57 protein-coding genes and 1 tRNA gene (2 of these 58 running past the window's edge) are annotated in these 56,711 nt (G+C 69.2%); 37 read left to right on the plus strand and 21 right to left on the minus strand.

All coding sequences use genetic code 11. From position 1 onward, the window contains the following. From FEK34_RS11745 to FEK34_RS11780, 7 genes are all read left to right on the plus strand, one after another. Positions 1-627, plus strand: the 3' portion of a protein-coding gene (locus tag FEK34_RS11745) for a hypothetical protein (protein WP_249359012.1). Its footprint begins 42 nt before the window's first position; the window shows 627 of its 669 coding nt (coding positions 43-669); its start codon lies off the left edge, out of view; its stop codon occupies positions 625-627. 98 nt (positions 628-725) lie between these two features. After that, positions 726-1,682, plus strand: a complete 957-nt coding sequence (locus tag FEK34_RS30745) for a FadR/GntR family transcriptional regulator (protein WP_249359014.1) — start codon at positions 726-728, stop codon at positions 1,680-1,682. Between the two features lie 20 nt (positions 1,683-1,702). Next, positions 1,703-2,419, plus strand: a complete 717-nt coding sequence (locus FEK34_RS11760; protein WP_138447867.1) for a sterol desaturase family protein — start codon at positions 1,703-1,705, stop codon at positions 2,417-2,419. 341 nt (positions 2,420-2,760) lie between these two features. After that, positions 2,761-4,179, plus strand: a complete 1,419-nt coding sequence (locus tag FEK34_RS11765) for an MFS transporter (RefSeq protein ID WP_138447868.1) — start codon at positions 2,761-2,763, stop codon at positions 4,177-4,179. Between the two features lie 73 nt (positions 4,180-4,252). Beyond that, complete coding sequence (locus tag FEK34_RS11770) at positions 4,253-4,456, plus strand: heavy-metal-associated domain-containing protein (protein WP_138448132.1); 204 nt, start codon at positions 4,253-4,255, stop codon at positions 4,454-4,456. A 53-nt stretch (positions 4,457-4,509) separates the two neighbouring features. Beyond that, on the plus strand, positions 4,510-5,448 hold the full coding sequence (locus FEK34_RS11775; protein WP_138447869.1) for a hypothetical protein: 939 nt from the start codon (positions 4,510-4,512) through the stop codon (positions 5,446-5,448). A 70-nt stretch (positions 5,449-5,518) separates the two neighbouring features. Further along, entirely contained in the window at positions 5,519-7,771 is a 2,253-nt protein-coding gene (locus FEK34_RS11780; protein WP_138447870.1) for a heavy metal translocating P-type ATPase, read from the plus strand. A gap of 55 nt (positions 7,772-7,826) precedes the next feature. Here FEK34_RS11780 and FEK34_RS11785 read toward each other — a convergent pair. From FEK34_RS11785 to FEK34_RS11795, 3 genes are all read right to left on the minus strand, one after another. Beyond that, positions 7,827-7,899 (minus strand) — tRNA-Gly (locus FEK34_RS11785). A 261-nt stretch (positions 7,900-8,160) separates the two neighbouring features. After that, positions 8,161-8,943, minus strand: coding sequence for a lysophospholipid acyltransferase family protein (locus tag FEK34_RS11790; protein ID WP_138447871.1), 783 nt, complete (start codon positions 8,941-8,943; stop codon positions 8,161-8,163). A gap of 22 nt (positions 8,944-8,965) precedes the next feature. Next, on the minus strand, positions 8,966-9,727 hold the full coding sequence (locus tag FEK34_RS11795) for a lysophospholipid acyltransferase family protein (protein WP_138447872.1): 762 nt from the start codon (positions 9,725-9,727) through the stop codon (positions 8,966-8,968). A gap of 99 nt (positions 9,728-9,826) precedes the next feature. Between FEK34_RS11795 and FEK34_RS11800 the strand changes: the two genes are divergently transcribed. The 3 genes from FEK34_RS11800 (at position 9,827) to FEK34_RS11810 (ending at position 12,710) form a co-directional block, all read left to right on the plus strand. After that, the gene (locus FEK34_RS11800; RefSeq protein WP_249359015.1) at positions 9,827-10,723 is read left to right on the plus strand and encodes a hypothetical protein; all 897 of its coding nucleotides are present in this window, start codon (positions 9,827-9,829) and stop codon (positions 10,721-10,723) included. Positions 10,724-10,784: 61 nt separating this feature from the next. Continuing rightward, entirely contained in the window at positions 10,785-12,323 is a 1,539-nt protein-coding gene (locus FEK34_RS11805; RefSeq protein ID WP_138447873.1) for a Rieske 2Fe-2S domain-containing protein, read from the plus strand. A 54-nt stretch (positions 12,324-12,377) separates the two neighbouring features. After that, on the plus strand, positions 12,378-12,710 hold the full coding sequence (locus FEK34_RS11810) for a DUF6247 family protein (RefSeq protein ID WP_138447874.1): 333 nt from the start codon (positions 12,378-12,380) through the stop codon (positions 12,708-12,710). A 93-nt stretch (positions 12,711-12,803) separates the two neighbouring features. Here the strand turns inward: FEK34_RS11810 and FEK34_RS31135 are convergent, their stop codons facing one another. From FEK34_RS31135 to serS, 5 genes are all read right to left on the minus strand, one after another. Then, entirely contained in the window at positions 12,804-12,938 is a 135-nt protein-coding gene (locus FEK34_RS31135; protein ID WP_283206593.1) for a hypothetical protein, read from the minus strand. Further along, the gene (locus FEK34_RS11820; protein WP_171048156.1) at positions 12,939-13,937 is read right to left on the minus strand and encodes a DMT family transporter; all 999 of its coding nucleotides are present in this window, start codon (positions 13,935-13,937) and stop codon (positions 12,939-12,941) included. It abuts the gene before it with no gap. 183 nt (positions 13,938-14,120) lie between these two features. After that, positions 14,121-15,698, minus strand: coding sequence for an MFS transporter (locus FEK34_RS29955; RefSeq protein ID WP_171048158.1), 1,578 nt, complete (start codon positions 15,696-15,698; stop codon positions 14,121-14,123). A 103-nt stretch (positions 15,699-15,801) separates the two neighbouring features. Further along, entirely contained in the window at positions 15,802-17,553 is a 1,752-nt protein-coding gene (locus FEK34_RS11830) for a putative bifunctional diguanylate cyclase/phosphodiesterase (protein ID WP_249357789.1), read from the minus strand. A gap of 174 nt (positions 17,554-17,727) precedes the next feature. Next, complete coding sequence (gene serS, locus FEK34_RS11835) at positions 17,728-18,990, minus strand: serine--tRNA ligase (protein ID WP_138447877.1); 1,263 nt, start codon at positions 18,988-18,990, stop codon at positions 17,728-17,730. A 135-nt stretch (positions 18,991-19,125) separates the two neighbouring features. On the opposite strand from serS, the gene FEK34_RS11840 reads away from it, so the two are divergent. The 6 genes from FEK34_RS11840 (at position 19,126) to FEK34_RS11865 (ending at position 25,289) form a co-directional block, all read left to right on the plus strand. Next, positions 19,126-20,832 carry an aldehyde dehydrogenase family protein gene (locus FEK34_RS11840; RefSeq protein WP_138447878.1) on the plus strand — a complete coding sequence of 569 codons (1,707 nt, stop codon included), beginning with the start codon at positions 19,126-19,128 and terminating at the stop codon, positions 20,830-20,832. Positions 20,833-21,142: 310 nt separating this feature from the next. Next, complete coding sequence (locus FEK34_RS11845; protein ID WP_171048160.1) at positions 21,143-22,375, plus strand: septum formation family protein; 1,233 nt, start codon at positions 21,143-21,145, stop codon at positions 22,373-22,375. A 17-nt stretch (positions 22,376-22,392) separates the two neighbouring features. Next, complete coding sequence (locus FEK34_RS11850) at positions 22,393-22,743, plus strand: metallopeptidase family protein (protein ID WP_138447879.1); 351 nt, start codon at positions 22,393-22,395, stop codon at positions 22,741-22,743. 171 nt (positions 22,744-22,914) lie between these two features. Next, the gene (locus FEK34_RS11855) at positions 22,915-23,247 is read left to right on the plus strand and encodes a PE family protein (RefSeq protein ID WP_138447880.1); all 333 of its coding nucleotides are present in this window, start codon (positions 22,915-22,917) and stop codon (positions 23,245-23,247) included. Positions 23,248-23,295: 48 nt separating this feature from the next. Then, on the plus strand, positions 23,296-24,462 hold the full coding sequence (locus tag FEK34_RS11860) for a PPE domain-containing protein (protein ID WP_138447881.1): 1,167 nt from the start codon (positions 23,296-23,298) through the stop codon (positions 24,460-24,462). Then, positions 24,459-25,289 carry an ESX secretion-associated protein EspG gene (locus FEK34_RS11865; protein WP_138447882.1) on the plus strand — a complete coding sequence of 277 codons (831 nt, stop codon included), beginning with the start codon at positions 24,459-24,461 and terminating at the stop codon, positions 25,287-25,289. The genes FEK34_RS11860 and FEK34_RS11865 overlap by 4 nt, the downstream gene beginning before the upstream one ends. Before the next feature lie 67 nt (positions 25,290-25,356). Here the strand turns inward: FEK34_RS11865 and FEK34_RS11870 are convergent, their stop codons facing one another. The 3 genes from FEK34_RS11870 to FEK34_RS11880 all read right to left on the minus strand — a co-directional run bounded on the left by FEK34_RS11870 (position 25,357) and on the right by FEK34_RS11880 (position 27,421). Further along, entirely contained in the window at positions 25,357-26,016 is a 660-nt protein-coding gene (locus FEK34_RS11870) for a histidine phosphatase family protein (protein WP_138447883.1), read from the minus strand. Continuing rightward, complete coding sequence (gene pheA, locus FEK34_RS11875; RefSeq protein ID WP_138447884.1) at positions 26,013-26,927, minus strand: prephenate dehydratase; 915 nt, start codon at positions 26,925-26,927, stop codon at positions 26,013-26,015. The genes FEK34_RS11870 and pheA overlap by 4 nt, the downstream gene beginning before the upstream one ends. 68 nt (positions 26,928-26,995) lie before the next feature. Beyond that, the gene (locus FEK34_RS11880; RefSeq protein ID WP_249359017.1) at positions 26,996-27,421 is read right to left on the minus strand and encodes a hypothetical protein; all 426 of its coding nucleotides are present in this window, start codon (positions 27,419-27,421) and stop codon (positions 26,996-26,998) included. Positions 27,422-27,517: 96 nt separating this feature from the next. Here FEK34_RS11880 and FEK34_RS11885 point away from each other — a divergent pair, with 96 nt between their 5' ends. The 5 genes from FEK34_RS11885 (at position 27,518) to FEK34_RS11905 (ending at position 32,383) form a co-directional block, all read left to right on the plus strand. Then, complete coding sequence (locus FEK34_RS11885) at positions 27,518-28,276, plus strand: DUF2470 domain-containing protein (protein WP_138447885.1); 759 nt, start codon at positions 27,518-27,520, stop codon at positions 28,274-28,276. Positions 28,277-28,314: 38 nt separating this feature from the next. Beyond that, positions 28,315-29,103, plus strand: coding sequence for a CPBP family intramembrane glutamic endopeptidase (locus FEK34_RS11890; protein ID WP_138447886.1), 789 nt, complete (start codon positions 28,315-28,317; stop codon positions 29,101-29,103). 855 nt (positions 29,104-29,958) lie between these two features. Beyond that, the gene (locus tag FEK34_RS11895) at positions 29,959-31,200 is read left to right on the plus strand and encodes an LCP family protein (protein ID WP_138448137.1); all 1,242 of its coding nucleotides are present in this window, start codon (positions 29,959-29,961) and stop codon (positions 31,198-31,200) included. Positions 31,201-31,210: 10 nt separating this feature from the next. After that, the gene (locus tag FEK34_RS11900; protein ID WP_138447887.1) at positions 31,211-31,762 is read left to right on the plus strand and encodes a ferritin; all 552 of its coding nucleotides are present in this window, start codon (positions 31,211-31,213) and stop codon (positions 31,760-31,762) included. A gap of 72 nt (positions 31,763-31,834) precedes the next feature. Beyond that, positions 31,835-32,383, plus strand: a complete 549-nt coding sequence (locus tag FEK34_RS11905) for a ferritin (protein WP_138447888.1) — start codon at positions 31,835-31,837, stop codon at positions 32,381-32,383. Between the two features lie 367 nt (positions 32,384-32,750). Here the strand turns inward: FEK34_RS11905 and FEK34_RS11910 are convergent, their stop codons facing one another. The 4 genes from FEK34_RS11910 to FEK34_RS11925 form a co-directional block, all read right to left on the minus strand. Next, the gene (locus tag FEK34_RS11910; protein ID WP_138447889.1) at positions 32,751-33,671 is read right to left on the minus strand and encodes a DUF5926 family protein; all 921 of its coding nucleotides are present in this window, start codon (positions 33,669-33,671) and stop codon (positions 32,751-32,753) included. Positions 33,672-33,905: 234 nt separating this feature from the next. Continuing rightward, a complete protein-coding gene (locus tag FEK34_RS11915; protein ID WP_138447890.1) occupies positions 33,906-34,673 on the minus strand; it encodes a glycerophosphodiester phosphodiesterase in 768 nt (255 codons plus the stop codon). Beyond that, entirely contained in the window at positions 34,670-35,779 is a 1,110-nt protein-coding gene (locus FEK34_RS11920; RefSeq protein WP_249359087.1) for a DUF4328 domain-containing protein, read from the minus strand. The genes FEK34_RS11915 and FEK34_RS11920 overlap by 4 nt, the downstream gene beginning before the upstream one ends. Positions 35,780-35,811: 32 nt before the next feature. Then, positions 35,812-36,183, minus strand: a complete 372-nt coding sequence (locus FEK34_RS11925; protein ID WP_138447891.1) for a rhodanese-like domain-containing protein — start codon at positions 36,181-36,183, stop codon at positions 35,812-35,814. A gap of 475 nt (positions 36,184-36,658) precedes the next feature. Here FEK34_RS11925 and FEK34_RS11930 point away from each other — a divergent pair, with 475 nt between their 5' ends. From FEK34_RS11930 to FEK34_RS11945, 4 genes are all read left to right on the plus strand, one after another. Continuing rightward, complete coding sequence (locus tag FEK34_RS11930; RefSeq protein ID WP_171048161.1) at positions 36,659-37,270, plus strand: hypothetical protein; 612 nt, start codon at positions 36,659-36,661, stop codon at positions 37,268-37,270. 369 nt (positions 37,271-37,639) lie between these two features. Next, positions 37,640-38,263, plus strand: coding sequence for a superoxide dismutase (locus FEK34_RS11935; RefSeq protein ID WP_014348386.1), 624 nt, complete (start codon positions 37,640-37,642; stop codon positions 38,261-38,263). A gap of 201 nt (positions 38,264-38,464) precedes the next feature. After that, positions 38,465-38,992, plus strand: coding sequence for a peptidase (locus tag FEK34_RS11940; protein WP_138447892.1), 528 nt, complete (start codon positions 38,465-38,467; stop codon positions 38,990-38,992). 293 nt (positions 38,993-39,285) lie between these two features. Next, positions 39,286-40,017, plus strand: coding sequence for a TMEM165/GDT1 family protein (locus FEK34_RS11945; protein WP_138447893.1), 732 nt, complete (start codon positions 39,286-39,288; stop codon positions 40,015-40,017). Positions 40,018-40,031: 14 nt separating this feature from the next. Here the strand turns inward: FEK34_RS11945 and FEK34_RS11950 are convergent, their stop codons facing one another. Beyond that, positions 40,032-40,697 carry a TetR/AcrR family transcriptional regulator gene (locus FEK34_RS11950; protein ID WP_138447894.1) on the minus strand — a complete coding sequence of 222 codons (666 nt, stop codon included), beginning with the start codon at positions 40,695-40,697 and terminating at the stop codon, positions 40,032-40,034. A 6-nt stretch (positions 40,698-40,703) separates the two neighbouring features. Beyond that, the gene (locus tag FEK34_RS11955; RefSeq protein WP_138447895.1) at positions 40,704-41,600 is read right to left on the minus strand and encodes an SDR family NAD(P)-dependent oxidoreductase; all 897 of its coding nucleotides are present in this window, start codon (positions 41,598-41,600) and stop codon (positions 40,704-40,706) included. 156 nt (positions 41,601-41,756) lie between these two features. Here FEK34_RS11955 and FEK34_RS11960 point away from each other — a divergent pair, with 156 nt between their 5' ends. Further along, on the plus strand, positions 41,757-42,524 hold the full coding sequence (locus tag FEK34_RS11960) for an SDR family NAD(P)-dependent oxidoreductase (RefSeq protein ID WP_104360249.1): 768 nt from the start codon (positions 41,757-41,759) through the stop codon (positions 42,522-42,524). Between the two features lie 156 nt (positions 42,525-42,680). Here FEK34_RS11960 and FEK34_RS30405 read toward each other — a convergent pair whose 3' ends face one another. The 3 genes from FEK34_RS30405 to FEK34_RS11975 form a co-directional block, all read right to left on the minus strand. Further along, positions 42,681-43,217 (minus strand): hypothetical protein, encoded by a 537-nt coding sequence (locus FEK34_RS30405; protein ID WP_138447896.1) that lies wholly within the window; start codon positions 43,215-43,217, stop codon positions 42,681-42,683. 297 nt (positions 43,218-43,514) lie between these two features. After that, a complete protein-coding gene (htpG, locus tag FEK34_RS11970) occupies positions 43,515-45,473 on the minus strand; it encodes a molecular chaperone HtpG (protein ID WP_138447897.1) in 1,959 nt (652 codons plus the stop codon). After that, positions 45,470-47,107 (minus strand): TM0106 family RecB-like putative nuclease, encoded by a 1,638-nt coding sequence (locus FEK34_RS11975; RefSeq protein ID WP_249359089.1) that lies wholly within the window; start codon positions 47,105-47,107, stop codon positions 45,470-45,472. The genes htpG and FEK34_RS11975 overlap by 4 nt, the downstream gene beginning before the upstream one ends. 316 nt (positions 47,108-47,423) lie before the next feature. Between FEK34_RS11975 and FEK34_RS11980 the strand changes: the two genes are divergently transcribed. From FEK34_RS11980 to rraA, 8 genes are all read left to right on the plus strand, one after another. Further along, positions 47,424-48,059, plus strand: coding sequence for a DUF6474 family protein (locus tag FEK34_RS11980; RefSeq protein WP_138447899.1), 636 nt, complete (start codon positions 47,424-47,426; stop codon positions 48,057-48,059). A 12-nt stretch (positions 48,060-48,071) separates the two neighbouring features. Next, on the plus strand, positions 48,072-48,623 hold the full coding sequence (locus FEK34_RS11985) for a hypothetical protein (RefSeq protein ID WP_138447900.1): 552 nt from the start codon (positions 48,072-48,074) through the stop codon (positions 48,621-48,623). A 36-nt stretch (positions 48,624-48,659) separates the two neighbouring features. Further along, on the plus strand, positions 48,660-49,325 hold the full coding sequence (locus FEK34_RS11990; RefSeq protein ID WP_138447901.1) for a YcnI family copper-binding membrane protein: 666 nt from the start codon (positions 48,660-48,662) through the stop codon (positions 49,323-49,325). Beyond that, the gene (locus tag FEK34_RS11995; protein ID WP_138447902.1) at positions 49,322-49,885 is read left to right on the plus strand and encodes a copper resistance CopC family protein; all 564 of its coding nucleotides are present in this window, start codon (positions 49,322-49,324) and stop codon (positions 49,883-49,885) included. Before FEK34_RS11990 ends, FEK34_RS11995 begins: the two co-directional genes overlap by 4 nt. Next, the gene (locus FEK34_RS12000) at positions 49,882-50,808 is read left to right on the plus strand and encodes a copper resistance D family protein (protein WP_138447903.1); all 927 of its coding nucleotides are present in this window, start codon (positions 49,882-49,884) and stop codon (positions 50,806-50,808) included. The genes FEK34_RS11995 and FEK34_RS12000 overlap by 4 nt, the downstream gene beginning before the upstream one ends. Before the next feature lie 34 nt (positions 50,809-50,842). Next, complete coding sequence (locus FEK34_RS12005) at positions 50,843-51,316, plus strand: SRPBCC family protein (RefSeq protein WP_138447904.1); 474 nt, start codon at positions 50,843-50,845, stop codon at positions 51,314-51,316. A 184-nt stretch (positions 51,317-51,500) separates the two neighbouring features. Continuing rightward, positions 51,501-51,866, plus strand: coding sequence for a DUF5313 family protein (locus FEK34_RS12010; protein ID WP_138447905.1), 366 nt, complete (start codon positions 51,501-51,503; stop codon positions 51,864-51,866). Positions 51,867-51,949: 83 nt separating this feature from the next. Further along, complete coding sequence (rraA, locus tag FEK34_RS12015) at positions 51,950-52,438, plus strand: ribonuclease E activity regulator RraA (RefSeq protein ID WP_138447906.1); 489 nt, start codon at positions 51,950-51,952, stop codon at positions 52,436-52,438. Positions 52,439-52,448: 10 nt separating this feature from the next. Here the strand turns inward: rraA and FEK34_RS12020 are convergent, their stop codons facing one another. Next, positions 52,449-52,667, minus strand: coding sequence for an RNA-binding S4 domain-containing protein (locus tag FEK34_RS12020; RefSeq protein WP_138447907.1), 219 nt, complete (start codon positions 52,665-52,667; stop codon positions 52,449-52,451). Positions 52,668-52,815: 148 nt separating this feature from the next. Here FEK34_RS12020 and lysX point away from each other — a divergent pair, with 148 nt between their 5' ends. The 3 genes from lysX to FEK34_RS12035 all read left to right on the plus strand — a co-directional run. After that, positions 52,816-56,139 carry a bifunctional lysylphosphatidylglycerol synthetase/lysine--tRNA ligase LysX gene (gene lysX, locus FEK34_RS12025; RefSeq protein WP_212748744.1) on the plus strand — a complete coding sequence of 1,108 codons (3,324 nt, stop codon included), beginning with the start codon at positions 52,816-52,818 and terminating at the stop codon, positions 56,137-56,139. A 109-nt stretch (positions 56,140-56,248) separates the two neighbouring features. Further along, entirely contained in the window at positions 56,249-56,614 is a 366-nt protein-coding gene (locus FEK34_RS12030) for a hypothetical protein (protein ID WP_138447908.1), read from the plus strand. A 10-nt stretch (positions 56,615-56,624) separates the two neighbouring features. Next, a protein-coding gene (locus FEK34_RS12035) for a hypothetical protein (protein ID WP_138447909.1) crosses the window boundary here: on the plus strand, positions 56,625-56,711 show its beginning. It continues 120 nt past the right edge of the window; the window shows 87 of its 207 coding nt (coding positions 1-87); the start codon lies at positions 56,625-56,627; the stop codon falls past the right edge of the window.

Consider the following 56,711-nt stretch of genomic DNA (forward strand, 5'->3'; position numbering starts at 1 on the left):
CCGCTCACCGTCACGTTCGGCGCCCTCGCGGTCATCACCGCGTGGGCGCCGTTCGCCGATGTGGACCAGCTCAGCGCGCTCGCGGCGGTGGCGGTGGGGATCGTGGGGTATTCGGGGGTGCGGGTTGCGCGTGCGCTGGGGTGGCTCGGGAGCGGGGTGGGGGCGCAGGAGCGGTTGGCGGTGAAGCGGGTGCGACAGCAGCATCGGCTGGTGAGCCGGTCGTGGCTGGAGTTCACCCAGGGGCGCAGGACTCGGTGGCTGCCGGTGTATTTCGATCCATCGCTGATCACGTTGACCGAGTCGACCGCTGAGCTGGGTGAGCGGTCGATCCGGGTGGGCGAGGTCCGGCTGTACCCGTCCGGGCGGGTACGCGACACCGAACCACCGGGCCGCCTGATCGACAACCCGTCCCGCCCCGACCCGGACGCCGCCATCCAGGCCCGAGCCGCGGCATCCCCCCTGCGCCGCCTGCTCCTGGACGCCCAATCCGTAGTCGCGGCCCCCTTCGCCGGCCTGTTCTGGATCTACATCGACGGCGGCGGCATCCCCGCCTTCGCGGCCGCAACGTGCGTCGCTGCCGTCACCGCGACCTGGATGTCGGCCATCCGGGGCTCCGACCCGAGCTGACGTCGAGCGAAGTTCGCGTGGCCAGGCGGTGCCGGCCGGGCCAGGCCGAATTGGTCTGACCACTTGACCTCCTGACCTGTTGGGCGCAGAGTGGGAGTATGGCGTTGCAACCGGTGGTGAAGCGGTCGGTGTCGGCGGATGTGTTCGAGCAGATCGCCGATGATGTGCTGAGTGGGGAGTTGGCGCCGGGGACGGCGTTGCCGAGTGAGCGGCAGTTGGCCGAGCGGCTTGGGGTGTCGCGGCCCGCGGTGCGGGAAGCGTTGCAGCGGTTGTCCGCGGCGGGGCTGGTGGCGGTGCGGCAGGGGGATGCGACGACGGTGCTGGATTATCGGCGGGGGGCCGGGTTGGAGGTGTTGCCTCGGCTGCTGGTGCGGGCGGGTGCGCTGGATCCGGCGGTGGCGCGCAGCATTCTGGAGGCGCGGCTGCACAACGGGCCGAAGGTGGCGGAGCTCGCGGCTGCCAGGGTCGCCGCTACCCGTAGCGAGGTGAACGTGTGGACAGCGGCCGCTGACCCGGCCTCCTCGCCGCGTTCGATGCCTGATGCCGGCCCGGCGGCCGCGCCCGAATCGCCCTCTGCACAACCCGCGACTTCGGCGGCCGCGCCGGATTCCGCGGTGACCGCCAAGGCTGCGGATCGGCCCGATCTCGCGTGGCCGGCCGCGACCACGAAGCTGCCGAATGCGGGGCTGGACGGTGAGTCGGCGCAGACGCCTACCGGACTTGCGAAAACCCTGTCGCACCTGGTGGATTCGATCGCCGCCGCCGAAACGGATCCGATCGCGCAGCAGCGGATCGCGTTGGAGTTCTGGGATCACATCGTCGACGCGGCCGATTCGATCGTGTTCCGGCTGATGAACAACATGCTGCGGGCCGCGTATGAGCCTGCGCTCGCGGCACTCGCCCCCGTCATGTCCGCCGAGGTGGGCAATGTGGCGGGGTATCGGGAACTGGCCGACGCCGTGGTGGCGGGCAGGCCGCAGGAGGCCGCCGAACGGGCGCGAGCGCTGCTCGAGCCGGCGACCACCGCTCTGATCAGCGTCCTCGACGGACCATGAGTACTACTCCGGGAATCATCATGACCACAGCTCAACCCTCAGAATCGGCATCGATCGACGCCACCGCGCGCGCGAAGGTCCGCCGCGACGAGCGAGCGCTGCGCCGCGGGCTCACCCTCGGGGCGGCGGCCCGCGAGTTCGTCCGGCACCCCTCGCCCTGGTTGATCGGCATCACTTTGCTCGCGGCGCTGACCGGGCGAATCATCGTCGGCGACTGGCAGCCGACCGACGCACTGGTGCCCGCGCTCATGCTCGCGGTGTTCCCGATCTTCGAATGGGTCGTGCACGTCACCGTACTGCATTGGCGCCCACGCAAACTCGGCCCGATCCCGATCGACAGCGAGCTGGCCCGCAAACACCGTGAGCATCATGTGGATCCGCGCGACATCCCGCTGATCTTCATCCCGACGAAAACGCTGACCGTGCTGGTCGTGGCGCTTGTCGCCCTTGCGGTGCTGGCATTCCCGCGCCTGGGTCTCGGCCTGACGTTCCTGCTCACCATCACCGCACTCGGCCTCACCTACGAGTGGGTCCATTACCTCATCCACACCGACTACAAGCCGAAACATTCGCCCTACCGGGCTATTTGGCGCAACCACCGCCACCACCACTACAAGAACGAGCACTACTGGTTCACCGTCACCAGTTCAGGCACCGCCGACCGGCTGTTCGGCACCGCGCCCGATCCGGCGAACACCCCGACCTCGCCGACCGCTCGCCGCCTGCACGCGACGTGATCGCCGCGGTCTCCGCGTCGAGACCCGGTGCGATCCGGGCCGGCAACTGATCGCGGAGCCGACGGCACGGCGGCCGAACGCGATTCCGCGTCCTAGCCCGGCCCCGCGCGTGCCCGGCCCGACCCAGGGCGGTCACCGAGCTGAGGGTATGCCAGCGCAATCCCACGGCCCGCCGGTTCGAGCCGCCGGCCCGGATCACACGCACCCTCCCTCGAATACCTCATGCGCCGACACCCTTCTGGTGTCGGCGCATTTTTTGCGTCCCGATCTTGACGGATAGATACCTTAGGGGGGTATGGTACTGCGCAGCCGATACGGCTTCCGGAAGGAAGGGACTTCTCATGACTACGCAGACCAGATCCACCACGAAACGGTGGTGGGCGCTGGCGGTGATCGCCGCGGCGCAGTTCATGGTCATCATGGACACCTCGATCATCGGGATCGCGCTGCCGAAGATGCAGGCCGAGCTCGGGTTCTCCCAGGAGAATCTGACCTGGGTGTTCAACGCCTACGTGATCGCGTTCGGCGGTTTGCTGCTGCTGGGCGGCAGGCTCTCGGATCTGCTCGGCGCACGCCGGGTATTCGCCGCGGGCTGGGTGGTGCTGCTGGCCGGATCGGTGGTCGCGGGCGCCGCCGGCAATGTGGCGACCGAGCTGGCGGGCCGGGCCATTCAGGGCGGCGGCGCGGCGCTCATCGCACCCTCGGCCCTGACGCTGCTGATGATGCTGTTCGGATCGTCACCGCAGGAGCTCACCAAGGCGCTGGCCGTCTACGGCGCGGCGGCACCGGCCGGTGGCACGGCAGGCGTGTTCCTCGGCGGTGTGATCACCGAATACATCAGCTGGCCTTGGGTTTTCTACATCAACGTCCCGATCGCGGTCCTCGCGCTGATCGCCGTCCCGCTGCTCATGCCCGCCGCGCCCGCGCGTTCGGGTTCGGTGGATGTGCTCGGCGCGGTCACCGTCACGGCGGGCCTGGCCGCAGCGGTCTATGCGATCGTGCAGGCGCCGGAGGTCGGCTGGGCCTCGGGGCAGACCTGGGGCGTTCTCGCGGTAGCTGCCGCGCTGCTGGCGGGCTTCGTCTACCTCCAGTCGCGCAGCAATGAGCCACTGATGCGTCTCGGCATCTTCCGCGCACCGAACCTGGCCGCCGCGAATATCGCGCAGTTGCTGCTGGGAGCGGCGTGGGTGCCGATGTGGTTCTTCCTGAACCTCTACCTACAGCAGGTACTCGGCTACAGCGCCTTCCCGTCGGGCGCGGCGCTGCTGCCGATGACGACGCTGATCATGCTCGGAATGATCGTGATCGCACCACGCGCGATGCAACGCTTCGGCGCCAAGCCGATGATCGTGTCCGGCCTGCTGATTCTCGGCGTCGGCCTGGCGATCATGTCGCTGGTGCGGCCGACCGGCAATTTCTGGGTCGATGTGCTGCCGGCGTCGCTGGTGGCCGCGGGCGGCATGTCGCTGGCGTTCATACCCTCGTTGGGTACCGCCATCTCGGCTGCGCGTCCCGAAGAGGGCGGGCTGACCTCGGGCATCGTCAACGTCAGCTACCAGGTGGGCTCGGCCATCGGCCTGGCCGCGATGACCGCCGTCGCCGCCGCGTTCGGCGCCGATCAGCTCGGTGACCTGACGGAACTGACCAATGGCTTCTCCGCGGCCTTCCTCGGCGCCGCCGTCATCGCCCTGGCCGGCGCAGGAATTGCCGCTGTCACGATGCGCTCGCCCGCAGCGGAGGGAGCCGCTGTGCGGGATTGACAAGTTACCCTAGGGGGGTATGGTAGTTATCAAGTTCGACGGACAGTCCGTCACCGAGAAGGAGAGCAACTCGATGAGCACCACCACCGCGACCGTCACCGGTATGACCTGCGGCTGCTGCGTCAACAAGGTCCGCGACAAGGTCGGCGCCCTGCCCGGCGTCACCGATGTCGCCGTCGACCTGGACAGCGGCACGGTCACCGTCGACGGCGCACCCGTCGAACGGCAGGCGCTGGCGCAGGCCGTCGCCGCGGCCGGTTTCCAACTGGCCGACTGAATCCATCCACAGCAATCCACAGCACCAACTCAGCAGAAAGACGGAGCCTCCCGATGAACACAACCACCAAGTTCGCCGGATTCGCCCTCGGCCTCGCGGCGGTCTTCGGGATCGCTCTCGGTGTCGGCGCCGCGATCGGTCCGGAACCTTCCGAACCGGCCGGGCACGACACCCACGCGGCCGGATCCGCCACCACCGGCGGATCCGGATCCGCGGAGCTGCCAGGCGGGTTGGTCGCGACCGAAGCCGGCTACACGCTGGCCCTGGACAACGCGACGACCACCACATCCGCCGACGCCCAGCTGCGGTTCCGCATCCTGGACCACACCGGCGCACCCGTCACCCACTACGTCCGCTCGCACGACAAGGACCTGCACCTGATCGTGGTCCGCCGCGATATGGCCGCGTTCCAGCACGTACACCCGGTCCTCGACGCGAACGGCACCTGGAGTGTCGCGCTGAACCTCTCCCGGGCCGGCGACTACCGCGTCTACGCCGATTTCACCCCGGAAGGCGGCGAGGCCTTGACCCTCGGCGCCGATCTGCGGGTCGCGGGCCAATACGACGCGCAACCGCTGCCCGCCCCGGCGACCAGCACCACCGTCGGCGACTACACCGTCACGCTGGACGGCGTGATCACACCCGGCCAAGCCTCCAAGGTGACCCTGTCGGTGAGCCGCAACGGACAGCCCGTCACCGACCTCCAGCCCTACCTGGGTGCCTACGGTCACCTGGTCGCCCTGCGCGCCTCCGACCTCGCCTACCTGCACGTCCACCCCGAGGGCGAGCCCGGCGACGGCGTCACCGCGGCCGGCCCCGGCATCACCTTCTATGTGACGGCCCCGACCACCGGCGACTACCGGCTGTTCCTGGACTTCCAGCACGAGGGCGTCGTCCGGACCGCCGAGTTCACCGCGACCGCGGGCCCGGCTTCGACAACCCCCGCACCCGCAGCGGGCCACGGTGCCGAACAGCCCGGTCACGGCCACTGATCCGGCCCCCGAACCCCGCCGACCCCGCACCGAGCGACAATTACTGAGCACCACAGAAACGGAGCGACCCATGACCACCGCGACACAACCACCCGCCACCGGGCAGGTCGAATTGGTGATCGGTGGCATGACCTGCGCGTCTTGCGCCAACCGCATCGAGAAGAAGCTGAACAAGCTCGACGGCGTCACGGCCACGGTGAACTACGCGACCGAGAAGGCCCGCGTCGACTTCACCGGCGACATCTCCCCCGACGAGCTGATCGCCACCGTCGAACAGGCCGGCTACACCGCGGCCCTACCCGCGCCGAAGGTCGAGGCGGCCGCCGCCGAACCGGTCGAGGAGGATCCGACCGCCTCGCTGCGGACCCGGCTGCTGGTCTCGCTGGTGCTGACCGTCCCGGTGATCGCCATGGCGATGATCCCGGCCCTACAGTTCACCAACTGGCAGTGGCTGTCGCTGACGCTGGCCGCGCCGGTCGTGGTGTGGGGCGCGCTGCCGTTCCACAAGGCGGCCTGGACCAACCTGCGCCACGCCACCGCCACCATGGACACGCTGGTGTCGATCGGCACGCTGGCCGCGTTCGGCTGGTCGATCTACGCACTGTTCTGGGGTACCGCGGGCACGCCGGGGATGACGCACCCGTTCGAATTCACCATCTCCAGGATGGACGGGTCCGGCAGCATCTACCTCGAGGCCGCGGCGGGCGTGACCACGTTCATCCTGGCCGGGCGGTTCTTCGAGGCCAGGTCCAAGCGGCGGGCCGGTGCCGCCTTGCGCGCGCTGCTCGAGCTCGGGGCGAAGGAGGTTTCGGTCCTGCGTGGCGGCTCGGAGCAGCGGATTCCGGTGGAGCAGTTGGCCGTCGGTGACCGGTTCGTGGTGCGGCCCGGTGAGAAGATCGCTACCGATGGCGTGATCGTCGAGGGTTCCTCGGCGGTGGACGCGTCCATGCTGACCGGTGAATCGGTGCCGGTCGAGGTCGGCACCGACGATGCTGTGGTCGGCGCGACCGTCAACGTCGGCGGGCGGATCGTGGTGCGCGCCACCCGCATCGGCTCCGATACCCAGCTCGCGCAGATGGCGAAGCTGGTGGAGGACGCGCAGACCGGTAAGGCGCAGGCCCAGCGGCTGGCGGACAAGATCTCGGGCATCTTCGTGCCGATCGTCATCGCCCTGTCGGTGGCCACCCTCGGCTTCTGGCTCGGCACCGGCGGCGCGATCGCGGCGGCCTTCACCGCGGCGGTGGCCGTGCTGATCATCGCCTGCCCGTGCGCCCTCGGCCTGGCCACGCCGACCGCGCTGATGGTCGGCACCGGGCGCGGCGCCCAGCTCGGCATCCTCATCAAGGGCCCCGAGGTGCTCGAATCGACCCGCCGGGTCGACACGGTGGTGCTGGACAAGACCGGCACCGTCACCACCGGCAAGATGACCCTGCTCGACGTGGTCGCCGCCGACGGTGAAGCCGCCGACGAGGTGCTGGCACTGGCCGGCGCGCTGGAGGATTCCTCCGAGCACCCGATCGCCCAGGCCATCGCCAAGGGCGCCAGGGAGAAGCTGGGCGAGCTGAAGCCGGTGGAGGACTTCGCCAATATCGAGGGCCTCGGCGTGCAGGGTGTGGTGGACGGTCACGCGGTGATCGTCGGCCGGGCCCGGCTGCTGGCCGACTGGTCGCAGCAGCTCGACGCCGACCTCGAACGCGCCATGGCGGCCGCCGAGGCCGAGGGCAAGACCGCGGTCGCGATCGGCTGGGACGGTAAGGCGCGCGGGGTGCTCGTGGTGGCCGATGCGGTGAAGCCGACCTCGGCCGAGGCCATCACCCAGCTGCGCTCGCTCGGCCTGACCCCGATCATGCTGACCGGCGACAATGCCGCCGCGGCCCGCGCGATCGGCGATCAGGTCGGCATCGACGAGGTGATCGCGGAGGTGCTGCCGCAGGACAAGGTCGAGACCGTCAAGCGGTTGCAGGCCGAGGGCAAGGTTGTCGCGATGGTCGGCGACGGCGTCAACGATGCGGCCGCGCTGGCCCAGGCCGATCTCGGTCTGGCGATGGGCACCGGCACAGATGTGGCGATCGAGGCCAGTGACCTGACGCTGGTGCGTGGCGATCTGCGCGCGGCCGCCGATGCGATCCGGCTGTCCCGGCGCACCCTTGCCACCATCAAGGGCAACCTGTTCTGGGCCTTCGCCTACAACGTGGCCGCGATCCCGCTGGCCATGGCGGGCCTGCTGAACCCGATGCTGGCCGGGGCCGCGATGGCGTTCTCCTCGGTGTTCGTGGTGAGCAACAGCCTGCGGTTGCGTAATTTCCGCTCCACCGCGCAGTAACGAACACAGAAAACGGGCGGGACGGCTTATCGGCCGTCCCGCCCGTTTTCTTTTGAGCGGATGACGGGATTCGAACCCGCGACCCTCACCTTGGCAAGGTGATGCGCTACCAGCTGCGCTACATCCGCCTGTCGCCGCGTCGGCGGTGATCCGCCATCGTGCGACGCCAAACTTTAGCCGGAAGCGGCGCCGGGTGCCAAACCGGCTAGTCACCAGGTGTTTCCCACCGCCGACAACCACCCCCGCCGAGCATCGCACCAGGTTCAACCGGTGGCGGGGCACAGCGGCCCGGCGACCCGGGCTACGGCACCGGTATCCGTGTCCGGTGGGCGCAATGCTCACCGACTGCGGCCACGGCGTCGCCTGCTGCGGCAGCGGACAGACTGTGCTTACTCGCGTTCAGGTGCCGGATCTCGGTGCGGCCGTTGTGCCGCCTCACGCTTGGCTCGGCGCGCGGCCAGCTCGGCGCGCTCGAGTTCCGCAGCGCGCTCCACGGTCGGCGCACCGCCGCCGAGCCGGGCCGGCACCCAGGGCGCGCCTGCCGGAGCCGGGTACCCGTCCTGCGCCGCGGCGAGCTGAGCACCCAATTCCGTCCGCAGCCGGGCGGTCAGTTCGTCGGGTGTGCCCATCGGCGGGATCGGCGGTCCGATCCGGATATTGATCGGGAAGTTATTGCGGCCCAGGCGTTTCGGAATATCCTTGGTCCAGATGCGCTGGGCGCCCCAGATGGCGAGCGGAATGATCGGCACATCGGCTTCCAGCGCCATACGGGCGGCGCCGGATTTGAATTCCTTCAACTCGAAGCTGCGGCTGATGGTGGCCTCGGGATAGACGACCACCAGTTCGCCCGCGCGCAGCGCATCGACTGCGCGGGTGAAGGATTCGGCACCGGCGGACCGGTCGACGCCGATCGCCTTGCAATGCTTCATGAGGAAGCCGACGATCCCGTGTTCGAGTTCGGCTTTCATCATGTACCGCACATTGCGGCCCGAATTGCGGCCGACCAGACCGACTTCCATGAAGTCGAGGTAGGCGGTGTGGTTTACAGCGACCACACCGCCGCCGGTGCGCGGAAACAGCTCCTGGCCGCGGATATCGATCCGCAGACCCTGCGCCCAGAGCACTGTGCGCACCAAACCGGTGAGGATGTCGTAGACCGGTTCGCGAGCCATCCGGCAACCCCCTGTGGTCGGCCTACTGCTGTGCGGCGTTCTTGCGTGCGGCCCGCGCGGCGGCCTTCTCCGCGGCCTCGGCGGCGTCCATCGCGTCGGCCTCCTCCAGCGTCGGCGCGCTGCCGCCCAGCCGCGCCGGAACCCAGTAGGCGCCGGGTTCGTGCTGGTAATCGCGCTGCACCTCGAGCAGCATGCGCTGCATGGTGGAGCGCAGCTGCGCGGTGAGGTCGGCGGCGGGCTCGTAGGGCTGAATGGGTTCGCCGACGGCGATGGAGATCGGGGTGTTGGTGCGGCCCAGCCGCTTCGGGAAACCCTTGGTCCACACCCGCTGGGCGCCCCAGATGACGATCGGAATGATCGGCACATCGGCCTCGATCGCCATGCGGGCGGCGCCGGATTTGAATTCCTTGATCTCGAAGCTGCGGCTGATCGTCGCCTCCGGGTACACCCCGACCAGCTCACCGCGCCGCAGATAGTCGACGGCGGCCTTGTAGGAATCGGCGCCGGCGGACCGATCGACCGGAATATGCTTCAGCGCCCGCATGATCGGGCCGGAGATCTTGTTGTCGAAGACCTCTTTCTTGGCCATGAACCGGATATAGCGCTTCGGCGTGCGCACCGGCAGTCCGGCATAGGTGAAATCCATGTATCCGGTGTGGTTCACCGCCAGGACGGCACCACCGGACGCAGGGATGTGTTCATCGCCGGTGACGGTGAACTTCAGACCTTCAACGAAGAAGACGGTACGGGCCAGGCCGATGATCGTCCGGTAGACGGGTTCCACAATTCCGCTAGCGTAGTCGCTGCCCGGCCGATCCGGCAGTGCGGCGGTATTGCGCGCCGTAGGCACAGGGTGATCGACCCCAGTCACGCACGAGGAAAGGTGATCTCCGAAGTGGACCGCGCCGAGCCCGAATCGCAGCACACCCGCTCACCTCGAGCCGCTTTCGTAGCCGCTGCCATCGCCTGCGCAGCCGTGCTCGCCGGATGCGATTCGGCGTCGGGCATCCCCGGTGACGATCCCGCCGACGGCAGCTCCGTCACCGCCACCACGCCACCCGCGGCGATTCCGGCTCAGCCCTCCACGACCACCCCGGCCGCACCCCCGATCCCCGCCGACGCGCCCCCGGTCGGCGCCGTGCCCGGTGTCCCCGAGGCGGCGCCCGCGGTGCGGCGCTGGGCCGTCGACCTGGAGAACAAGACCATCGCCCAGCTCCAGACCACCTGCTGGACGCTGCCGCCGCTCACCGTCGCCGATATGTACGCCGATCCGCAGCCGGTGCTGGCCGCGCTGGCCCGGCCGGGCACCGTCACCGATGACGTCATCACCTGGCGCAACGCCGGCACCACCGTCACCGTCGACCGGGCGGCCGTCGCCTCCGGTTACGCCTGCCCCCGGGTCTTCCCCGCGGGCGCCGAACCCGGCTACGACGACGCCGACGCCCGCCACACCGTGCGCCGCTACCTGGCCCGGCTCACCGGACAACCACTCGACCCGTCCGACCAGGAAGGCACCCACCCGCTGATCTGCAAGGCGAACCCGGCCGCCTGGGATCCGCAGGGCACGGGCAACCCGATTCCGGCGCCGCTGGCCAACAACCCCGGCCGGCTCACCGGCACCACCGCCTTCGCCGATCAGCAGATCAGCTCGCAGGCGCTGCGTGCCGGATATGTGTCGGTTCAGGTGCCGGTGACGAACTCCTCGGGTGTGACCCAGACCAAGACCTTCACCTTGCGTGAGGGAACCGACGGCTACTGCATCGGGGACGTCTCGCCGTAGCGACTACCCTGGACGACCGGCTGACAGTTCGGAAACACCGCGGTTCAGGAGGAACAAGCTCGTGCAGATCACCAGCGTCGGACATGCGGGTTTCCATATCCAGACGACGGCCGGATCGATTCTCTGCGACCCCTGGGTGAACCCCGCCTACTTCGGGTCCTGGTTCCCGTTCCCGGACAACTCCCAGCTCGACTGGGACGCCCTGGGCAATTGCGACTTCCTCTACGTCTCGCATCTGCACCGCGACCACTTCGACGCCAAGAACCTGGCCGAGCACGTCAACAAGGACGCCACCGTCCTGCTGCCGGACTACCCGGTGCCGGATCTGCGCCGTGAGCTGGAGAAGCTGGGCTTCCACAAGTTCTTCGAGACCGAGGATTCGGTCAAGCACACGGTGACCGGCCCCGGCGGCGAGCTCGACATCATGATCATCGCGTTGCGCGCCCCCGCCGACGGGCCCATCGGCGACTCCGGGCTGGTCGTCTCCGACGGCGAGACCACCTGCTTCAACATGAACGACGCCCGGCCGGTCGACATGGACGTGCTGCACGACGCGTTCGGGCACGTCGACATCCATCTGCTGCAGTACTCGGGCGCGATCTGGTACCCGATGGTCTACGACATCCCCAGCCGCACCAAGTCGAACTTCGGCAAGCAGAAGCGTCAGCGCGGGATGGACCGGGCCCGCAGCTACATCGAACAGGTCGGCGCGACCTGGGTGGTGCCCTCGGCCGGGCCGCCGGTCTTCCTCGACGACGAGCTGCGCTACCTCAACGACGACCGCGGCGACGAGGGCAACATCTTCCCTGATCAGATGGTGTTCCTGGAGCAGATGCGGATCCACGGCAACGCCGGCGGCGTGCTGATGATCCCGGGATCGGTCGCCGATGTGCGCGGCGCCGAACTGGAGCTCACCCACCCGTTCGACCCGGCCGAGATCTACGACGACAAGGCCGCCTACATCGAGAAGATGGCTCAGCGGATGGCGCCGGTGCTCGCGGCCGAGAAGGCCTCGTGGGCCACCGGCGACGGCCCGCTGCTGGAACCGCTGAAGGCGCTGCTCGAGCCGATCATGGCGCAGAGCGACCTGATCTGCGACGGCATCGGCTACCCCGTCGGCCTGGTGATCGGCGACGAAACCGTGGTGCTCGACTTCCCGAAGCGCCTGGTCCGCGGCCCGATCGAAGGCGAGGGCAAGTACCGCTACGGTTTCCGCATCGCCCCCGAGCTGGTGCGCACCGTGCTGCGCGACAACGAGCCGGACTGGGTGAACACCATCTTCCTGTCCACCCGCTTCCAGGCCTGGCGCATCGGCGGCTACAACGAATTCCTCTACACCTTCTTCAAATGCCTCACCGATGAGCGCATCGCCTACGCCGACGGCTGGTTCGCCGAGGCCCACGACGACTCCGCCTCCACCGAACTCGACGGCTGGGAAGTCCAACGCCGCTGCCCCCACCTCAAGGCCGACCTGTCCAAGTTCGGCGTCGTCGAAGGCAACACCCTCACCTGCAACCTGCACGGCTGGCAGTGGGACCTGGAATCCGGCCGCTGCAAGACCTCGAAGGGCCACGAACTGCGCTCCCGCAAGCTGGGCTGAGCTGGGACTCGTCGAGTCCGGGGCCGACAGCGCCGGGCCGGGTATCGTGTCGGTATGGCTTCTCCCGCACCGGCACCGGATCCTGCGGGCCCGCCCCTCACCGCAGACCCGGTGACCATCCGCGCGGTCCTGACGCCGACCCTGCGCGCGATCTTCGACTCCGAATGGGAACTCGTGCTCGAGCAGGCCAAGGAGAACAAAGAGCTCACCGGTATCAGGGCGATGCTGGACAAATGGCGCCACATAGCCCACGACGAGCTGGTAGAGCCGGGCAGCTACTTCCGCCTGCAAGCAAAGGCTGAACAGATTCAACGGACCGGCGTCAACCCCGATGCCGCCACGATCGAGGAGATGCGCGCCGTGATCCGGCAGAAGCTGGGCCAATAGGTGTACCGGATCGTCCCCGATGCCGCGACGATCGACCAGGTCGCAGCGCTGCCGATAGAAGCGCTCCTTCCGTACTCCGAAATACTGACGGTCCTAGAGCTGGATCCGTGGGGCGGCGAACCGCAGCACCGCGGCAACCCCGATGGCGCCGTCCGGCGATGGATATTCGGACCCGAAGGTGCCGGGCAGCTGGTCTACCTCGTCGTGGAGGATCGGCGAGAGGTTCATCTACTCCGTGTCCTGTGGTTGGGCTGAGCCCCGTGCGCCGGTGGTACTGCCCGGAGGAACTCCTGTCGCCAGGAGGACTGCGAGCAGGGTGAGGGCGCAGCCGATGAGGGCGGTGATCGAGAGGCCCGCGCCGGTCGGGATGGCGACGTCGAGGGCCACTGAGGCCAGGAGTTGGCCTGCTACCGAGGTGAGGCCCAGAAGTAGGACGCCGATCCAGCGGACGACCAGGACGGCGAGGGCGATGAAGACCACGCCGATGACGCCGCCGAGGTAAAGCCATGGGTCGGTGGGGAATTCGTTTGGTGGGCCTGCGCCTGCGACCACCACGGCTTCGACGGCGAGCAATCCGAGCAGGCCGACGGCGAAGTTGATGCCGGTGGCGGGGAACGGGCCGCCGACCGCGCCGACGCGACCGTTCACCGCCTGCTGCCAGGCCAGGCCGATGCCGGCGAGAGCGGGAACGAGGATGAGGATCGCGGGCGGGACCTCGGCGATGCCGGCCGGCGCGGACAGTGCGCCGCTGACCTCGGAGCTGCCGAACCCGGCGAGCGCGACGGCGAAGACACCGAGTGCCGCGGCGCCGACTCGGCGCAACGTCACCGGGGTGCGACCGTTCGGCGCCAACCCCAGCCGATCCACCACCAGACTGCTCAGCAGCTGCCCCGCCACCACGGCCACGGTGAACGCGGTGACGCCGAGCGCGGTGATGGTGAGACCCTGACTCGCCACGAACGCCGCACCGCACAACCCGCCGAGCAGCTGCCAGGGCCGCAGCTCCCCCGCCGCCACCGCCCGGCGCACCTTGCCGAGACCGTCACGCAAGGTCCGCGAACACGCGAACGCCACCGCCAGCACCAGCAGTCCGGTGCCGAAACTGACCACCGCGGCCGCGATCCCGTCGTGCAACCGCTCGCCCAGCGCCCCATTGATCCTGGCCTGCACCGCGACCCCGGCCCCGATGGACATCCCGAGCCCGAGCCCCAGCCGCCTGTGCACCACCGCGTCACCCTATCCCCGTGCAGGAGCTACACCATGCAGCCGCCGCCCGGCGCTACACGATCACATCGCACGTCGAGCACACCGGCTCGCCTGCCTGCCACCGACCAGGAGGAACCTGCCCCGGCTGCCGACAGGCAGGCATGCGCACCCCTCGCGGGCGAAGCGGGTGCGAGTCGCCTGCCATCATCCGCCGCGATCGGTGGAGCTGCTCGACGGCGCGGGCCGGCGCGGCAGCCAGGCCGGTGTCACCGCGGCGATCGCGAGCACGCCGAGGCCGATCAGCGCGACGGTGGCCGACATCGACAACCACACCGTCACCAGGGCGACGAAGCCGAAGGCCGCGAGCGAGACGACCTCCGACAGCAGGCCGGACACGGAGGTCACCGTCGCCCGCGCCGGGCCTTCGATGGCGTCCTGCAATCGGGCGGCCGCGACCACGCCGGCGTTGTAGATCACGCCGTAGGACACGCCGAGCGCCACGAACCCCGACCCGGCGAGGACGTACATCGCCGCAGGCCAGCGTGTCGCCAGCCCGACCACCACGGCACCGGCGATGAACAGCACGCCCGCGACCGCGACGGCGATACCCATGGTGCGGGCCCGCATCGTCTCGGTCCGCCCCGCCGTCACCGAACCGATCAGCGAACCGACCACCGTGATCGCCACCAGCACCGGGACGACCGCCGTCGCGACCCCGGCCTCCCCCGCGACCAGCGCGAAATACTCGTCGAAGGCAGTAATGCCGTAGAGCAGCGCACCGAGCACCACACCATTGCGCACGGTCCTGACCCGCGTCGCCTCGGCCAGCCCTGAGCGCAGCATGGAAAGGTAGCGCGTGATCGGCCCGGCGGACGGCCCCGGCGTAACAGAAGAACTCGCGGCCGCGGATGAATCCGGTGCCACAGACGAGTCCGGCGCCGCGGAGGGGCTCGGCGCTCGAGCCGGATCCGCCGCCACGGAACGACTCGACGCCACAGAAGGACCCGGCGTAACAGACGGGTCGAGCGCCACAGACGAGTCCGGCGGCGTGGAAGCACTCGACGCCCCAGACGCCCCCGGCATCACGGAAGGCTTCGGCACCCCAGAAGGGTCCGAACCAGCAGCCGACGGCGGCGCGGCGGTGATCGTCTCGGCCGCCACGTCGATGGATGCTTTCGATGCGCCGGTCGGGTCCCCCTCGATCTCCTCCACCTCCGCCGCTGACACCGCCTTGGGCGCCCCGGGTAGGCTCAGCGCGACGACGGTGTGCGCGGCCGCCATCGCCACGCTCACCCAGCCGATCAACGGATAACCGCCGATCAGATACAGCGGGGTCGCGGCGAGGATGGCGATCAGCACCGCGATTTCGGTGCCCGCCCTGGTGTAGCCGAGGATCCGCGGGAACGCCGAGGGTTCGCCGCGCAGGCTGAGTTCGTCGTAGAGCAGCGCCTCGAAGGTCCCCGACCGCAGCGCGCCGGATACGCCCCACACCACGAATCCGGCGGCGAAGCCGAGGTAGCTGGGCAGCACCGTCCACAGGGTGAAACCGAGGGTGAGCAGCACACCGCTCAGCACGAGCAGTCCCCGGCGCGACACCGTGTCTGCCCACGCGCCCGAGGGCACTTCGAGCAGGAACGCCGTCGCGGACCATAGCGCGAACAGCGACGAGATCTGCCCGGCGTTCAGGCCGTGGTCGGCGAACAGCAGGGCATAGATGGCATAGAGCGGGAAGAAATCACCGAGACCGGCGAACAGCACCGCCCGTACGGTCAGCGCACGCATGCCGATCGGTTCGGCAGGCCTGCCGGGGCCGAATCAACAGCCGTAGACGAGTAAACGCATGTCACCAGCATCGCCGCAGCCGACGACCCCGGTCAAGGGATTTTCAGCCGAGCGGAACCCAGCCGTTGCGATCGGCGTCCGCGCCCGGACCGACCCGGCCCTGGTTCTGGTTCAGATCGCTGATGAGTTCGGCGACCGGATGCGAATCGCTGTAGTGGTAGCCCTGTGCCAGCGCGAAACCGAGTTCGGTGAGCACGGCCGCCTGGTACTCGGTTTCCACGCCCTCGGCGATGACCTGCAGGTCCAGCGATTTGCTCAGCGCCGCGATCACGCCGAGCAGCGGCGGGGCGGGCGAGTCGGAGCGGATCGCGGCCACGAACGACTGATCGACCTTGATGATGTCGCTCGGCAGGGTGGCCAGCCGGCTCAGCGAGGAGTAGCCGGTGCCGAAGTCGTCGATGGCGATGCGCACCCCACGGTCACGCAGGGTGTGCAGATTCGCGATGGCGGTCTGCGATTCGGCGGCCAGCTCGCTTTCGGTCACCTCCAGCACCAGCTGATCGGCGGGCCAGCCGGTGCTCTCCAGGATCCCGGTGACCCGGTCGGCGTAGCCGGATTCGGCCAGCTCCAGCCCGCTGACGTTGACGTTGAGCGTGAGATCGAGCTGGGCGAAGGTTTCCTGCAACCGCGCCGCGTCGGCGCAGGCCCGGCGCAGCACCAGCTCGTCGAGGTCGGAGATGAGGTCGTATTCCTCGGCCACCCGGATCAGGCCCTCGGTGGTGACGTCCGGTTGCGCGCTCGACGACCAGCGCAGCAGCGCCTCCACCCCGACGGCCTTGCCGCCGCCCTCGCTCAGGCTGACGATCGGCTGGTAGTGCACGTCGAGAGCGCCGCGGTCGATGGCTTCGCGCAGCTCCACTGCCAGCGGCAACTGCCGCGACGATTCCAGCACCGTCCGGTTCCGGCCCGCTTGCTTGGCCCGATACAGGCCCACATCGGCACGGCTGACCAGCAGCGACCCGGATTCGCCCGGCTGCCACGACGTCACACCGGCCGAGCAACCGGTGGTGACGGCGGCGCGCAGCTGTTCGGTCAGCAGGATCGCGGCCTGTTCGGTGGTGCCGGGCAGCAGCAGCGCGAACACGTCGCCGCCGTAGCGGGCCAGCCGCTGTTCGGGCGTGAGCAGCTTGGACCAGGTATCGGCCACCCGTTGCAGCACGGCGTCACCGGCGCGGTGCCCGAGATGATCGTTGACCTTCTGGAACCGGTCGAGGTCGACCAGCACCAGCGCCAGCCCCTCCTCGGAGCGGGTGGCGTTCTCGATGGCGGTGTTGAGCGCCCGGTCGAAGCCGCGCCGGTTCAGCAGCCCGGTGAGCACGTCGATATCGGCCTCGGACGCCATCCTGGTGAGGATCCCGACGACGACGCCGACCCCGAAGGTCACCCCGGCCGGGATCAGCCCCGACCACCACGGCAGTCCCTCGCGGGTGGGCAGCACCCACAGGCACGCCGCCATCGCGAACGCGATATGCGCCATGGCCAGCGGCCAGACGAAGAACAATGCGGCATCGCAGGCGACGAACACATAGAACGAGGCCAGCGTGATCGAGCCGACGGTGTTCGGGAAGGCGTACACGGCGATGGTGACCAGGATCGTCGCGATGGCGACGTAGCCGTGGTGGATGGTGTGCGGCAGCCGCGGACCCCAGCCGAGCAGGCTGATGCCCAGCAGCAACGCCACCGCGGCGGCGGTACCGACCAGCGGCCGGTTGCCCTCGTCGCCGGGCGCGACGGCCGTGATGATCAGCCCGAGCGCGCCACCCATGACATAGAAGGCCCCGGTGGTCCTGGACATGACCATGGCCGTCGCCAACGCAGACGCGGCCCGCACCCGGGTTCGGGTATCGCCGCGAGACCCGATTCCTCGCACGAAAGACAGCCTAGACAACACCAAACCCCCCGGTTGCCACATCACGCGAATCGGACATCGCACCCATCCTCGCCCAGGCGTATCGGGCCGTACACGGCGCTACTTCGGCGCCGTCAACACTTCGGTGCCGACGAACGGCACCAGCGCCTGCGGCACCCGCACCGACCCGTCGGCCTGCTGGTGGTTCTCCAGCAGCGCCACGATCCACCGGGTGGTGGCCAGGGTGCCGTTGAGGGTCGCGGCGATCTGCGGTTTACCGTTCTCGTCGCGATAGCGCACCGAGAGCCTGCGGGCCTGGAAGGTGGTGCAGTTCGAGGTGGAGGTGAGCTCGCGGTAGGTCTGCTGGCTCGGCACCCACGCCTCGCAGTCGAACTTGCGCGCTGCCGAGCTGCCCAGATCGCCCGCGGCGACGTCGATGATGCGGTAGGGCACCTCGATGGCGGCCAGCATCTCGCGCTCCCAAGCCAGCAGCCGCTGATGTTCGGCGTCGGCGTCCTCGGGCTTGCAGTAGACGAACATCTCGACCTTGTCGAACTGGTGCACCCGGATGATGCCGCGGGTGTCCTTGCCGTAGCTGCCCGCTTCCCGGCGGAAGCACGACGACCAGCCGGCGTACCGCTTGGGGCCGCCGCTGAGGTCGAGGATCTCGTCGGAGTGGTAGCCGGCCAGCGGCACCTCCGAGGTGCCGACCAGGTACAGATCGTCGTCGGCCAGGTGGTACACCTCGGCCGAATGCTGACCGAGGAATCCGGTGCCCGCCATGATCTCCGGGCGCACCAGCACCGGCGGGATCATCATGGTGAAGCCGTTGGCGACCGCGCGCTGGGCCGCCAGCTGCAACAGGCCCAGTTGCAGCAGTGCACCGTAACCGGTGAGGAAGTAGAACCGGGCGCCGGAGACCTTCGCGCCGCGTTCCATGTCGATCAGGCCGAGCGATTCGCCCAGCTCCAGGTGATCCTTCGGGGTGAAGTCGAATTCGGGCGGGGTGCCGATGGTGTCGAGCAGGACGTAATCGTCCTCGCCGCCGGCGGGCGCGCCCTCCTGCACCACATTCGAGATGGCGCGCTGCGCGGCGTCCAGGTCGGCGTCGGCGGCGTGCTGGGCGGCCTCGGCCTCCTTGACCTTCGCCGACATCTCCGACGCCTCCGCGAGCAGCGCCGGGCGCTCCTCCTTGCTCGCCTTGCCGATCTTCTTGCCCATCGCCTTGTGTTCGGCACGCAGATTGTCGGCGGTGGCGACCGCGGCCCGGCGCGCCGCGTCGGCCTCGAGCAGCGCGTCTACCAGCGCGGGATCCTCACCGCGCGCCCGCTGCGAGGCACGGACGACGTCGGGATGCTCGCGCAGGAATCGGAGGTCGATCATGGCTGACCAGCCTAGTTGGCTGGACGTGCGCGGCGTAATCGGATATCGGTTCGCGACCGCGGGCAGCGCAGGGTCCGGCCCGGGCGGATCCGGATTCGCCCGGCCGGAATCGGTACACAGGCGCATAGTTGTTCTGTGGCCACCACTTTCGACGACACCGCAATCGACAACGCACTGGCCGAGCTGGCGGCAGGCGAGAAGGCGTGGGCGGGTACTCCGCTGCGTCGCCGCCGCGAACTCCTCGAACAGATCCACGCCAGGACCGCGCGCTTCGCCGCCGACTGGGTGCGCGCCGCCTGCACCATCAAACAGCTCGATCCGCAGTCCCCGCTGGTCGGCGAGGAGTGGATGTCGGGCCCGCTGACGCTGCTGCAAGCCACCACCGCGCTCGCGGAAACACTGAGCGCGCTCGAGGCCGGGCGCAGCCCGCTCGACGGCATCGATCTGCGCCCTGCCCCGGGCGGACGGCTCGCGGTGCCGGTGCTGCCCTACGACGCCTACGACAAGCTGCTGCTCAGCGGGTTCTCCGGGGAGGTGTGGCTGCGTCCGGGCGTCGATGCCGCGACCGCGCGCCGCAAGGCCGGGCTCGCGCAGCAGGAACCGGCGGCGACCGGCGGGGTCGGGGTGGTGCTCGGCGCGGGCAACATCATGTCGATCGCGCCGCTGGACACCCTGTACGAGCTGTACGCGAACAACCGGGTGGTCGCGCTGAAACTGAATCCGATCACCGACCCGTTGTTCACGGTGTTCGAGATGATCTTCGCCCCGCTGATGGAGCTCGGGGTGCTGCGCATCCTCACCGGCGGTGCCGACGCGGGCGGATACCTGGTGCGTCATCCAGGGGTCGCGCACGTGCACATGACGGGCAGCGCCGCGACCCACGACGCGATCGTGTGGGGCACCGGACCGGATGCGATCGAACGGCGCCACGATCGTCGTCCGCTGCTGGACAAGCCGATCACCAGTGAACTCGGCGGCGTCTCGCCGACCATCGTGGTGCCCGGCGAATGGTCCGAGGCCGATCTGCGTTATCAGGCCGCGCACGTGGCGACCCAGCGACTGCACAACGGCGGCTACAACTGTGTGGCCGCGCAGACGGTGGTGCTCAGCGCGGACTGGCCGCAGAAGCAGCAGTTCCTCGACGCGCTGCGCGAGGCGATGGCGCAGGCGCCGCAGCGTCCGCCGTACTACCCGGGCAGCGACAAGCGGGTCGCGGACGCGCTGGCCGCATACCCGGACGCCCGCAGGCTCGGCCCCGATTCCGGGCGGGTGCTGGTGGAAAAGCTGCCCACCGCCGACACCGCACTGCTGCGCACCGAGTACTTCGCGCCGGTGCTCGGCGTGGTCGAGCTGCCAGGAGCGGGCGGTGAGTTCCTGCAACGCGCGGTGGACTTCGCCAACAGCGAGCTCACCGGCACGCTCGGGGCGAACCTCATCGCGCATCCGGTCACCATCAAACGGCTCGGCCTCGCGTTCGAGCGGGCGGTGGAGCGGTTGCGCTACGGCACCGTCGCGATCAACGCCTGGACCGGGCTGGCGTTCCTCACCCCGCGCGCTTCCTGGGGCGCCTACCCCGGCCACACCCTCGATGACGTCCAGAGCGGCATCGGCATCGTGCACAACGCGCTGCTGCTCGACGACGTCGAACGCACCGTGGTGCGCGGCCCGTTCCGCCCGGCGCCGCGCTCGGTGCTGCACGCGGAGTGGGCGCTCTCGCCCAAGCCGCCGTGGTTCGTCGACAACACCACCGCGGCGTCGACCGGGCGCAAGCTCACCGAGTTCTACGCGGGGAAGAATCCGGCGCGGCTGCCGGGGTTGTTCGCGTCCGCCCTGCGGGGGTGAGCAGCCGGCTCCGGCCCATCGCGAATCCTCGGTGTAGGCACGACGGTGCCGATACGCCCGGTCCGCGGTGCCGATGGCGGCTGCCTCTTCGGTGACGGCGTCGCGGTCAGGAGGGCCCGAACCGCCCGACTCGGCCGATCCGTCGTCCTGGTGCAGGGCATCTCGGCCAGGTCGGAGGGCATATCCACCATCCTCATGGCACGGTGGCCCACGACACTGCTGTATCTACTCGGCACGAGCGAGGGGGCCTACGTGGTTACGCAAGCTTCCGCCTCCGGCCCCTGACTCGCTCGTGCCATGATGGATCGCGATGACCTCCGATGACGCGCACACGCCCCCGCCGGTGCCCGAGTCCGCTCGGGACGGTGATCCGTCGCGGCCTGCCGCAGGCCGCCCCGCACGCGGCTCCGCCGGCCGGCGTCCGCGCGGCGCCGCCTTCGGCCGGTCGAAACCGCGGCAGGGTCGCGGGTCGACGGTCGCGGGCTCGGCCGAGCAGGCCGACGCGGACTCGGGAGGCAAGCTGCGGTTGTCTGCGCCGAAACTGCGCTGGGGTCTGCTCGCGGTCGCCGTCGGCGCGGTGACCGCGGCCATGGTGACGCTGTTCGTCACCGGTTTCGAGAACGATTCCGGCCTGGAAGCGCACAACCCGGCCGTCGCCGTGCCCGCGGGCGCCGAGAAGACCTTCGGCACCGCCACCCGCGGCGACTGCCTCAGCTGGAACGCGCCGGATCGCTCCGATCTGGTCGAGGTCGACTGCGCGGACAAGCATCTGTTCGAGGTCACCGCCGATATCGATCTCAGCAAGTATCCGGGCAAGGAGTTCGGCCCCGGTTCGCGTTTCCCGGATTCGCTGCGATTCACCGAGCTCAAAGAGGAACACTGCGTCACCGCGGCCCAGCAGTATCTCGGCGGGAAGTTCGATCCGCGTGGACGTTTCGTCGTCGGCCTGATGTATCCGAGCCCCGAGGGCTGGGCCAAGACCGGAGATCGCAAGCTGCGCTGCGGACTTCAGGCCGCGGGCCTGACCGGTGCCGCCTCCGCGCCGCTGCCGACCACCGGCAGCGTGCTCGACAACGACCAGTCCAAGGTGTTCGCGCCGGGCGTGTGCCTCGGCATCAACCAGAACCTGCCCACCGATCCGGTCGACTGCACCCAGCCGCACGCGGTGGAGATCGTGGCGACCGTCGATCTCGCCGGCCGTTTCCAGGGCCCGCCGCCGCCGAAGGAAGAGCAGGACAAGTTCGTCGAGGGTGAGTGCGCGCGGCTGTCCACCGAATACCTCGGCGGCCCCGATGTCCTGCGCAACAAGACACTGACCCTGTTCTTCGACTACATCGACGCGCGCAGCTGGCTGGCGGGCAGCCGCAAACTCGACTGCATGGTCGGCAAGGGCGCCGACCGCGAAGGCTTCGCACCCATCACCGGATCGGCGAAGGGTGACATCCTGATCAACGGCCAGGCACCGGTGCCGCCGCCGAGCGACGGCCGCTACACCCCGCCGCCGCTGCCGGGCGCCGCACCGCTACCGCCGCAGCCGCGATAGGCGGGGCGACGACGTCCATGCCGGTCTCGATGTCCGAGGACCGCTTCGAGGAGCTGGTCGCCGATGCGCTCGATCTCATTCCGCCCGAACTCGCCCGAGCCATCGACAATGTCGTGGTGCTGATCGAGGCACGCAATGCGGAGGATCCACATCTGCTCGGGCTCTATCACGGAATCGCGTTGACCGAGCGCGACAGTCATTACGGCGGCTCACTGCCGGACACCGTCACCATCTATCGAGACGCCCTGCTGGAGATATGCGGCGACGAAGAAGAGGTGGTCGAAGAGGTGGCGATCACCGTGATCCATGAGATAGCACACTATTTCGGGATTGACGAAGAACGGCTCCATCAGCTGGGATGGGGCTAGTCTTAGCCCGAGCTGTATGCGAACCTGTGGATGGGGGTTCGCGTCCGGCTGCTAAGACCGGAAGGAACTCTGGATTCGATGGAACCGAACGTGGTGACGTCGCGTCCAATGTACTCGTAGGGGGAATTCTCGTGGTTCCGCCGAACAGCTACCACTAGAAGGAGTCGAGACATGATTGGCAACGTGCACGTCACACCCGAACTCATCCTCGCCGCGGCTGTCGAACTGGATCTGCTCGCCGACCGTCTGGCCGGGGTGGCCGCGGTGGCCGGACCGGCAACGCATGTCCTCCCCTCCGGCGCCGAGGAGGTGTCGCTGCTGGCGGCGAACCACTTCAATCACGCGGCCATCACGCACGATCGGTCCATCGCGCAGGCGATCCTCGAACTGCACCATGCTGCCGCGATCCTGCGCACTCAGCTCGCGCAGTACATGGCCGAAGACGCCATGTCCGCCGGAATCGTCACGCTGACCGGCGCACCGTTCAACTCGATCGTCGCCTAGCCGACCGCCGATCCGGCTCCGAGCTTCACACAAGGGGAGAAATCAAGTATGACCGCAGGAATCACCGGGGTGTTCTGGCTGCCCCGCATGGCCGAATTCAACTCCGTCTCGCTGAACGCGGGCGCGCACGCCGTGCCGATCTCGGCCGCTGCCACCGCATGGGGGACGCTGACCGGCGCCTGGGTGGACGCCACCGCCACCGTCACCCGGGTGATGGCCGAACTGGGCCTCGGCCTGCAGAGCGTCAACGGCATCGGCGCGCTGGCGCGGCTCGGCGGGTTCACCGCGTGGGCGGGCCAGCAGGGCGTGATGGCCGCGACGATGGGCAGCAAGGCCGCCGCCAACGCCACCGCCTACACCGTCGCCTCGCTGGCGATGCCGAGCCTGCCGGAGATCGCCGCGGTCAATACCGCGGTTGTCGCCTCGGCCAACCCGGCCGGTGCGCTCTCGGGCGCGTTCGAGGCGGCCGAAGTCGCCAAGCACGCCATGGACATTCGCGCCGCGCTGGTGATGGAGACCTACGAGGCCGCCACCACCGCCACCGTGATCACCCCCGGTGAGTTCATCAATCCGCCGCCGATCGCCAACGGCGCCGGCTCCGCCGAAGCCGCTGCCAACGCCGATCAGGCCTTCCAGAGCGGCAACGGCGACCCGGTGCAGACCGCGCTCGCCGCCGCGGGCGCGGTGGTGAACAACCCGGCCATCAGCAGCGCGGTCACCCAGGCCGCGAACGTGGCCGGTTCGGTCGCCACCAGCGGTGTGAGCACCGTCGGCAACCTCGGCGCCAACGCGATCGCCGCCGCCACCAGCTCGGGCGCGCCGGGGGTTGCCTCGATGGCTCCGGTCGGCATGGCCGCCGGTGGCGCCGCGGCCGCGGCGGGCGCCTCCACCCGCGCCGCCGGGATGGGCGCCTCGCTCGGCGCGGGCAACAGCGCGTTCAAGGTGCCCGAGGGTTGGGGCGCGCCGCCGGTCAGCGGCGGTGCCGGTGCGGCTGCTCCGGTCACCGAGGTCGCCGTGGCACGCACCGAGGGTGCGCCGATTCGTCCCGCCTCCACCGGGCCCGCCAGCCCGCTGCTCGGCCGCGGCGCGGCCAACAGCGAGGACGACGAGTCCGAGCACAACGGCGCGGATTACCTGCGGGCCGACCACTTCTCCGACGGCCGCCTCGCCGCCGACGGTGTCATCGGCGCCGATCCCGCCGGGACGGCCAAGTGACGGTACTGGGTGCCGGTCGCGGTCCGGCGACGCTCGGCGCCGTCACGCTGTCGCTCGACGAAATGCAGTTCCTGCTGGAACATTTGCAGATCGACGAGGTCCCGGTCGTATTGAACGCGATCGGGCGCTACGACAACGAGACCGCGCACGATGCGGCGATGGCCGCGGCCGCCCAGTCGCTCACCGAACGGGATCTGCTCGACGGTGAGGTGGTCCAACCGGATCTCGCCGACCGGCTGCGCGCGCTCAACCGCCCGCACTGGGCCATCGCATTGCGGCTGGTCGTCTCCGGCCAGGTGAGCCGGATGTGCCTGGCCAAGGGCGACGATCTGGTGACGGTCGCCTTGCGCGGACCCGAGTCCTATGTGATCGACGAGGCCGACGAGGATCTGCCCGGCCCGGTGCTCGCCGCGCTCGGGCCCGCCGAGGCGCTCGAACTCACCGGGATGAACGCCCCGACAGAGCAATTGGAGCCGATCTTCAACGACCTCGGTGATGCGACGGCCACCGCCAACCGCCTCGCCAAGGTCGGCAATCCGCCACGGGACGCGCAGACGCTCGCCTCGGCACTGGTGCATCTGGATTCGCATGCCGAGATCGTGGGCGTCGTCTACGGCGACGGCACCCGCGAGATGGCCGACAACCACATCGCGGTATTCAACACGCGCGCAGGTCGTTTCATCGCGACGGCGAGCGTGTCCGATGACGGCGTGAAGTGGACCTCGTTCAGCAGCGGCACCAACGCCCGATTGCGGATCGCGCTGCAAGATCTGATCAACTCGCTGCCGGAACGCGAAGAGTTCCCGGACACTCCAGCGGTGGTCTGATCCGGCTGTGTTCTGAACCATCGAGCACCGCGCCCGGTTACCTCTCGTGACCGGGCGCGGTGGCGAATCACCCCATCGGGTCGTCGGAGCCCAAGGCCGGCGCGCGCCCGAACGGCGGGGTGAACCGGCCCCAGCGCACGCATTCCCAGCTGCCGTCGGGACGCGGGGCCAGCTCGATGGTCTCGGTGTTGTCGAGATGGTTGTCGATGGTGAACGGCGGCGCCACGCCGGTCAGTGTCCGCGCGACCAGGCGCATGGCGGCGCCGTGATTGACCAGCAGCACGTCACCGGCGTCGTCGAGCAGGTATCGGTCGCGCAGGTCGGTGATGGCGGGCAGGAAACGATCGAGCACGTCCTGACCCGATTCGCCGCCGGGCAACCGGTGCGTCAGTTCGCCCTCATGCCAGGACCGGTAGACCCGGAGGAACAGCTCGTGCGCCCGCTGGCTGCTCTCCCCCTCCAGATCACCGACCTGCACCTCGTGCACGCCGTCGAGCACGCCGGCCGGGATACCGGTCGCGGCCTCGATGTAGCTCGCGGTCTGCCTGGCCCGCAGCGCCTGCGAGGACAGCAGCAGCCGCGGCGGCACGACCAGCCGGGAGGCGAAGGTCTTCGCCTGTGCCGCACCGCGTTCGGTGAGCGGCAGTCCGGGCAGACTGGTATCGAGCATCCGTGCGACATTGCCTTCGGTCTCACCGTGCCGCACCAGAATCAGCTTGCCTGTCACAGGTCGGCAACCCCCTTTCGTAATCGGGTCAGCCACTGCGCGGCTTCCTCATCCGACGGCGGCGGCGTCCCGGTGGGCGAGGTGGCCGGCCAGGAGCCGAGGAAACGGATACGCGCCGTGCGGTGCAGCGCCTTGAGCGCTTCGGCGACCGCGGCGTCGTCGATATGGCCGACGCAGTCCAGATAGAACCGGTAGGTGCCCATCCCGGTGCGGGTCGGCCGCGATTCGATCCGGGTCAAATCGATGCCGCGGGTGGAGAACTCACCGAATGCCCGCATCAGCGCGCCCGGTTCGTTCGGTAGCTCGAGCACGATCGAGGTGCGGTCGGCGCCGGTGGCCTGCGGTGCCACCCGTGGCTTGGTGACGAGCACGAAACGGGTGATCGCGTCCTCGTGATCGGCGACGCCCTCGGCCAGCGGCACCAGTCCGAGGCGTTGCCCGGCCAGCGTGGTGGACACCGCGGCATCCGCGCGCCCGGCCAGCACATCCTCGGCGGCGGCGGCGTTCGACGCCGACACATAGCTGGTGGCTCCGGGTAGATGACGTGCCAGCCACAGCCGCACCTGCGCGGCCGCCACCGGGTACGCGGCCACCGAGGTGACCTCGTCGAGCCGCGTGCCCGGGCGGGCCAGGATCGCGAAGCTCACCTCGAGTTCGGCTTCGGCGATGATCTGTAGCCGCGGGCCGACGGCCAGCGAATCCAGGGTGGCCGGGATCGAGCCCTCCACCGAACTCTCGATCGGCACCACGGCGCCGTCGACGTCGCCGGAGCGGATCAGGTCGAGCGCGGCGCCCTGACTGGGCGCGGCGATCCGCTCGACCGGCCCGTCGAAGGCCCCCGAGTTCTCGAGTTCGGCGAGGGCCATCTCGGTGAAGGTTCCGGAGGGCCCGAAATACGCTATTCGCGGCACGCCTACGAGATTACTTGCGCGAGGCCGCGCGTTCGGCCGACTTCCCGAGGCCGGGAACGGCTGGGCTATCAGTCGGCGACCGGAGCCAGCAGCTCGGTGAGCTCCTGAGCCAGTTCCTGGGGATGACTGGTCTCGATGGCCAGCAGAACCCCGCGCACGGCCTCGATCGCCTGCGGCTTCAAACCGGTGAGGAATCCGACATCGGGGGTGGTCAGCGCGGTGCGGATGTCCTCGCCGCACAGCGCGGCGGCGGTACCGGCGACGATGGCCAGCGCGCGCTGCGGATCGTCGGTCCGCGCGATCACGCCGGTGTCGGAGTGGGCGGCTTCGGCGAGAATGTCGGCGATCTCGGCAACCTCGAGCTCGGCCGCGATGCCGCGTCCCGCGGGCGCCGACCCGAGGGGGACGACAAGACCGTCGGCCAGGTGCCGTCGCGCGGGGACGGTCAAGGCGACCAGAACCGGCTCGCTGCTCATGGCCTTCAACTTACCCACCGGCCAGATGTTGCGCGCATCCCCACGTTCGCTTAGGTTAGGTTAACCTAATTGCGCACCTGTGAAGTGGGGCACGTTCACCCAGTGGAGGTTTCAATGCCGGAGACGATCAGCGCACCGACGACCGCCGAGCGGGTGCGCAGCGCCTGTGCGCATGCCGAGTATTCGGTGCTGGCCCTGCCCGGCACCGATCCGATCCCCACCTCGGTGCATCATCTGCGCGAATGCGGTGACGCCGTGATCGCCGTGCCCCGCGACAGCGCCGCCGCGCACGCCGCCGCCTCCGGTGCCGCGGGCGCGCCCGCCGTCCTCGAACTCACCGACCACGCGCCGCTGCCGCTGCGCGAACCCGTGCGCGCGCTGGTATGGCTGCGCGGCTGGGTGCGGGCCGTGCCGACGCAGGCGCAGCGCGCGCTGGCGACCGAGGTCGCCAAGGAGAACCCCGATCCGGGCCTGCTCGACGTCGGCCACACCGCCACCCTGTTGCGACTGGTGATCAACTCGGCCGTGGTCGCCGATTCCACCGGCGCCGAATCGGTGTGCGTGGAGGATCTGCGGATGGCCCGGCCCGACCCGTTCTGCTCGATGGAATCGGCCTGGTTGCAGCATATGGACGCCGACCACGCCGACGTCATCGCGCAACTGGCCCGGCATTTGCCGCCCCGGTTGCAGCGCGGCAGTGTGCACCCGCTCGCCATCGACCGCTACGGGCTCACTCTGCGCGTGGAAGGCGAAGACGGCGATCACGACGTGCGCCTGCCCTTCGCCGCGCCGGCCGACGACGTCGAATCGCTGAGCCGAGCGGTGCGTCTGCTGGCGGGCTGCCCTTTCCTCAACGGACTGCGCCGCATCTGACACCGCCTCCCACGGACCCGGGCAATAGATTCGGCTGCATGCGCGATGACCTCGGCCCGACGGAAACCGGTGAGCCGACCGACCGGGAACGCACCGGTATCCGGCTCGAGATCCTGGTGGTGCTCGGCGTCACCTTCGGGCTGAGCGGACTCAACGCCGCATTGTCGCTGGTGGAGAGCGCCCTCGCACCGGGAGGTGTGGACGAGCAGACCGTCGCGCTCAATGCCTCGCGCTCGGCGCAGTCGACCATCGACCTGCTGTTCCAACTGCTCGGCGTACTGCGGCTGACAGCGTGGGCCGGGCTCGGGCTCTACCTGCTCTGGCGCAGCGGCATCGGCCCGCGTGCCATCGGTCTGGCCAAGGCGCGCTGGCGGCCGGATGTGCTGCACGGCCTGGTGCTGGCGGCGGTGATCGGGCTGCCGGGGCTGGCTCTGTACCTGATCGCGCATGCGGCGGGCGTCAGCGTGACGATCGTGCCCAGCGCCCTTGACGAGCACTGGTGGCGACTGCCCGCGCTGATCCTGTCCGCCTGCGCCAACTCCGCCGCCGAGGAGATCATCGTGGTGGCGTACCTGATCACCCGGCTGCGGGCGCTGGGCTGGTCGGACAACCGTTCCCTGCTCGCCTCGGCCCTGCTGCGCGGCAGCTACCACCTCTACCAGGGCCTCGGCGGCGGCCTCGGCAATATCGTGATGGGCCTGATCTTCGGCCGCTACTGGCAGCGCACCGGCCGGCTCTGGCCGCTGGTGATCGCGCACGCGTTGATCGATGCGGTCGCCTACATCGGGTACACGGTGCTGCGCGGACGGGTCGGCTGGCTGCCGTGAGCAGCGACAGCGGGTGCGATCGACCTCGACGCGCCGTCGGGTAACAAACACCGCCGAAATGGGTAAGTAGAGTGCGACATGATGAACGGCGACGACCCACGGAGGCGCCGGGTCCCGCCGCAGGCGCCCGGTCGACCCGGCGCGCGATCGCCCGAACCGGGCATGCGCAGGCCACCCGCGGAATCAGGCAGGCCCGCGACACCGGGTGAGCGTCCCGACGCGGATCCACGCAGGCCGGGCCCTCGGTCCGCCGACCGCCACCCGATAGACCAGCCCGGCTCCCATCGGCCGGCTCAGGAACGCCCCGGCTCGCACCCGGCACCGGGCGAGCGATCCGGGCAGCCGGGCCCGGATCCGCGCCGGCCCGGCCCAGCCGCTCGACCTACGGATCGGCGATACCCCGAGGGCGACCCAGGTATCCGTCGGCCGGATTCGGACCGCCCCGACCCCGGGCATCCCGGCGCACCCCGCGCCACCGACCGGCCCGGCCCAAGCCGTCCCGAGCCGACCCCGCGCGCACCAGGGCGCCCGACCGCCGGCGGTGCTGATTCCCGACGCCCCGACGCCGGACGTTCCGGCGCAGCGATCCCCGACCCACGCCGCCCCGGCTCGGACCGTCCAAGCCATGCCGATCCCGCTCCGAACGCTCGGCCGGGTGCCCCGCGCGATCCCGCCGCCGCGGGCCCGCAGGCCGACCGCCCCGGACCGCACCGCGGCGGACCGACGAGGCGCGCGGGCGCGGGGCCGCAGCCCGCCGAGCCGGTCCTGCACCGGCCTGATTACCCGGCCGACCTGCGTAAGGACGGTCGAGCTGGTCCGGGCCCGCGGGAGCCGCGCCATATCGAACCGACGCAGGTGCTGCATCGCGACGGCCGTGAGCACGCCGCGCCGTTGGCGTGGTCGCAGGTGCCCGAAGCGCCCGCCGATCAGCCGCCCGCGCGGGACGGACGTACCGTGCGCGAAACGATCGCGGCCCGCGATCCCGCCTACGCCCCCGCCGAACCCCCGCGTCGGGCGTCCACTCACGCGCCGACGCAGAAACCCGTTCCGTTCCGCGAGGACGAACCGCCGCGCAGGCGTCGCGATGTTCCCCCGCCTCCGCCGAGCCGGCCGCCGCGTGGTGCCGGCCGGGCGCCGCGGCCGCCACGGCCCAAGCGCAAACGGCATCTGTTCCGCTGGTTCCTGGTCATGCTCGTGGTGTTCGCGCTGCTGATCGTGACCGCGATCATCCAGCTCGACCGCACTCTGCACCGCATCGACGCGCTGTCCGATTACGCCGATCGGGTCGGCGACACGCCCGGCACCAATTGGTTGCTGGTCGGTTCCGACAGCCGGTCCGGGCTCACCGCCGATCAGGAACAGGGCCTGGCCACCGGTGGCGAGGTGGGTCCGGAGCGCACCGACACGATCATCCTGGTGCATGTGCCGCCCTCGGGGCGCACCACACTGGTGAGCCTGCCGCGCGACTCCTACGTCAGCATTCCCGGCTACGGCCAGGACAAGCTCAACGCCTCCTTCGCGTTCGGCGGCCCGCAGCTGCTGGTTCAGTCGGTGGAGATCGCCACCGGACTCCATATCGACCACTACGCGCAGATCGGCTTCGCCGGGTTCGCCGGCGTGGTCGACGCGTTGGGCGGGATCGACGTGTGCGTACCGCAACCCATCGACGACCCGCTCGCCGGCATCAATCTGGCCGCGGGCTGCCAGACTCTCGACGGCCCGCAGGCGCTGGGTTTCGTGCGCACCCGCGCCACCGCGCTCGCCGATATCGACCGGATGAACAACCAGCGACTGTTCCTGTCCGCCTTGCTGGAAAAGGCCACCAGCGCGAGCACCCTGGCCAATCCGTTCCGGCTGTGGCCGATGGCCCGCGATACCGCCCGTTCGCTGACCGTCGACAACGGCGACCACATCTGGGATCTGGCTCGGCTGGGCTGGGCGCTGCGCGGCGACACGCTGGCGACGACGGTGCCGATCGGCGGCTTCAGCGACACCTCCAGCGGCAATGTGCTGCTGTGGGACAAGGCCAACGCGAGCCGGTTCTTCGAGGCCCTCGCGGCCGGGCAACCCATTCCGGAGGATCTGCGCGGCGAGTAACGTCGACCACATGCCCGACATCGATGGTGGCCGGTCGTTCCCGGCCCTGCTGCGCGATCAGATCCGCCACGGATTCACTGCGGCCCAGCAGTATCTGGCCGCCGCGGTGTACTTCGAGGCGAACCGGCTGCCCCAGTTGGCCCGACATTGCTACGGCCGCTCCGGCGAGCATCGCGGGCATGCGCTACGCATGATCCAGCACCTGCTCGACCGCGATCTCGAGGTCACCGTCGGCGGCTTGGACGAGGTGCGGCCGACGTTCGAATCCCCGCATGCCGCAATCGCTTTCCTGCACGCGCGGGAGCAGACGCTGACCGATCAGACGGTGGATTGCGCCAAGGCCGCGCGCGCCTCGGGCGACTATCTCGGCGAGCAGTTCATGCAGTGGTTCCTGGAGCAGCAACTCGACGAGGTCGCCGCCATGACGACGCTGCTGACGGTGCTCGAACGCGCCGCGGGCAACCTGTTCGACGTGGAGGAATTCGCTGCCCGTGAACTGCCGACCACGATCGCACCGGCCGGCAACTCCGCGCCCAAAATGGCTGGGACAGTACGCAACTAAATTAGGAAACACTATCCTCAATAAGGGTCGACTTGGATGACAAGCGCGCTGACCAGCGATAACGTCTGTGTCATGTCCAGCCATCCGGAAACCCCACGCAGCAAATTCCACAGCCTGCTTCACGATCAGATCCGGCATGAATTCAATGCCGAGCATCAATACATCGCGATTGCGGTTTGGTTCGACAATGCCGACCTGCCGCAGTTGGCAAAGCGCTTCTACGCCCAGGCCGTCGAAGAACGTAACCACGCGATGATGATCGTGCAGTACTTCCTCGATCGCGATATCAGCATCGAACTCGGCGGAGTCGATGCCGCGAAATCGCATTTCGAGAATGCCCGCGAACCCATCGCCTTGGCGCTCGCCCAGGAGAAGGCGGTCACCGAGCAGATCATCCAGCTGGCGAGCACCGCTCGCGAAGAGGGCGATTACCTCGGCGAGCAGTTCATGCAGTGGTTCCTGAAGGAGCAGGTCGAGGAGGTGGCCAATATGAACACCCTCCTCACCATCGCCGATCGCGCCGGATCGAACCTGTTCGATCTGGAGGAATTCATCGCCCGCGAAATGAGCGGCCCCAGCAACACTTCGGGTGCGCCGTCGGCCGCGGGTGGGTCGGTCTAGAAACAAACGCACCACCGAGCGACGGCGGGCCCAGCACTTCGCGAAGTGCTGGGCCCGCCGAATTGCACACTGCTCAGCCCGCGCTGGCGCTCAGGCTGCTGATAAGCGTGGTCAGGAGCTCGAGAATGGCGTCCATGGTTTTCCCTACTTTCCTCATCGGCCGGTGAGGTTTCCCTCACCTACACCAGCTTTCGGTGATGCAGAGAACGTAACCGAGCCAAGATTAGAAAGGAGCGTTTTTCACAAAATTACTACGATGGAATTCGTGGCGCCGAACAGCGACGGCTCCGGGCCGGCCGATCGCCGGGCACCGAAGCCGTCTTCGTATTTTTCGCCGCGCCGGCTCACCGAGCGCGGCACTCTCGCCTCAGCGCAGGGTGACCTGCCGCGAACGCAACCCATCCCGCGAACGCCGTTCCTCGGCCGACATCGGCGCATCCGAGGCCAGCGCCTGCGCCAGCCGTTCACCGAACTCGACTGCGGGCGCGGTCCATTCGGTGGCATGCCGCTCGGGATCCAGATCGAACACCGGCACCAGCAGCCCATGGGTACGGAACGAACCCGCGAAACGCGAACCCTCACCGAGATGCAGACCGCCGGCGGCGTGCAGCCGGGCCAGCGCCAGCATCAGATCGTCTTCGGGCTCCGGGCGCACCCAGCGCAGATGTGCCTTCTCACCCGCGTCGACCCACCAGGCCGCGCCGACCGCGTCGGCACCGAGATCGAGCCGGTCCGAGGGCATGATCGCCTGCTTGGCCTGCTCGATGGTGGCGGCCACCTGCGGATCGGGCTCCACACCTTCGGGCACCCACCAGTCGAAATCCTGATGCACCGTCAGCTCCAGCGCGGCGCCCGGATCGATGACGTCGGCCAGCGTCGGCCCACCTTCGACACTCGCGGCGGCGGGCAGCGATTCACCCGGCTCGGCCGACTGGGTCCACAGGATCGCCGCGGCGAGATCGGCGGCCGGGTTCTCCCCCTCGGCCTGCACCTGCACCCCGACATAGCCGGTCGGCTCGTCGCCGGCGCGCACCAGCGCGGCGACCGCACCGGGCAGCACCGTCGCGAGCACGACCTCACGTTCGGCGGCGGCGCCGGGCGATAGCTTCAGGGTCGCGGTCGCCGACGGCACGAACTCGCGCAACGCGACGAGATCGCATTCGGCGGCCAGACCCTCGAACGGGCGTGTGACGGCGTTGGCGGCCTGTTCCAGCGCGGCTCGCCGCTCCGCGAGACGCTGGGCCCGGTTCCCGCCGGGCTTCGGACTGTTGCGCTTGCTCTTACCCACGGCTGGTCAAACTACACCGGTCACGGCCGCCCGCTCCGCGCGCCACGCACTCGGCCCGACCGCCGTCGCCCATCGGTTCACGTGGGCTCGATCGCGCCCGAGCGCCTGGTCCTTCATGGTGACGCCGGCGCCGCGCCGTCCGCGCCTCGACCGGCCGAGGCGGGATCCGAATCGCTCCCGAGCCGGCGCCGCTGCCTGGTTACGCTCCGCTACCGCCTCCGGGCCCTGACCGCCTCAGGCGGTGGCCAGCAGCGCCTTCGTCCGTCCCGGATGGTTGGTCGCCACCCAGCTGACGCCGAGGTCGGCGCACAGCCGGACGTCCTCGGGGTCGTCGACGGTCCAGCAGTAGGTGGCGCGGCCCGCGGCGGCGGCCTTGTCCACCAGGTCGGGGTGCTCGCGCAGGGTCTTCACCGACGGGCCGACGGCGGTGGCGCCGACCGTGGTGGCCGCGCTGCCGCCCAGGTAGCGCGAGGACTCGCCGAGCAGCACGGTCGGCAGCAGCGGCGCGGCGCGGCGGATCCGCCAGACCGCGGTGGCGGCGAACGACATGACCACTGCCCTGGAGTGATCGGCCGAGGCCGGGGTGGCGATGCCGAAACGCTGCAATTCGGCCAGCAGCTTGTTCTCCACCAGCGCGCCGTAGCGCACGGGGTGTTTGGTTTCGATGAACAGCTTGGTGGGGCGGCTGCGCCAGTCGAGCACGAGCGAGATGAGTTCGGCGAGGGTGAGCACCGAGGCCGGTTCGTCCGCGGTGCCGAAGTCCAGGGCTTTCAACTCGTCCAGGGTGAGTTCGCTGACCAGGCCGGTGCCCGAGGACGTCCGGTCGACGGTGCGGTCGTGCACGCAGACCAGATGACCGTCCCTGGTCAACCGCACATCGCATTCGACGCCGTCGGCGCCCTCCTGCAGGGCCAGCTCATAGGCGGCGAGGGTGTGCTCGGGGCGTTCGGCGGACGCGCCGCGATGCGCGACGACGAACGGTGCGCGATTGGGCTGGCTCACTTCGCCACGACCTCCTGCTCCTGATGCTCACGATCGGCCGCCTCCGCACTCGGCTCGGCCGCGGGCTCCGCGTCGGCGTCGTCCCCGGCAGCGACGGCGCCGTCCCGTGCCGCGCCTGCGTCGTCGCGAGCGGTAGCGGCCCGGGCTGCGACGGTAGCCGATCCCGGCTGCACCGGTTCGATGACGGGCACCGCCGGGTCCGCGGCCACCACCCAGCGGTGCCCGATATGGGCGCGCCCGAGCAGATCCCGGCCCTCCACGACGCGCACCACCCACAGCGTCGCCACCGCCACCGCCACCGCGACGGCATCGGTGAACGCGGTGAACAGCACGCCGTCGGCCTCGGCCTGCAGCGAGTCGGCGCCGCGCCATGCCAGCGCGGCGGTCGCGCAGACTCCGCCGAACACCCAGATCGCCCACCACACGCGCACGGCGCGCAGCGGCCGCGGGTCGTCACGGTCGGCCACCATCTCGCTCAGGAACACACCCGGCCACAACAGGTTGACCACGGGAATCACGCAGCCGAGCACCAGCATCCGCGGCGACCGCGGATCGCGCAGGCCACGACCGTCGTAGACGGCCCGCCGAGCCTGGATCAGCCAGCCGACGGCAGCGACCGCGGCGAGCAATGCCAGCACCGCGGCGAACAGCGCCGAAGCATTGACCATCGCGTCGGAGAACTTCAACAGCAGTGGATCGATGAGATATGTGCGGTTGCGCAGCAGCAGTAGGTAACGACCGAGTTCGGAGCCCGCCGCGATGGCGAACATCAGTGCCGTCGCGATCAGCAGCGCGGGCAGCCAACCGGCCAGCACACTCAGCGGTGGCCGGGCGGCGACGGGTTCGCGAGCCGGTTCGTCGCGCAGGCCCCAGCGCGGGATCTCGGTGTAGTGCGGGGTGGGAGTCGGCCCGGTGCGGACGGGTGCGACGTGGCCGCGCGGACGATGATCGGGCCTGCGGGCGACCCAGCGATAATTGCGTCGTTCGGCGGGGGCGTCGATCGGCCCGGGCGAGAGCAGTACGCCACGGCAACGCGGGCACCAGTGCATCGGCGCCGCCTGCTGTACGGCCCAGCGCGCGCCGCAGCGCGCACAGGGTTGCACCACCGTACTCAATGCCGTCGCACCTCGCTCTTTCGTCAGTAGATCTTGGGCTCGTGCTCGCCCTCGCCGACCAGCGGGCGGCCCGTGCGCTGCCACTCCACCATGCCGCCGACGACGCACACGGCGTCGAATCCGACGTGGGTCAGGTATTTGACCGCCTCGAAGGACCGGCCGCCCTGCCGGCAGATGACGTAGAGCTGGGCGTCGTAGTCCAGTTCGTCCAGCCGGGCGGGGATGTCGTCCACCGGGATGTGGACGGCGCCGGGCGCGTGGCCGAGCGCCCACTCGTCGGGCTCACGCACGTCGAGCAGGATCGCGCCCGCCTTCTCCGCGGCAGCGCGCGCACTGTCGTCGAATTCACCTGGCACCTCGTTCAGCGGTACCGTCGGGACCTCGGAGCTCGTCACGTGTTCGATCCTGCCATGCGTGCCGTACGATCGCGGACTTCCGTGCCCGCCCATCGGTGCGGACACCGCCCGCCTCGGACGCGCCGTGGCAGCGGGCCCCGCGTAGGTTATGCCGGGTCCACTCCCGACCGATGCCCCGATTTCTGGGGGGATGTGGATAAGTCGGTGTAGTTATCCACAGATTCCACAACCTGATCCACAGGCGTCAGCTATCGGCCGGCGCATCGTCCACAGGCTGACGCTATCGCGGCTTCAACTGGGAAATCCCCGTGCGACGGTTGCGAACGACCGATCCGGGACTCCCCTCCAGCCATCCCGGAGCGGTCATCCGCCGCCTGTGCGGGAGCTGCGCCGTCGAAGCTCCCGACATGTACTTGGACGGAAGCGAGCCGGATTCGGTTCCATAAAAAAACGACAACTCTAGTGAAAACGTGAAATGCGCCGATCTGGGCGGCGATCTCGGTAGCCTGGCGCTATGAACTCGAGCAGGGGGCTACTTGACGGATTGGACACCGCCGGAATCGACATCGCGCTGAGGGAGGCCGCGTGCCTCGGACTCGCCGTCGATGCCGACGCCGGCCGACTGGAACTCGACCTCGAAGTACTCACGCTGCCGAAGCAGGAATCCACACCCGCCGATATCAAGGTCAGGATGACCTTCCACGGCGTCACCCGGGTGGCCGCCTCGCTGCGCATCCACCGCTGGGACGACGTCGAACCCACCGTGCTGCCGCTGGAACTGGACGGGCTCGGCGATGCCATCACCAGTTTCGGCGGCGGCAGGCTGCACGGCTGGGAGTTCATCGACATCGACGACAGCAGCTGGTCGCTGTGGAGTGAGCTGCTGAGCTTCGACACCATGATCGATCAGCGCGTCTCGCCGCATGTGCTCGAGTTCTCCCAGGAAGAGGGCCTCGACCCGCGTGAACTCGACGTCCGCGTGTGGTTCGACAGCATCACCATCCACGACCCCCGCGGCAAACAGATCCCGCTGCCGGAGTTCATCGCCGGCGGTCAGCGCTGGTGGGAGGCACATGACGCGGGCGATCCACGCACACGGCGCCCAGGCATCGCCCCACCGCTCTGAGCGGGCGACCGACGAGCAGATGCCGCATGCTGGGTAGATCCGGTGTGCGGCATCGGCGTTTCGGCGATTGATGTTCCCGGAATGGGTATCCGCTCCGACGAGCGGTTCGACCTGCCCCCAGGCCGCATTCGCGATCCACAGCCCGGACCGCCCGACTAGTTAGGCGCTTGCGGACATGGTTCGATGCTACGAGTGCGGTTCTTACTGCTCGCCGATGTCGTGACGCGGCAGCGCCCGGGCCCGCCCGAGTGAGCACCGTCACCGGAATGCCGGGGCATCCGGGCAAGTTGGAACCGATCGGGTGTACGAATGATGGTCGAGAGCGCTCGCGAGGTTCGCGAGTGCGCGGCCCGACAAGGAAGGGACATCGTGGCTGAGTACACGCTGCCGGATCTGGATTACGACTACAGCGCCCTGGAACCCCACATCTCCGGGCAGATCAACGAGCTGCACCATTCCAAGCACCACGCCGCCTACGTCGCCGGTGCCAACACGGCACTGGAGAAGCTGGAAGCCGCCCGTGAGGCCGGCGACCACAGCGCCATCTTCCTGCACGAGAAGAACCTCGCGTTCCACCTCGGCGGACACGTCAACCACTCCATCTGGTGGAAGAACCTGTCCCCCAACGGTGGCGACAAGCCGGTCGGCGAGCTGGCCGCGGCCATCGACGACCAGTTCGGTTCGTTCGACAAGTTCCGCGCGCAGTTCACCGCCGCGGCCAACGGCCTGCAGGGCTCCGGCTGGGCGGTGCTCGGCTACGACACCCTCGGCCAGAAGCTGCTGACCTTCCAGCTCTACGACCAGCAGGCCAACGTGCCGCTCGGCATCATCCCGCTGCTGCAGGTCGACATGTGGGAGCACGCCTTCTACCTGCAGTACAAGAACGTCAAGGCCGACTACGTGACCGCGTTCTGGAACGTCGTCAACTGGGCCGACGTGCAGGACCGCTTCGCCAAGGCCGTGAACCAGGGCAAGGGCCTGATCTTCGGGTAAGAGTTCAACGCGCCCGGGGCCGCGATACCGCATGGTGTCGCGGCCCCTTTGCGTTTGTGCTGGTGAGAAGCCTTCGCTGGTCGGCGCCGGGGCGTGCTAGCAGTCTTTGGTACTTGTGTGCCAGATGGCTTCGGGTTCATTCTTCAGGTCCACAGTTCGAGGACGGGCAAAGTCGCCCCCGGCTCCATGACGGGAGGCATCATGCGCAGTGATGTTCAGATCGGCGTTACGCCGTTCCAAGCGCGCGGATCTCTGCGGGGTTTCGTCATCTCCGGGCGCTGGCCCGACACCACCAAGGAATGGGCGCAACTGCTGGTGCTCGCGGTGCGGGTGGCCAGCCTGCCGGGGCTGCTGTCCACGACGACGGTGTTCGGCGCGCGCGAGGATCTGCCCGATGATCCCGAACCGGGCACCGTCGGGATGGTGGTGGCCGAAGGTCCGGTGCTCGGCGAGTCGGCGGTGACGCCGGGCAAGTTTGCCGAACATGTGCCCGCGGCCCTGCTGATGCTGCATCCGCCCTCGGAAACGAACCCGTCGCTGCCCGAATGCACTGGCGCCGCGTCCGGCTGCGTGCTGCTGCCCGGCATACCGCATCTGGGGTTGGAACACCGGGCCGCGTGGGCCGAGGCCGAGCTGGACGGAACGGTGACCTCGCTGGTCAGCCGGGTCGGACTGGATCCGATCAGCGATCCCGATACCGCGGTTCTGGCTATGCTGCTGGCCGCGTAAGGGCACCCGAAACCTGCCGCGCGGATCGCCAAACTTATTGCGCGCATTGCGATTTCGATAACACCGAGTTGCCGTCGCGATGCCGGTGCGGGTAGAGTCGGCCACAGCGAAGGGGAGTAGCCCCCAATCGCGTAGTCGACATACTGATCCGCCGCCGTCCGTGGCGTGGGTCCGGCTGCGTGAACCGGAATCCCTCCGGTGGGCGAGACCTTCGGCCGAGACAACCTTTTCGTTGTCGGCCGGAGGCGTCCCGTTTTCCGGCCGACTGGCCGGAGCCCGGGAGTACACGCCACATGATCGCCACCGTATTGCTGAGTATCGGCATCGTCTTCCTCGCCGAACTCGGAGACAAGTCCCAGCTGATGGCGCTGACGTTCGCGCTGCGCTATCGCTGGTGGGTGGTGCTCGGCGGCATCGCCACCGCCACCGCCGCGGTGCATGTCATCTCGGTCGCGGTCGGCCACTTCCTCGGCTCGGCGCTGCCGACCACGGCGATCGCGCTGGTCGCCGCACTGACCTTCCTGGCCGTCGGCGTATGGACGCTGCGCGAACACCTCGATCCGGCCGACGAAGAGGAAACCCCCAAGGTCTCGCGGTTCACCACCGCCGCCCCGTTCCTGGTGGTGCTGTCGGCCTTCCTCCTCGCCGAACTGGGCGACCGCACCATGTTCGCCACCGCGGCGCTGGCCACCGATTACGACTGGGCCGGCGTCTGGCTCGGCTCGACCATCGGCATGGTCGCCGCCGACGCCCTAGCCATCGCGGCCGGCATCCTGGTCGGCAAACATCTGCCCGAACACGCCATCGGCATCGGCTCGGGCCTGCTGTTCCTGTTCTTCGGCTCGCTGACGCTCACCGGGCTCGCCTGGCCGGGCCTCGGCACCCTGCCCGGCGCGGCCGTCGCGATCATCGTGCCGGTCATCGCGGGCGCGGTGTTCTACGCGCTGACCCGGCGCCGGGCAGCGCTCACCGAGCGCATCGCGGCAACGGATGGATCAGAGCAGCCTGCCGAGAAACTGCACTGAAATACCGCCGGACATCACCCGCGCGCCAGCGCCTGCCCATACAGTTCCCCGCCGCGAACGACGAGGTCGAGCAGGGGTTCGCGCAGCTCGAGCAGCCCAGGCAGATCGTCGGTCGCGATCTTGCCTGTCACCATCGAGCCGACGGCCGCCGCGAGGGTTCGGCAGGCGAAGCGTTGTTCGGGGGTGCGGGCGTCGAGGACTTCGGCGATCCGTTCCACGAACAGCTCCTGTAGCTCGATGCGCCGGGCGACCGCCTTCGCTCCGACGGCGTAGACCTCCACCAGGAACAGCCGGGCACTGGCCGGATCGTCGGCCAGATGCTGGAGGTAGGTGCCGAAGAGCCTGCGCATCCGCTCGGCGGGATCGGTGTGCGCCCGGTCGCCGGGATCGGCTGCGGCATCGTCGGTCTCGGCGATCCGGGCGAGCAGCTGATCGACGGCCCGCTCGTAGGCGGCCTCGAAACAGTCTTCCTTGGAACGGAATTGCTCGTAGAAGGTCTCGCGCGACACCCCGGCCTTCTTCAGGATTGCCGCGACCGACGTTCCGACATAACCGTTGTCGACCATCGCCGCGCCCATCGCTTGCAGAATCCGCTCACGCTGGGAGGCGACGACCTGCTCCCGGGGCAGACCGTGCCTGCCGCGCGGCAGCTGGCGGAGACTGGTGGCCGGGTCGGTCATGGGTGGCTACTCCGGTGTTCGGTCGGGCGGATGCTGACCCATTCTGCTGGTTCGCGCGGGCTGCTCGGTGGTGAAGGGTGCCGCTTCGGTGCGCGCGATGCTCAGCGCCTCATCCACGCCGCGCCGCAACGCCAGCTCGGTGACCCGCTGCGCGATCGGCCGGAACGGCAGCACGAACCGCACCCACCAGGGCGAAACCACCTGACGGCGCCTGCGCGCGATCGCCCGTTCGACGGCGTCGATGGCCGGGCCCAGCGGCGCCACCCCGGACACGGTGGCGCGGCCGAGCAGCGAGCGCGCGGCGTCGGTGCCGAATCCGCGCGAGGTCATATCGGTGTCGAGTTCGGCGAAGTACGCGACGCCGACCTTCGCGCCGGTGTGGCGCAGCTCGTGGCGCAGGGTGTCGCCGAGCGCCTCGACACCGGCCTTGGACGCACTGTAAGCGCCGAGCAGGGGCAGGTGCACGGCCGCCGCCAGCGAGGAGACCACCAGCGCGTACCCGTCGGAGTGGGAGATGTGCGGGCCGGCCGCGCGCACGGTGTAGTACACGCCGAGGACGTTGACCGCCAGCGTCTGCTCCATCACCTCCGGATCACCGCCGATCAGCGGAAGCTGTTTGGCCACACCGGCATTGGCGACCACCACATCGAGCCCACCCAGTTCACCGACGACGTCCTCGACCGCCACGTCCACCTGGGCGCGGTCGCTCACATCGCAGTAGCGCCACGGCGCCTCGCCGCATTCACGCGCCACCTCCGCCAGTAGTTCCGGTTCCAGCCCGAGCAGCGCCACCTTCGCGCCGTGCGCGGACAACTGCCTGGCCAGCGCGGCTCCGATGCCGCGGGCCGCACCGGTGATCAGCACCCGGCGGCCGTCGACCGATCCACCAAATCTCGATGTCATGTGGCCGACCGTACCATCTGCGAACATCAGTGTTCGTAAATTCTGGTGACGTGGTGGCCCCGGCGCCAGGGAGTGGTGATCCGCGCCTCACCGGCGACCCGTTAGGGTGCAAATTGACGAAGGGCCAACTGGCTTGTCACGAACGAGAGGACCATCGTGGAGATTTCGGGTTCCGCCGCCATTGTCACCGGAGGCGCGTCCGGCCTCGGCGCCGCCACCGCCAAGCGTTTCGCCGAACTGGGCGCCACCGTCTTCGGACTCGACGTGCCGCAGTCGATCGAGCGGGCCGGCGACAACGTGCCCGCCGGTGTCACCCTCCTTCCGGCCGATGTGACCAGCAACGACGAGGTCAGCGCCGCCGTCGCAAAGGTCGTCGAATCCGGCGCGCCGCTGCGCATCGTGGTCAACTGCGCCGGTGTCGGCTGGGCCGGTCGCATCCTGTCCAAGAACGGCCCGCACGATCTGGAGCTGTTCCGCACCGTCATCACGGTCAACCTGCTCGGCACCTTCAACGTGATGCGCCTGGCCGCCGACGCCATCGCCAAGACCGACCCGGTCGACGAATACGGCCAGCGCGGCGTGGTCATCAACACCGCGTCGGTCGCCGCGTTCGAGGGCCAGATCGGCCAGATCGCCTACTCGGCCTCCAAGGGCGGCGTGCACGGCATGACCGTTCCGGCCGCGCGTGACCTGGCCCAGTTCGGCATCCGGGTCAACACCATCGCCCCCGGCATCATCGACACCCCGATGCTGGCCGGCGTCACCGAGGAGTACCGCAAGGGCCTCGAGGCCGGCGTGCCGTTCCCGTCGCGGCTGGGCCGCCCGGACGAGTACGCGCAGCTGTCGCAGTACATCGTCGAGCACGACTACCTCAACGGCGAGACCATCCGCATGGACGGCGCGCTGCGCATGGCGCCGCGGTAATCACGCGGTAGCACTCGACGCCCGCCCGCCCGCTTCCCGCGGGTCGGCGGGCGTTCGCGTGTGCGGTGCAGGCCGGACCGAGCTGGGCAGAGCTGCGGCTCGGTAGGCACGCGGCTCGGATGGCGCGGAGCGCGGCCCCGGCAGGCCGCGAACTCGCTAGCCCGCGCTGCCGGTCGGCGGACGCGAACGCCACCGATCGCAGGCCGCGCGATCGGCATCCGGGCGGTCCTTACCGTCGGCGGCGCAGCCCTCGCGGGTGTAGCCGTCGCGGCCGATGCCGTTGCGGTCGTAGCCCCAACGGTCCCGGCCGAAGCTGTCGCGCCCGGAACGGTCGTAACCCGAACGGTCGTAACCGAATCGGTCATAGCCGTGCACGTCGTATCCATCGGGACCATAGGGGTCGGTCTGCTCGGGTGGGCAACCCGTGCCCATATCGAACCCGCCGTCCGGGCAGGACTTCGGCGGCTTGTGCTCCGGCGGCGTGGTCGGCGCGGTGGTCGGCGTCGTGGGTGCGGTGGTCGGCGTCGGCGCCGCAGTCGTGGGAGCGGTAGTCGTCGGCGCGGTGGTCGCGGCTGCCGGATCGGCGAACGCGGGCGCGGCCGCCACGGCCGGGGTGAGCGCGAGGGCACCGAGCAGGGCGGTTCTCGCCAGTGCCCGGCGGATGCTACGGCCGGTCATGGTCGTAGTCGACATGATCGATCTCCTGTCCGGAGTGCGGGGCGCACTCCAGCCGGATCAATCGCCGCCGACGCCGAGCCATTACACATGGCAGTACAAAGCCGGGACGCTTTACCCCTTACCGGCCGGCAGGCCGACGTCTATCGCCCGCGAGCCCGCGATAACCATGAATTTGCGAGAACGAACGAGGGCGAGGACGGCATTCCTACCGTCCTCGCCCTCGTCAGATCAGCCTGGCCGTTGATCGGTCCGCCTCACCGGTGACCGATCATCCGCCGACCGGGATCGATCATTTCGATCCACGCCTCCCGATCAGAGCGTGCGCGTCAGCCGATCGGTGAGGATGTGGGCGAACTTCGCCGGATCCTTCAGCTCGCCGCCCTCGGCCAGCACCGCCGTGCCGTACAGCAGTTCGGCGGTCTCGGTGAGCTCGGGGACCTTGCCCTCGTCGGCGTCCTGCTTGCGCGCGTCGTAGGCGTCGCGCAGGCCGGTCACCAGCGGGTGGGTCGGGTTGAGTTCGAGGATGCGCTTGGTCTCCGGCAGCGTCTGGCCCGAGGCCCGGTACATCCGCTCCAGCATCGGAGTGAAGTCGAAGACGTCGCCCACCAGGCAGGCCGGTGAGGTGGTGAGCCGGTTGGTCAGGCGCACCTCCTTGACGTTGTCGTCGAGGGTTTTACCCAGCCAGCTCAGCAGCTCGGCGAACTCCTTGTCCTGCTGCTCACGCAGCTGCTCGGACTCCTTCTTCTCCTCTTCGGTCTCCAGATCCACTTCGCCCTTGGCGATGGACTTGAACGGCTTGCCGTCGAATTCCGGCACCGATCCGACCCACATCTCGTCGACCGGATCGGTCAGGATCAGCACCTCGAGGCCCTTGGCCTGGAACGCCTCGAGATGCGGCGAGCTCTCCACCTGCTGGCGGGATTCGCCGGTCATGTAGTAGATCGCGTCCTGGCCGTCCTTCATCCGCTCCACGTACTGGGCGAGCGTGGTGAGCTCGGAGTCGGAGTGCGTCGACGCGAACGACGACACCCCGAGAATGGTGTCGCGGTTGTCGAAGTCCGACAGCAGGCCCTCCTTGAGGACGCGGCCGAACTCGCGCCAGAAGGTCTGGTACTTGCCCTGGTCCTCGGCGCCCTGCAGGTCCTTGACCGTGGACAGCACCTTCTTCACCAGGCGCTTGCGGATCATCTGGATCTGGCGGTCCTGCTGCAGGATCTCGCGGGAGACGTTGAGCGAGAGGTCTTGCGCGTCCACCACACCCTTGACGAAGCGCAGGTACTCCGGCATCAGCTCTTCGCAGTTGTCCATGATGAACACCCGCTTGACGTAGAGCTGCACGCCGCGCTTGTGCTCGCGGGTGAACAGATCGAACGGCGCCGTCGACGGAATGAACAGCAGCGCCTGATATTCGAAGGTGCCCTCGGCCTTGAGCGGGATGGTCTCGAGCGGTTCGTCCCACGCATGGCTGACGTGCTTGTAGAACTCCTTGTACTCCTCGTCGCTGACCTCGCTCTTGGGGCGGGTCCACAGCGCCTTGCTGGAGTTGAGCGTCTGCTCTTCGAGGATCGTCTTCTCTTTTTTGTCCTCGCCCTCACCCTCGGTGACGGTGCGCTCCACCTGCATGCGGATGGGCCAGGCGATGAAGTCGGAGTACTTCTTGACGATGTCGCGGAGCTTCCACTCCTGGGTGTAATCGAAGAGGTGATCGTCCTCGTCGGGCGCCTTGAGCTGCAACGTCACCGCGGTGCCCTGCGGGGCGTCGTCGACGGTTTCGATGGTGTAGGTGGAGCTGCCCGCCTCGGCCACCCAGCGGGTCGCCTCGGTCTCACCGGCGCGGCGGGTGGTCAGCGTGACCTTGTCGGCGACCATGAAGGTCGAGTAGAAGCCGATGCCGAACTGGCCGATCAGCTCCTCGGCGGCGGCCTCGGACTTGGCCTCGCTGAGTTGTTTGCGCAGCTGGGCGGTGCCCGACTTGGCGAGCGTGCCGATCAGGTCCACCACCTCGGCGCGCGACATGCCGATGCCGTTGTCCTTGACCGTGAGGACCCGCGCGTCCTTGTCGACCTCCAGCTCGATATGCAGGTCGGAGGTGTCGACGTGCAGGTCCTTGTCCTTGTAGGACTCCAGCCGCAGCTTGTCCAGCGCGTCGGAAGCGTTCGAGATCAGCTCCCGCAGGAACGTGTCTTTGTTGGAGTAGACCGAGTGGATCATCAGCTCGAGCAGCTGATGCGTTTCGGCCTGGAACTCGAGTTGTTCGACGTGCTCAGTCACGCCGAAATATTACCGCCGCCGCCGACCGCCTCCGACGCCCGCGAGCGGTCCCCCACCTGCGCGAGATCGGGGCCGTGCGCGAAATCGGCCAGGGCGGGCACCTCGAGTTCGGCGCGATGCGGTCCGGGTACCCGTGGGCACATCCATTCGCGCAGCACCATGGTGGCGCGCACATCGTCTTCGTTGTATTCGAGCAGCCGGGTGCGCTGGGTGAGATCGGGTTCGCCGTCGTAGCCGACCGCGAGCCGGTACCAGCTCATCGAGGCCTCGCCGTTGGCCTCGGCATCGCGCCAGGCGAAACCGGCCACCGGCGCGATCTTCTTGAGGCCCTTGCCGTTCGGGCAGATGAACTGCTCGGTGACGGCCTGGAACATGTCCACCCACTGCGGCGAATCGACGAAGGCGCGCACCTGCTCCACCGTCGGTACCCCCGGCTGCCCGGCGAACCGGCGCGCCGACTCGTACAGCCACTTGTCCTCGGCTGTGCGCGAATAGCAGTAGGCGGCAAAGGTTTTGCCCGCGGCGGTGGCCTCGGCACGCACCCGCATCAGCCAGGTCCAGAACTCGCCGAAGGACCGGCCCTCGTCCTCGGTGGGCAGCGGGTCCCAGGTAACGAACGGGCGGTACACGCCGTCGAGCAGGGTGCCCCACAGGTACGCGCCGAACTCCTGGTAGCTCTCCAGATCGACGTCGACCTCCACGTCGGCGCGACGCACCTTCACCTGGTCGAATCGTCGCACCAGCGGCGCACCGCCGATCCAGGCGCGCGCGGTGACCACGGCTTCTTCGAACGGGCCGTGCTGCCAGTCCTCGGGTTCGGGACCGGACCAGGCGGCCAGATCGTCGATGGTCTGCACGCCGTGCCCGCGCAAGACGTCGGCGCGTGAACCCGGCGCCACCAGGCTGACGTCGCGGTGGTCGATCAACCAGCCCTCGCAGCCGCGCCCGTCGGCGCCGCCGCGGTTCCACCAGGGGCACTGCCTGCATTCGGGCACCTTGGACGGCACCGTCGGCAGCTCGCCGCGCACCACCGCGATCCGGTCGGCGTAGCGCTGGTCGTAGTCGGCGAGCACGTGGGTCAGGTCGTGGACCAGGATGCGGTCGAAGTGATACCCGATCACCCCGCCGACCAGGGCGGGGCTGGCCAGTCCGTGCCGTTGCAGCATGCGGTAGAGGTGGGCCAGGCGCTGCTGATCGCGCGGCTGCTGGCGCAGTTTGCGATGCGGATCCGGTTGCGGATCCCAGTGGTAGAGATCGGAGGTGGTGGGGTGGAACTCGGCCGGTTCGGGCTGACGCGGATCGGTGACCTTGTGATTCACCACGATCACCGGGATGTAACCGCCGCGGTCCAGATCGCGCAGCAGGATCTCCGCACCGCCGCGGCGGCCGGTATCGGGCTCCTGCGGCAGCAATCCGCCCCAGATGCACAGCGCGCCCGCCGCGCAGGCGCGCATGGTGGATTCGGCGCGCTCGCCCGCGCGCAGCGCCGGATCGATCACCACCCACTGTTCCGGACGGGCACCGACCAGGGCGTCACGCACCCGCAGGCGATGGGCGACGGCCGCCTCACGACGCTGCTGCACGCCCGCGTCCTCGCGAACGCCGGTGAGCAGCTCCGGGTGCGTGGCGTTCATATTCAGCCGGTGCCTGCACCCGATCAGCGCCCTGGCATCGAGAAACGCGGGCGCGGCGGCGACGGACCGATCCTGTTCGGTTCCCTCGTCCAACTCGCGACCCTCTCGATCGGCCCTGCCCGGATGCACGTAAGCAGTATGGTCCCTACCCCCGACACATCCGCGAATCGTCTCCCCCGCCGCACGCGTTCGCCCCGCCGCCCTCGCAGCCACCGGCGGTGACCGGATAGGGTGTCGGCAAACCGTGTGACATGGGCGGACGGGCAACTTCGCGCGCCGAGCCGCCAGGGCGAACCAGCATGACGGAGGGCCATCGATGGGGTTGTTCACGAAGCGCAAGCGGCGCCCGAGCCGCCGGGCCGAGGCGAAAGCCCTCAAGCACAAGGCGGCCCTGGAAGCCAAGCTCGCCGCCAAGAACGATCGCAAACAGCGGCGCGCCGAAACGCGCACCCAGAAGAAGGTCGCCAAGGCTCAGATCGCCGCGCTGCAAGCGGAGGAGAAGGCCGCGCTGAAGGCGGCGGCCAAGGCCGAGCGCGATCCGTTCAGCGTCGGCCAGGTGAAGAAGTACATCGGGGTGGCCAGGATCCTGGTGCCGGTGCTCGCCCCGCTGGCCTACCGTGGCGCCACCCTGGTGCGCGCGCAGCTCGACAACCGCAAGGCCCACCAGCTCGGTATCGGCGTCGAACAGCTCGGTGAATACACCGGCCACGGCGCCCGGCTGCACGCCAGGATCGCCAATACCGAGGCCGCACTCGACAAGGTCGGCGCGGGCGACAACGGCGAGGGCGACAAGTTCGTCGCCGCCACCCGCAACCGCCTGGAAGCGCTGACCGCCGCCGTGCGCACCGCCGATCAGATGCCGGCCCAGCGCCGCCGTGCCGTGCACGCCTCCATCGCCGACGAGCTGACCGGCATCGAATCCGACGTCCTGGCCCGCCTCGGCGTGCGCTGAACCACCGCTTCGATGGACCGACGCCCGACCACCGGTAGCCCGCGCGGCTTCCTGGTCGGCGCGTCGGCCGGTGCGCTCGCGGTCGCCGCGCACGGGCTCGCCGGTGGCGGGTATCCCTCGTCGGCGGAACTGGCGCTGGTGCTGATCGCGGCATCGGTCACCGGGCTGGCCGCCGGTGCGCGGCCGATGGGTCGCAGGCCGGTGCTGGCGTTGCTGCTCGCCGGGCAGGTGGCCGGACATCTCGCGCTCACCGGTCTCTACGGCCATGAGCACGCCGCCGCCGGCTCGGCTCCCATGGTCGGCGAGCTGCTCGGCGGTTTTCTGCCGTCGGCGCCGATGGTGCTGGCGCACTTCACCTCAAGCATTGTCTGCGCCGCGCTGATCCCGCTCGCGGAGCGGCTCTACCGTGCGGTCTCGGCCGCCCTGCGCATCACCGTGGCCACGCCCGCCACACCTGTTTCGCACCGGCCGCCGAAAGCCGGTGTATCGATCGCCCGGCTGCTCGGCCGCTCTCCGATCGGTGCCGCGGGCCCGCGCGCTCCGCCGCTGGCGCGCCCGGCCTGACGCATCAATTCATCTCGGAGAGAAAGCACTTCATTCATGAAAACGTTCATTTCGCGTGCCGTGTGCACAGTGGCGCTCGGCGGCGGACTGCTCGCGTTGACGGCAGGCGTCGCGAACGCCCACGTCACCGTGGACGCTCCCGGCGCGCAGCAGGGGTCGATGGCGGTGGCCACCTTCCGGGTCCCGACCGAATCCGACACCGCCGCGACCACCGCCGTCACCGTCACCGTGCCGAATCTGTCGATCGCCATGACCGAGCCGATCCCCGGCTGGACGGCCAAGGTGGATCGCAACGACAAGTCCGAGGTCACCGCGGTCACCTGGACCGCCGACCCGGGCAACCCCGGCATCGGCCCCGGCCAGTTCCAGCGGTTCGCGGTGGCGCTGGGCCCACTGCCGCAGCAGGATTCGGTGAGTTTCCCGGCCAAGCAGACCTACAGCGACGGCAAGGTCGTCGACTGGAATGAGCCCGCCGATCAGGGCCATGCCGGCAACCCCGCGCCCACGCTGACGCTGGCCGCCGCCACCGGCGACGGTCACGGCACGCACGGCGTCGAGAGCGAAACCCAGAGCGCGGCACCCGCATCCGATGACTCGGCCACCGACACCACCGCCCGCTGGCTCGGCGGTCTCGGACTGGCCGCCGGGTTGATCGGTCTCGGTCTCGGTGTCGGCTCGGTCATCCGGGGACGGCAGTCATGACCGGCAGGAAGCTGCGCGCACTGCTGCTCACCGTGCTCGCCGGCGCGCTGTGCCTCGGCGTCGGCGCCACCGTCGCCGGACCGGCGTCGGCGCATTCGGCGGTGGTCGCCACCTCCCCCGAGGACGGCGCCTCCCTCGATGCGGGCCCCGAGCGGGTCACCATCACCTTCAACGAGAACCTGCAACCCAACTTCCCCTCGCTGACCGTGGTCGGCCCCGACGATCACCTGTGGTCCAAGGGCGACCCGGTGGTCGATGGCAAGACGGTGAGCGTCGCCGTCGGCGAGCTCGGCCCGGCGGGCACCTACCGGGTCGGCTACCGGGTCACCTCCGCCGACGGGCACCCGGTGGAAGGCGAGCTCACCTTCACCCTCACCACGCCCGGCAACGGAACCCCCGGCCCCGCACTGGGTTCCGCGGACGCCGGCGACGGCGATTCCGGCGGCATCCCGATCTGGGTGTTCATCGTCGGCGCGGTCGTGCTGTTCGGCGGCGGGCTGGCCTTCGCGTTGTTCGGGACGGGCCTGTTCGGCAAGGGCAGCGGTAAGAGCGGCCGGTGACCGATCGGGCGACCGGCGGCCGTGACCGGCGGCCGGCGCTGCTGCTCGTCGTCCCGTCCGGGCTGATCGGTGTGCTGCTGGCCTGGGCGCTGACCGAGGTGACGGCCGAGAGCGCGGTCCGGGTGCTCGCCGATCTGGCCGGCGCCACCGTGCTCGGATTGGCGGCGCTGCCGCGGGTGCACGAACGGTTGCGGCCGTCGTGGCGGCTGCTGGCGGTGATCGCCGGGATCTGGTGCGGCAGCGAGTTCGTGGTGCTGGTGTTCGAGGCCGCCGACGTCGTCGGGGTGCGGGTCGGCGCGTTGGACGCCGGTCGCTTCGCCACCTTCCTCACCGAGCTCAGCGGCGGCCAGGTCGGTATCGCCATCCTGCTCGGGACCGGCGCCATCGCCTGCTATTCGGCGCTGGCGTTCCGGCGCCCGGAGACCGCGTCACCGGATCTGGTGCTGGTCTTCGCCGCGGTGGCGTTGACGTTGCGGCCGATCACCGGGCATATGTCGCAGCAGCCGTTCGGCTCGGTGCTGGCCGCCGTGCACGCACTGGCCGCGGGCGCCTGGCTCGGCCTGTTGATCGGGCTGGCGCTGGTGGTCCGTTCCCGCGGCGAATGGGCGCTGGCACTGCCGCGCTACTCCGCGGTGGCGCTGCCGCTGGTGGCGCTGGTCGCGGTGACGGGTCTGGTGAACGGGCTGGTGCGCATCGGCGGTGTCGCACCGCTGGTGCAGACCGGCTACGGACGGGTGCTGCTGGCCAAGACGCTGATCCTGGCCGTGCTGCTCGCTCTCGGCTGGTGGTGGCGCCGCGACTGGGTCGGCCGCGCCGCCGGCCACCGGATGCCCGCCGAAGCCTCGCTGCGCCGGGCCACCATCGAGGTGGTGGTGATGGCGTCGGCGTTCGGACTGGCGGCGACGCTGGCGGTCACGGCATGACGGAACGGCACGAACCCCCGGTTACAGTTGCGCCATGACCGAAGTGAAGATCGTCGCCGACTGCGACGCCTCGGCCGAGACCGCATTCGCCTACGTGAACGACTACCGCAACCTGCCGCGCTTCCTGCGCGAGGTCGAAGAGTTCACGCCGGTGGGTTCGCAGACCGAAGGTCTCGGTGCGACCTTCGACGGCCATATCAAGCTCGGTCCGGTCTCGCTGAATTCCAGGATCGAAATCGTGCGCTGGGAAGAGAACTTCGCCATCGGGGTGAAGTCGATCAAGGGATTCGACGTCGAGTCGACCTTCCTGTTCCACGCCAAGGGCGCCGAGAAATGCACCGTCGACGCCATCGTCGATTACCGGGTCGGCGGCGGCCTGGCCGGGAAGGCGCTCGGCAAGACCATCGAACCATTCGTCAAGATCGCGGTGAAGCACAGCACCGAAAACCTCACCAAGCAGATCGAGGAATTCCACCGCACCCGCGGTGCCGCCAACGGCACCGAATGAGCGGAATCGGCCGGTCGCGCAGCCGCCGCGGCCGGCCGTCCGCCTCGGGCCACGGAAACCGGAGAAAGCCACTCGACGCCGGTGCATTCCGCACCTGCGGACAGCGCCTGCACAACGGCGAAATGCCTGCACAAACCCGCTTTCCACCCTGGCGTGGGCTACCTCACAGGCATAGCCTCTAGATATGAAGAAACCCACCTTCAGGCAGCGCATCGCCTATGACCTGGGCCGCGAACTCCCCGCGGACCTGCACGAGTGGGTGGTCCACGACCTGGTCGGGCACGGGGCCATGGAACGCTATCTCGTGCGGTTCATCGGGCCGATCATCCCGTTCTTCGCGCTGGTGCTGCTGTTTCCCGGGCCGATGCCGCTCAAGCTCGGGCTGATCGTGATGATGATCGTGCCGCTGATCATCTTCACGGTCGCGCTGAGCTATGTGTGGCGCCGGTACCGGTTGGTGCAGCACGGGCTCGATCCGGGCCTGGTCGATCACGGCAAGATCTCCGAGCACGATCGCGAGATGTACGAGCTGCGCTACGGACATCGATAACTGCCGTGCCCCCGGGAACGAACCGGCTCCCAGACCGAGCGGTCCGTTCAGGGTGAAACTCGGCCACCTTTAAGCTGAGGGCCATGACCGAACCGACAGATGTTGTGGCAACCGCGGACCTGGCCGACGAAATCGGCCCCGAGATTCGCAGCTGTGATACCCAGTTCATCCAGTTCGGCGGCCGGGCGGCGTTCTCCGGCCGGATCACCACCATCCGCTGCTTCCAGGACAATCTGCTGGTCAAGCAGACGCTGAGCGAACCGGGCGAGGGCAAGGTGCTCGTCGTCGACGGCGGCGCCAGCGTGCACACCGCCCTGGTCGGCGACATCATCGCCGGGCGCGGCGTGGACAACGGCTGGGCCGGCGTCATCGTCAACGGCGCGGTGCGCGATTCGGCGATCCTGCGCACCCTCGACATCGGCATCAAGGCGCTGGGCACCAACCCGCGCAAGAGCACCCAGACCGGCTCCGGCGACAAGGACGTGCCGGTCGAGTTCGGCGGGGTCACCTTCGTCCCCGGCGAGATGCTCTACAGCGACCACGACGGCATCGTGGTGCGCGCCGAGGACTGAGCGGCGCGAATTACTCCGCGACTCGTACCAGGTGACCGGCGAGGGCGACCACGTCGCCGACGTGCAATTGCCGTCCGCGTCGTAGTTCGACCTCGTCGTTCACCCGGACCAGACCCGCGGCGATCACCGTCTTGGCTTCCGAACCGGAATCGATCAGATTGGCCAATTTGAGAAACTGGCCGAGCCGAATGGCTTCGTCATCGATCGGCACATCGACTGGTTCCGACATGAGCTAAATACTTACTCCCCCGGGCCGGTCGGCGGTGCAGCGGCCCAGCATCCGGCACTGTTCGGCCATTTCTGTGACGTCGCAAAGGGGTCGCGAACACGCCGTGACAAACGACCGGCAAATCCACCCCAACGGTCACACTGGATCGGTGACTTCCGCGCCAGACGACCTACGCACGACCACCGAGCTATCCGCGAGCAGACCCGCTGCCCCGGTACCGCATCGTGGGCGCGGCCGGTTGGCCGAGGTTCCGCATTACACCGGGCTGGTGCTCGGTGTGTTCGCGGTGGCCTGTCTGCTGTGGAGCCTCTCGCCCGCGCTGCGTTATCTGACCCACGCGCCCCGCCACTACATCGACGACTACTACTTCGACGCCCCCGACACCAGCCTGGTGTGGGCGCTGGTGGTCGGCCTGCTCGCGGCGGCGACGGCCGGGCGCAAACGCATCGCCTGGTGGTTGCTGGTCATCTACCTGGTGACGTGGGTACTCGACAATGTCGTCGCCTTCGTCACCGACCGCGATGTGCACGCGCTGATCGCGGCGGTGGTGCATGTGGCGGTGATCGGCGTGCTCATCGCCGCCTGGCCCGAGTTCTACACCCGGGTCCGTCGCGGGGCCGGCCGGAAAGCACTGCTCGCCCTGGTCGGCGGGGCGGCGCTCGGCTGCCTGCTCGGCTGGGGCCTGGTGGAGATGTTCCCCGGCTCGCTGCCCGCGGGGGCGCAGCGTCCGCTGTGGGCGGTGTACCGGGTGACCGGCGCGATCCTGGTGGAGAACGAGCAGTTCGACGGTTCGCCGCATCATTTCGTGAACTTCCTGCTCGGCCTGTTCGGCGCGGTCGCGCTGCTCACTGCCTTCATGGTGCTGCTGCGCTCCCAGCGCGCCGACAACGCCATGACCGGGCTCGACGAGTCCGCGCTGCGCGGACTGCTGGCCCGCTCCGACGTGGAGGATTCGCTCGGCTATTTCGCCACCCGCCGCGACAAGGCCGTGGTGTTCGCGCCCAGCGGCAAAGCCGCCATCACCTACCGGGTCGAGCTCGGCGTCTGCCTGGCCAGTGGCGACCCGATCGGCATCAAGGAGGCGTGGCCGCAGGCGATCGATGCCTGGCTGCGGCTGGCCGACCAGTTCGGCTGGGCGCCCGCGGTGATGGGCGCGAGCGAACTCGGAGCGACCGCCTACCGCAGGGCCGGGCTATCCGTGCTGCGCCTCGGCGACGAGGCCGTCCTCGACACCAGGAACTTCTCGCTGGCGGGCGCCGAGATGAAACCGGTGCGCCAGGCCGTCAACCGGTTGCGCCGCCAAGGCATGGGGGTGCGGATCCGGCGCCACAGTGAGATCCCCGCCGACGAATTCGCCCAGATCGTGGCACGGGCCGAGGCCTGGCGCGACACCGAGAACGAACGCGGCTTCTCGATGGCGCTCGGCCGCCTCGGCGACCCGCTCGACGGGGACTGCCTGCTGGTGGAGGCCGTCGACTCCGACGACCGGGTACTGGCCATGCTGTCGCTGGTGCCGTGGGGCCGCACCGGGGTGTCGCTGGAGTTGATGCGCCGCGACCCGCTCGGCCCCAACGGCGTGATGGAGTTGATGATCTCCCAGCTCGCGCTCACCTCCGACCAGTACGGCATCACCAAGATCTCGCTGAACTTCGCGGTGTTCCGTTCGGTGTTCGAGGAGGGCGGACGCATCGGCGCCGGGCCGATCCTGCGCGCCTGGCGTGGGGTGCTGCTGTTCTTCTCCCGGTGGTGGCAGCTCGAGGCGCTGTACCGGTCGAACGTGAAGTATCAGCCGATCTGGGTGCCCCGGTTCTTCCTGTTCGAGGAACGCAGGCAGCTGCCGCGGGTGGCGATGGCCAGCGGTCTGGCCGAAGGCTTCCTGCCGCGGTTCGGCGCCGAACCCGACCCCGCCACCCACACCGGACGCCACAGCGCCGTCCCGCCGGCCATCACCGGCCTGCACGCCGACGGCAGCCCGCCCGAACCGCCCGAATCCGAGGCCGAACTCCAGCTCGCGCGCAGGCCCGAACAGGTGCGGGTGCGGATGAACAAGCTGGATCGACTGGCCGCCACCGGCATCGACGCCTACCCGGTGGCCTATCCGCCGACGCACACCGTCGCGGCGGCGCGCCGGTCACCGCGCGGGACCACCGTGCGCGTATGCGGCCGACTGCTACGCATCCGCGACTACGGCGGCGTGGTGTTCGCGGTGGTGCGCGACTGGTCCGACGACATCCAGCTGGTACTCGACCGGGAACGCCTCGGCGCCAAGCGGTGTGCGGAATTCAGCGAGTTCTTCGACCTCGGTGATCTGATCGAGGTCAGCGGGCGGATCGGGCGCAGTCGGCGCGGTGAGCTGTCGCTGCTGGTCGCGGACTGGCGGATGCTGGGCAAATGCCTGCACCCGCTGCCGGACAAGTGGAAGGGCCTGGCCGATCCGGAGGCCCGGGTCCGGCAACGCTACGTCGACATGATGATCAACCCCGAGACCCGCGACGTGCTGGCCAAACGCAGCGCGGTGGTGCGGTCGCTGCGGGATTCGCTCACCGACTGGGGCTACATCGAGGTCGAGACGCCGATCCTGCAACAGGTGCACGGCGGCGCCAACGCGACCCCGTTCCGCACCCACATCGACGCCTACGATCTGGATCTCTACCTGCGCATCGCCCCCGAGCTGTACCTCAAGCGGCTGTGCGTCGGCGGGGTGGAGAAGGTGTTCGAAATCGGCCGCACCTTCCGCAACGAGGGCGTGGACTTCAGTCACAACCCGGAGTTCACCATCCTGGAGGCGTACGAGGCGCACAGCGATTACGAGCGGATGATGCACCTGTGCCGTCAGCTGATCCAGAACGCCGCCCTGGCTGCCAACGGCGCGATGGTCGCCATGCGCCCCAAGGGCGACGGCACCTTCGAGGCGGTGGACATCTCCGGCGAATGGCCGGTCAAAACCGTGCACGGAGCCATCTCGCAGGCCATCGGCACCGAGATCACCCCGCGCACCGACGTCACCCGGCTGCGAGAGTTGTGCGACGCCAACACGATCCCCTACCAGCACTCCTGGGACGCCGGCCAGATCGTGCTGGAAATGTATGAGCACCTGGTCGAAGACCGCACTCAGGAACCCACCTTCTACATCGACTTCCCCACCTCCGTCTCCCCGCTCACCCGCGGCCACCGCCGCATCGCGGGCGTCGCCGAACGCTGGGACCTGGTGGCCTGGGGTGTCGAATTGGGCACCGCCTACAGCGAACTCACCGACCCGGTCGAACAACGACGCAGGCTCACCGAGCAGTCGATGCTCGCGGCGGGCGGCGACCCGGAGGCCATGGAACTGGACGAGGACTTCCTGCAAGCCCTCGAACACGCCATGCCGCCCACCGGCGGCCTCGGCATGGGCGTCGACCGCGTCGTCATGCTGATCACCGGCCGCAGCATCCGCGAGACGCTACCGTTCCCGCTGGTGAAACCGCGCTGAATGCGGCCGGTTCGCCGGATGTTTCGCGCGAGCGGGTCGCGGGCAATAGTGTGGAGGATCCGGCGGGCCAGGAGGAGGCCGCCGACACTTTCGGATAGGGGATTCTTCGTTGTACTACCTCGACCTGCTGACCAGCGCCACCACGCTCGATCATTCGACCTGGGCGAGCCAGGACGTATGGGCCTCGGCCATCGATCTGGAGGCTGCGCGGAGCAAGAAAGGCAAGAAGAGCAGCAAGGGCGGATGGATCATCGGGCTCATCTGCGTCGTCGCCATTCTCGCCATCATCGTGGCCGTCGTGCTGCTCATGAAGCGCAAGAAGAACGCCCAGCCGCAACAGGGCCAGATCCCGCCGCAGGGCCAGTTCCCGCAGGACCCGAACAACCCGTACCCGCCGCAGGGCGGCCAGTACCCCCAGCAGGGCCAGAACCCCTACCCGCCCCAGGGCGGCCAGTACCCGCCGCAGAATCACTGAGCGTTCGCCGATGGTCATTCTCCTCGCGAGCGCCCTCTGCCTGCTGGTGGTCGCCGGCATCGTCGGCCTGATCGTCTGGCTGGCGATCCGCGCGAAC

Source organism: Nocardia cyriacigeorgica, assembly GCF_005863245.1.
In the GTDB taxonomy this organism is placed as follows: Bacteria; Actinomycetota; Actinomycetes; order Mycobacteriales; family Mycobacteriaceae; genus Nocardia; species Nocardia cyriacigeorgica_C.

Bases quoted from the DNA above. Each gene is read 5' to 3' on its own strand.
- FEK34_RS30745 (WP_249359014.1), top strand. From the start codon at position 726: ATGGCGTTGCAACCGGTGGTGAAGCGGTCGGTGTCGGCGGATGTGTTC.
- FEK34_RS11760 (WP_138447867.1), top strand. From the start codon at position 1,703: ATGACCACAGCTCAACCCTCAGAATCGGCATCGATCGACGCCACCGCG.
- FEK34_RS11765 (WP_138447868.1), top strand. From the start codon at position 2,761: ATGACTACGCAGACCAGATCCACCACGAAACGGTGGTGGGCGCTGGCG.
- FEK34_RS11770 (WP_138448132.1), top strand. From the start codon at position 4,253: ATGAGCACCACCACCGCGACCGTCACCGGTATGACCTGCGGCTGCTGC.
- FEK34_RS11775 (WP_138447869.1), top strand. From the start codon at position 4,510: ATGAACACAACCACCAAGTTCGCCGGATTCGCCCTCGGCCTCGCGGCG.
- FEK34_RS11780 (WP_138447870.1), top strand. From the start codon at position 5,519: ATGACCACCGCGACACAACCACCCGCCACCGGGCAGGTCGAATTGGTG.
- FEK34_RS11790 (WP_138447871.1), bottom strand. From the start codon at position 8,943: ATGGCTCGCGAACCGGTCTACGACATCCTCACCGGTTTGGTGCGCACA.
- FEK34_RS11810 (WP_138447874.1), top strand. From the start codon at position 12,378: ATGGCTTCTCCCGCACCGGCACCGGATCCTGCGGGCCCGCCCCTCACC.
- FEK34_RS31135 (WP_283206593.1), bottom strand. From the start codon at position 12,938: ATGAACCTCTCGCCGATCCTCCACGACGAGGTAGACCAGCTGCCCGGC.
- FEK34_RS29955 (WP_171048158.1), bottom strand. From the start codon at position 15,698: ATGCGTGCGCTGACCGTACGGGCGGTGCTGTTCGCCGGTCTCGGTGAT.
- FEK34_RS11830 (WP_249357789.1), bottom strand. From the start codon at position 17,553: ATGTCCAGGACCACCGGGGCCTTCTATGTCATGGGTGGCGCGCTCGGG.
- serS (WP_138447877.1), bottom strand. From the start codon at position 18,990: ATGATCGACCTCCGATTCCTGCGCGAGCATCCCGACGTCGTCCGTGCC.
- FEK34_RS11845 (WP_171048160.1), top strand. From the start codon at position 21,143: ATGACCTCCGATGACGCGCACACGCCCCCGCCGGTGCCCGAGTCCGCT.
- FEK34_RS11850 (WP_138447879.1), top strand. From the start codon at position 22,393: ATGCCGGTCTCGATGTCCGAGGACCGCTTCGAGGAGCTGGTCGCCGAT.
- FEK34_RS11855 (WP_138447880.1), top strand. From the start codon at position 22,915: ATGATTGGCAACGTGCACGTCACACCCGAACTCATCCTCGCCGCGGCT.
- FEK34_RS11860 (WP_138447881.1), top strand. From the start codon at position 23,296: ATGACCGCAGGAATCACCGGGGTGTTCTGGCTGCCCCGCATGGCCGAA.
- FEK34_RS11885 (WP_138447885.1), top strand. From the start codon at position 27,518: ATGCCGGAGACGATCAGCGCACCGACGACCGCCGAGCGGGTGCGCAGC.
- FEK34_RS11890 (WP_138447886.1), top strand. From the start codon at position 28,315: ATGCGCGATGACCTCGGCCCGACGGAAACCGGTGAGCCGACCGACCGG.
- FEK34_RS11900 (WP_138447887.1), top strand. From the start codon at position 31,211: ATGCCCGACATCGATGGTGGCCGGTCGTTCCCGGCCCTGCTGCGCGAT.
- FEK34_RS11905 (WP_138447888.1), top strand. From the start codon at position 31,835: ATGTCCAGCCATCCGGAAACCCCACGCAGCAAATTCCACAGCCTGCTT.
- FEK34_RS11930 (WP_171048161.1), top strand. From the start codon at position 36,659: ATGAACTCGAGCAGGGGGCTACTTGACGGATTGGACACCGCCGGAATC.
- FEK34_RS11940 (WP_138447892.1), top strand. From the start codon at position 38,465: ATGCGCAGTGATGTTCAGATCGGCGTTACGCCGTTCCAAGCGCGCGGA.
- FEK34_RS11945 (WP_138447893.1), top strand. From the start codon at position 39,286: ATGATCGCCACCGTATTGCTGAGTATCGGCATCGTCTTCCTCGCCGAA.
- FEK34_RS11950 (WP_138447894.1), bottom strand. From the start codon at position 40,697: ATGACCGACCCGGCCACCAGTCTCCGCCAGCTGCCGCGCGGCAGGCAC.
- FEK34_RS11955 (WP_138447895.1), bottom strand. From the start codon at position 41,600: ATGACATCGAGATTTGGTGGATCGGTCGACGGCCGCCGGGTGCTGATC.
- FEK34_RS30405 (WP_138447896.1), bottom strand. From the start codon at position 43,217: ATGTCGACTACGACCATGACCGGCCGTAGCATCCGCCGGGCACTGGCG.
- FEK34_RS11975 (WP_249359089.1), bottom strand. From the start codon at position 47,107: ATGAACGCCACGCACCCGGAGCTGCTCACCGGCGTTCGCGAGGACGCG.
- FEK34_RS11980 (WP_138447899.1), top strand. From the start codon at position 47,424: ATGGGGTTGTTCACGAAGCGCAAGCGGCGCCCGAGCCGCCGGGCCGAG.
- FEK34_RS11985 (WP_138447900.1), top strand. From the start codon at position 48,072: ATGGACCGACGCCCGACCACCGGTAGCCCGCGCGGCTTCCTGGTCGGC.
- FEK34_RS11990 (WP_138447901.1), top strand. From the start codon at position 48,660: ATGAAAACGTTCATTTCGCGTGCCGTGTGCACAGTGGCGCTCGGCGGC.
- FEK34_RS11995 (WP_138447902.1), top strand. From the start codon at position 49,322: ATGACCGGCAGGAAGCTGCGCGCACTGCTGCTCACCGTGCTCGCCGGC.
- FEK34_RS12005 (WP_138447904.1), top strand. From the start codon at position 50,843: ATGACCGAAGTGAAGATCGTCGCCGACTGCGACGCCTCGGCCGAGACC.
- FEK34_RS12010 (WP_138447905.1), top strand. From the start codon at position 51,501: ATGAAGAAACCCACCTTCAGGCAGCGCATCGCCTATGACCTGGGCCGC.
- rraA (WP_138447906.1), top strand. From the start codon at position 51,950: ATGACCGAACCGACAGATGTTGTGGCAACCGCGGACCTGGCCGACGAA.
- FEK34_RS12020 (WP_138447907.1), bottom strand. From the start codon at position 52,667: ATGTCGGAACCAGTCGATGTGCCGATCGATGACGAAGCCATTCGGCTC.